43 protein-coding genes and 1 tRNA gene are annotated in these 54,616 nt (G+C 46.1%); 13 read left to right on the top strand and 31 right to left on the bottom strand.

Annotated features, from left to right (window positions below; all coding sequences use genetic code 11):
- Positions 1 to 215: 215 nt before the first annotated feature.
- Positions 216 to 2,426, bottom strand: a complete 2,211-nt coding sequence (locus tag QUB56_RS03970; RefSeq protein ID WP_332953354.1) for a Tex family protein — start codon at positions 2,424 to 2,426, stop codon at positions 216 to 218.
- Positions 2,427 to 2,595: 169 nt separating this feature from the next.
- On the opposite strand from QUB56_RS03970, the gene QUB56_RS03975 reads away from it, so the two are divergent.
- Positions 2,596 to 3,456 (top strand): Uma2 family endonuclease, encoded by an 861-nt coding sequence (locus QUB56_RS03975; RefSeq protein ID WP_332953357.1) that lies wholly within the window; start codon positions 2,596 to 2,598, stop codon positions 3,454 to 3,456.
- Positions 3,457 to 3,882: 426 nt separating this feature from the next.
- Here the strand turns inward: QUB56_RS03975 and QUB56_RS03980 are convergent, their stop codons facing one another.
- Positions 3,883 to 4,815 carry a class II fructose-bisphosphate aldolase gene (locus tag QUB56_RS03980; protein ID WP_332953359.1) on the bottom strand — a complete coding sequence of 311 codons (933 nt, stop codon included), beginning with the start codon at positions 4,813 to 4,815 and terminating at the stop codon, positions 3,883 to 3,885.
- Between the two features lie 212 nt (positions 4,816 to 5,027).
- On the bottom strand, positions 5,028 to 5,951 hold the full coding sequence (locus QUB56_RS03985) for a phosphoadenylyl-sulfate reductase (protein ID WP_332953362.1): 924 nt from the start codon (positions 5,949 to 5,951) through the stop codon (positions 5,028 to 5,030).
- Between the two features lie 1,135 nt (positions 5,952 to 7,086).
- Here QUB56_RS03985 and QUB56_RS03990 point away from each other — a divergent pair.
- The 7 genes from QUB56_RS03990 (at position 7,087) to QUB56_RS04020 (ending at position 19,862) form a co-directional block, all read left to right on the top strand.
- Positions 7,087 to 7,257, top strand: a complete 171-nt coding sequence (locus tag QUB56_RS03990) for a hypothetical protein (protein WP_332953365.1) — start codon at positions 7,087 to 7,089, stop codon at positions 7,255 to 7,257.
- A gap of 807 nt (positions 7,258 to 8,064) precedes the next feature.
- Complete coding sequence (locus QUB56_RS03995) at positions 8,065 to 8,430, top strand: response regulator (RefSeq protein WP_332953367.1); 366 nt, start codon at positions 8,065 to 8,067, stop codon at positions 8,428 to 8,430.
- A gap of 259 nt (positions 8,431 to 8,689) precedes the next feature.
- The gene (locus QUB56_RS04000; protein ID WP_332953369.1) at positions 8,690 to 9,190 is read left to right on the top strand and encodes a chemotaxis protein CheW; all 501 of its coding nucleotides are present in this window, start codon (positions 8,690 to 8,692) and stop codon (positions 9,188 to 9,190) included.
- A gap of 90 nt (positions 9,191 to 9,280) precedes the next feature.
- A complete protein-coding gene (locus QUB56_RS04005; protein WP_332953371.1) occupies positions 9,281 to 15,073 on the top strand; it encodes a PAS domain S-box protein in 5,793 nt (1,930 codons plus the stop codon).
- A 287-nt stretch (positions 15,074 to 15,360) separates the two neighbouring features.
- Complete coding sequence (locus QUB56_RS04010; protein ID WP_332953372.1) at positions 15,361 to 18,204, top strand: hybrid sensor histidine kinase/response regulator; 2,844 nt, start codon at positions 15,361 to 15,363, stop codon at positions 18,202 to 18,204.
- A gap of 406 nt (positions 18,205 to 18,610) precedes the next feature.
- A complete protein-coding gene (locus QUB56_RS04015; RefSeq protein ID WP_332953373.1) occupies positions 18,611 to 19,087 on the top strand; it encodes a chemotaxis protein CheW in 477 nt (158 codons plus the stop codon).
- 61 nt (positions 19,088 to 19,148) lie between these two features.
- Positions 19,149 to 19,862: a pentapeptide repeat-containing protein gene (locus QUB56_RS04020; RefSeq protein ID WP_332953374.1), complete on the top strand. Its 714-nt coding sequence runs from the start codon at positions 19,149 to 19,151 to the stop codon at positions 19,860 to 19,862.
- 301 nt (positions 19,863 to 20,163) lie between these two features.
- Here the strand turns inward: QUB56_RS04020 and urtE are convergent, their stop codons facing one another.
- The 21 genes from urtE to QUB56_RS04125 all read right to left on the bottom strand — a co-directional run bounded on the left by urtE (position 20,164) and on the right by QUB56_RS04125 (position 41,756).
- Positions 20,164 to 20,862: an urea ABC transporter ATP-binding subunit UrtE gene (urtE, locus tag QUB56_RS04025; protein ID WP_332953375.1), complete on the bottom strand. Its 699-nt coding sequence runs from the start codon at positions 20,860 to 20,862 to the stop codon at positions 20,164 to 20,166.
- A 123-nt stretch (positions 20,863 to 20,985) separates the two neighbouring features.
- Positions 20,986 to 21,732 (bottom strand): urea ABC transporter ATP-binding protein UrtD, encoded by a 747-nt coding sequence (urtD, locus tag QUB56_RS04030; RefSeq protein ID WP_332953377.1) that lies wholly within the window; start codon positions 21,730 to 21,732, stop codon positions 20,986 to 20,988.
- 134 nt (positions 21,733 to 21,866) lie between these two features.
- A complete protein-coding gene (locus QUB56_RS04035; RefSeq protein WP_332953380.1) occupies positions 21,867 to 22,589 on the bottom strand; it encodes a TIGR00266 family protein in 723 nt (240 codons plus the stop codon).
- Positions 22,590 to 22,882: 293 nt separating this feature from the next.
- Positions 22,883 to 24,025 carry an urea ABC transporter permease subunit UrtC gene (gene urtC / locus QUB56_RS04040; protein ID WP_332953381.1) on the bottom strand — a complete coding sequence of 381 codons (1,143 nt, stop codon included), beginning with the start codon at positions 24,023 to 24,025 and terminating at the stop codon, positions 22,883 to 22,885.
- Between the two features lie 27 nt (positions 24,026 to 24,052).
- A complete protein-coding gene (locus QUB56_RS04045) occupies positions 24,053 to 25,207 on the bottom strand; it encodes an ABC transporter permease subunit (protein ID WP_332953572.1) in 1,155 nt (384 codons plus the stop codon).
- Positions 25,208 to 25,512: 305 nt separating this feature from the next.
- Positions 25,513 to 26,835 (bottom strand): urea ABC transporter substrate-binding protein, encoded by a 1,323-nt coding sequence (gene urtA, locus QUB56_RS04050; RefSeq protein WP_332953384.1) that lies wholly within the window; start codon positions 26,833 to 26,835, stop codon positions 25,513 to 25,515.
- An 887-nt stretch (positions 26,836 to 27,722) separates the two neighbouring features.
- A tRNA-Ala gene (locus QUB56_RS04055) sits at positions 27,723 to 27,795 on the bottom strand.
- A gap of 120 nt (positions 27,796 to 27,915) precedes the next feature.
- Entirely contained in the window at positions 27,916 to 28,644 is a 729-nt protein-coding gene (locus tag QUB56_RS04060) for an HAD family phosphatase (RefSeq protein ID WP_332953385.1), read from the bottom strand.
- 78 nt (positions 28,645 to 28,722) lie between these two features.
- On the bottom strand, positions 28,723 to 29,622 hold the full coding sequence (locus QUB56_RS04065; RefSeq protein ID WP_332953387.1) for a methyltransferase domain-containing protein: 900 nt from the start codon (positions 29,620 to 29,622) through the stop codon (positions 28,723 to 28,725).
- Between the two features lie 327 nt (positions 29,623 to 29,949).
- A complete protein-coding gene (locus QUB56_RS04070; protein WP_332953388.1) occupies positions 29,950 to 32,370 on the bottom strand; it encodes an ATP-binding protein in 2,421 nt (806 codons plus the stop codon).
- Between the two features lie 565 nt (positions 32,371 to 32,935).
- Complete coding sequence (locus QUB56_RS04075) at positions 32,936 to 33,661, bottom strand: TVP38/TMEM64 family protein (RefSeq protein WP_332953389.1); 726 nt, start codon at positions 33,659 to 33,661, stop codon at positions 32,936 to 32,938.
- Between the two features lie 99 nt (positions 33,662 to 33,760).
- A complete protein-coding gene (arsS, locus tag QUB56_RS04080) occupies positions 33,761 to 34,747 on the bottom strand; it encodes an arsenosugar biosynthesis radical SAM (seleno)protein ArsS (RefSeq protein ID WP_332953391.1) in 987 nt (328 codons plus the stop codon).
- Positions 34,748 to 34,914: 167 nt separating this feature from the next.
- Positions 34,915 to 35,310 carry an arsenate reductase, glutathione/glutaredoxin type gene (gene arsC / locus QUB56_RS04085; RefSeq protein WP_332953393.1) on the bottom strand — a complete coding sequence of 132 codons (396 nt, stop codon included), beginning with the start codon at positions 35,308 to 35,310 and terminating at the stop codon, positions 34,915 to 34,917.
- Between the two features lie 49 nt (positions 35,311 to 35,359).
- The gene (gene arsB, locus QUB56_RS04090) at positions 35,360 to 36,427 is read right to left on the bottom strand and encodes an ACR3 family arsenite efflux transporter (protein WP_332953395.1); all 1,068 of its coding nucleotides are present in this window, start codon (positions 36,425 to 36,427) and stop codon (positions 35,360 to 35,362) included.
- A 33-nt stretch (positions 36,428 to 36,460) separates the two neighbouring features.
- Positions 36,461 to 37,135, bottom strand: coding sequence for an arsenical resistance protein ArsH (gene arsH / locus QUB56_RS04095; RefSeq protein ID WP_332953398.1), 675 nt, complete (start codon positions 37,133 to 37,135; stop codon positions 36,461 to 36,463).
- Positions 37,136 to 37,142: 7 nt separating this feature from the next.
- Positions 37,143 to 37,847: an MIP/aquaporin family protein gene (locus QUB56_RS04100; protein WP_332953399.1), complete on the bottom strand. Its 705-nt coding sequence runs from the start codon at positions 37,845 to 37,847 to the stop codon at positions 37,143 to 37,145.
- 104 nt (positions 37,848 to 37,951) lie between these two features.
- Positions 37,952 to 38,293 (bottom strand): metalloregulator ArsR/SmtB family transcription factor, encoded by a 342-nt coding sequence (locus tag QUB56_RS04105; RefSeq protein WP_332953401.1) that lies wholly within the window; start codon positions 38,291 to 38,293, stop codon positions 37,952 to 37,954.
- A 301-nt stretch (positions 38,294 to 38,594) separates the two neighbouring features.
- A complete protein-coding gene (locus tag QUB56_RS04110) occupies positions 38,595 to 39,710 on the bottom strand; it encodes an inorganic phosphate transporter (RefSeq protein ID WP_332953403.1) in 1,116 nt (371 codons plus the stop codon).
- A 323-nt stretch (positions 39,711 to 40,033) separates the two neighbouring features.
- Positions 40,034 to 40,288 (bottom strand): hypothetical protein, encoded by a 255-nt coding sequence (locus tag QUB56_RS04115; protein ID WP_332953405.1) that lies wholly within the window; start codon positions 40,286 to 40,288, stop codon positions 40,034 to 40,036.
- An 83-nt stretch (positions 40,289 to 40,371) separates the two neighbouring features.
- Entirely contained in the window at positions 40,372 to 40,971 is a 600-nt protein-coding gene (locus QUB56_RS04120) for a hypothetical protein (protein WP_332953407.1), read from the bottom strand.
- A 110-nt stretch (positions 40,972 to 41,081) separates the two neighbouring features.
- Positions 41,082 to 41,756 carry a HEAT repeat domain-containing protein gene (locus QUB56_RS04125; RefSeq protein ID WP_332953408.1) on the bottom strand — a complete coding sequence of 225 codons (675 nt, stop codon included), beginning with the start codon at positions 41,754 to 41,756 and terminating at the stop codon, positions 41,082 to 41,084.
- A 269-nt stretch (positions 41,757 to 42,025) separates the two neighbouring features.
- Here QUB56_RS04125 and QUB56_RS04130 point away from each other — a divergent pair, with 269 nt between their 5' ends.
- Positions 42,026 to 44,485 carry a CBS domain-containing protein gene (locus QUB56_RS04130; RefSeq protein ID WP_332953410.1) on the top strand — a complete coding sequence of 820 codons (2,460 nt, stop codon included), beginning with the start codon at positions 42,026 to 42,028 and terminating at the stop codon, positions 44,483 to 44,485.
- A 203-nt stretch (positions 44,486 to 44,688) separates the two neighbouring features.
- On the opposite strand, the gene QUB56_RS04135 is transcribed toward QUB56_RS04130, so the two are convergent.
- Together QUB56_RS04135 and QUB56_RS04140 are read right to left on the bottom strand one after the other, a co-directional pair.
- Positions 44,689 to 47,046, bottom strand: a complete 2,358-nt coding sequence (locus tag QUB56_RS04135; RefSeq protein WP_332953411.1) for a polysaccharide biosynthesis tyrosine autokinase — start codon at positions 47,044 to 47,046, stop codon at positions 44,689 to 44,691.
- A gap of 327 nt (positions 47,047 to 47,373) precedes the next feature.
- Positions 47,374 to 47,544 carry a hypothetical protein gene (locus QUB56_RS04140; protein WP_332953413.1) on the bottom strand — a complete coding sequence of 57 codons (171 nt, stop codon included), beginning with the start codon at positions 47,542 to 47,544 and terminating at the stop codon, positions 47,374 to 47,376.
- 263 nt (positions 47,545 to 47,807) lie between these two features.
- Here QUB56_RS04140 and QUB56_RS04145 point away from each other — a divergent pair, with 263 nt between their 5' ends.
- Positions 47,808 to 47,969: a hypothetical protein gene (locus QUB56_RS04145; protein WP_332953415.1), complete on the top strand. Its 162-nt coding sequence runs from the start codon at positions 47,808 to 47,810 to the stop codon at positions 47,967 to 47,969.
- Positions 47,970 to 48,359: 390 nt separating this feature from the next.
- On the opposite strand, the gene QUB56_RS04150 is transcribed toward QUB56_RS04145, so the two are convergent.
- From QUB56_RS04150 to QUB56_RS04170, 5 genes are all read right to left on the bottom strand, one after another.
- Positions 48,360 to 49,790: an MFS transporter gene (locus tag QUB56_RS04150; RefSeq protein ID WP_332953417.1), complete on the bottom strand. Its 1,431-nt coding sequence runs from the start codon at positions 49,788 to 49,790 to the stop codon at positions 48,360 to 48,362.
- Positions 49,791 to 50,007: 217 nt separating this feature from the next.
- Positions 50,008 to 50,565 carry a Uma2 family endonuclease gene (locus QUB56_RS04155; RefSeq protein ID WP_332953419.1) on the bottom strand — a complete coding sequence of 186 codons (558 nt, stop codon included), beginning with the start codon at positions 50,563 to 50,565 and terminating at the stop codon, positions 50,008 to 50,010.
- A gap of 178 nt (positions 50,566 to 50,743) precedes the next feature.
- Positions 50,744 to 51,295: a hypothetical protein gene (locus tag QUB56_RS04160; protein WP_332953422.1), complete on the bottom strand. Its 552-nt coding sequence runs from the start codon at positions 51,293 to 51,295 to the stop codon at positions 50,744 to 50,746.
- 119 nt (positions 51,296 to 51,414) lie between these two features.
- Positions 51,415 to 52,092 (bottom strand): ATP-dependent Zn protease, encoded by a 678-nt coding sequence (locus QUB56_RS04165; protein WP_332953423.1) that lies wholly within the window; start codon positions 52,090 to 52,092, stop codon positions 51,415 to 51,417.
- Complete coding sequence (locus QUB56_RS04170) at positions 52,089 to 52,304, bottom strand: hypothetical protein (protein WP_332953424.1); 216 nt, start codon at positions 52,302 to 52,304, stop codon at positions 52,089 to 52,091. The genes QUB56_RS04165 and QUB56_RS04170 overlap by 4 nt, the downstream gene beginning before the upstream one ends.
- 30 nt (positions 52,305 to 52,334) lie before the next feature.
- On the opposite strand from QUB56_RS04170, the gene rseP reads away from it, so the two are divergent.
- The 3 genes from rseP to nth are packed head-to-tail and all read left to right on the top strand — an operon-like array spanning position 52,335 to position 54,337.
- Positions 52,335 to 53,429 (top strand): RIP metalloprotease RseP, encoded by a 1,095-nt coding sequence (gene rseP, locus QUB56_RS04175; RefSeq protein ID WP_332953426.1) that lies wholly within the window; start codon positions 52,335 to 52,337, stop codon positions 53,427 to 53,429.
- Entirely contained in the window at positions 53,404 to 53,619 is a 216-nt protein-coding gene (locus QUB56_RS04180; protein WP_332953427.1) for a hypothetical protein, read from the top strand. The genes rseP and QUB56_RS04180 overlap by 26 nt, the downstream gene beginning before the upstream one ends.
- A 55-nt stretch (positions 53,620 to 53,674) precedes the next feature.
- Positions 53,675 to 54,337: an endonuclease III gene (gene nth, locus QUB56_RS04185; RefSeq protein ID WP_332953429.1), complete on the top strand. Its 663-nt coding sequence runs from the start codon at positions 53,675 to 53,677 to the stop codon at positions 54,335 to 54,337.
- Positions 54,338 to 54,616 lie beyond the last annotated feature (279 nt).

Raw genomic sequence — 54,616 nt, forward strand, 5'->3', positions numbered from 1 at the left:
AACTTATATTGCCGAGGCGATCTCAAATTCACTCATCTTTCTAAATGCTGTTTTCTGACTTTTTCAGCAAGCCCTAAATAGTCTTCGGGGGAGATATAGGTGCAGCTTTTAGTCGCAGTCATCTAAATTTGAGGTTGGTGAGGATTACACAATTATAGCCGTAGCACGGGCGAGGGCCCGACGCGATCGCCCTTTTGCAGCTTTCCCCCAAAGTTTTAACGCCGGCGCGGGGCCGGAAGCCTCGCGCTATTGCCATTTTGCGGTTGCGGTTTTTCTTGCAGCTTCATTGTCAAACTAACCCGCTTTAACTTCTCATTCACCTCCAAAACCCGCACTTTCACAACTTGTCCGACTTTAACAATCTGTTTGGGGTCATCTACGAATCGATCGGCTAATTGAGAAATGTGAACCAAACCGTCTTGGTGTACTCCCACATCCACAAAGGCTCCAAAGTTAGCTACATTCGTGATTATGCCTTCTAATTCCATCCCAACTTGCAAGTCGGATATTTCCTTGATTCCTGCTTGGAAAGTGGCATATTTAAACTCGGCTCGCGGGTCTCTTCCCGGTTTTTCTAGTTCGGAAATAATGTCTCGGAGTGTTGGTTCTCCGACTTTTTCGGTGACATATTTCTTAATGTTTACAGTCTTGATTTTTTCCGATATTTGTGTTATCTCTGTCAGCGGCAAGTCTAAATCCTTGGCGATCGCCTCCACTACAGGATAACTTTCGGGGTGAACTGCTGTATTGTCCAGGGGGTTTTCGCCGCCGCGAATGCGGAGAAACCCGGCTGCTTGTTCAAAAGCTTTTGGCCCGAGTTTGGGAACTTTCAGGAGTTGACGGCGATTTTTAAAGGCGCCCTTTTCGTTGCGGTAATTGACGATATTTTTGGCAACTGTTGGCGTCATTCCCGACACAAATGTCAGCAGTTCTTTCGAGGCTGTGTTTAAGTCAACTCCGACATAATTCACACAGCTTTCGACGGTTTCGTCGAGTTTCTTTTTGAGCAATTTTTGGTCAACGTCGTGCTGGTATTGGCCGACTCCTATTGATTTCGGGTCGATTTTCACGAGTTCGGCGAGGGGGTCTTGCAAGCGCCGTCCGATGCTGACTGCGCCGCGAACGGTGATGTCGAGGTCGGGAAATTCGGCGATCGCCACATCGCTGGCTGAATAAATCGATGCACCGGATTCATTCACCATCACTTTAATCGGTTTTCTTTCCATGTCTGCCAAAACTTCCGAAACAAATTCGTCTGTTTCCCGAGAAGCTGTACCGTTGCCGATCGCGATTAATTCAATTTTATATTTCTCAATTAAATGCTTGACAATTTTACCAGCTTGCTGTCGCTGAGCGGCCGCTTGGTGGGGAAAAATTGCTTGATATTCTAAAAATTGCCCGGTTTCATCGAGGGCGGAAACTTTGCACCCCGTGCGAAATCCCGGATCGATCGCCAGTGTCGGTTTCATTCCCGCCGGCGCCGACAGCAGCAACTCGCGGAGGTTGGTTTCAAAAGTGGCGATCGACTCGATATCAGCAACGGCTTTATTGTGCGATCGCACTTCTGTAATTAACGAAGTCTTCATCAGTCGGTTGAAGGCATCCTTCAAAGTCGATCGATAAAACTCTTTAACTTCCGGTATCCTAGTTCTAATTTCCTGCGCTTCCAAATAAGCCATCACGGCAGATTCATCAAACGCCAGTTCCAAATCCAAGACTCCTTCCGTTTCCCCCCGAAACAGCGCTAACATATTGTGCGATTGAACGCTTCTCGCTGCAACTTGGTAATTGCGGTACATTTCAAATTTAGTGCTTCCTTCCGGGAAATCATCTTTAATTTTCGATACAAAGACTCCGGTTTTCATTAAAAACTCTCGCAAATAAGCCCGCAATTCTGCTTTTTCCGAAACCGCTTCCGCCAAAATATCCGCAGCACCTTTGAGAGCTTCTTCTGCTGTTTTAACTCCCTTTTCTTCCGAAATATATTTAGCTGCTTCCGCCTCAAAGTCTGCTGGTTTAGCCGTCGGCAAGTTCAGAGACTTGATAAATTCTGCCAGCGGTTCCAGACCTTTTTCCCTAGCAATTGTCGCTCGCGTCCGCCGCTTGGGTTTGTAAGGCAGATAAAGGTCTTCTAGTTCGTTTTTTTGCAAACACGATTCGATTTTAGCTTGCAGTTCAGCAGTGAGTTTACCCTGAGAGCTAATCGTCTCTATAATCGATTTTTTGCGGTCTTCTATTTCCGTCAGATACGTGAAGCGATCGGAGATGTCCCGCAACTGAATTTCATTCAGCAAATCCGTGCGTTCTTTGCGGTAGCGGGCAATAAACGGAATAGTTGCTCCCTCGGCTAAAAGTTCCAGAGCATTATTGACTTGAGACAGATTAATAGAAAGTTCTTGAGCAATCAGTTGAGGAATGTCGATCATAGTGCAGAAGTTCGGGTCAGTCGATTTTAGATTTTAGATTTTAGATTTTAGATTGACTTCACGGAAGAGACGAAGAAAAGTTTGAAATAAACGTTTTACAGGGTGTTGGCGCTCGTCCTGCAAGTATAAAAATGATGTTAGCATAAATGCAGTCATTTCTCAATATTATATGTTGCCTTTTAAATATCCTGTCCCGCAAACCGATCCGCCGCGATCGCCCCGAGAAACGCTGCCGACGATGTACGATTTACCCAGCGAAGACCCGGAGGAACCTGGTTTGCCTGACGAATTTCACGATTTACAGCCGCAGTTGTTGAGCCTGACGTTTCGACCTCGGAATTATCCGGCTTCTGAGATATTTAGCGGCACCGACATGAACCTTTATTATGACGTGCATCACACTCTGTGGCACAAGCGGCCGGATTGGTTTGGAGTTGTGGGAGTTCCCCGACTTTACGATCGATCCGAACTGCGAATGAGTTATGTTACTTGGCAGGAAGGCGTCAATCCATTTGTAATTGTAGAACTGCTTTCGCCGGGAACGGAAAAAGAAGATTTAGGCGACAATACCGATGAAGAAAAGTTGCCACCTCAGTCGGGAAACACTGCGGGTAACGGGCAAGTTTTGGAGGCCGAGAGGAAGGAGGAACCGCCGAGAAAATGGGAGGTTTACGAGCAAATTTTGCGGGTTCCTGTTTATGCCGTTTTCAGCCGCTATACTAACAAATTGCGAGTGTTTGAATTGAAGGGCGGACACTATCAAGAATTAGAATTGCCCGAGTCGCGAGTGTGGATTCCTGACCTAAGTTTGGGCTTGGGTTTGTGGCAAGGAGAGTTTCAGGGAATCGATCGACTGTGGTTGCGCTGGTATGATGTTGATGGCAATTGGATTCTGACTGAAGCGGAACAGCAACGGCAGCGGGCCGAGTCAGCGGAATCTAGGGCTCAACAAGCGGAAGCTCAATTGCAGTCTTTAATTCGGCGGCTGCGGGAATCTGGCATCGATCCCGATCGATTTTTAAACGGTTAGAGAGGACGGAAGTCCTGACTACAAACTGGTTCGGAGTCAGGACTTTAGGTGTTTTTTTACTTCAATAGTCCTGCATGGGAACCCAGAAACCTGGTTTTTTTACTATAGCAATTCTTGCAGGAGTCGTAAAAATTTTACCCCACCCCAACCCTCCCCGATGCCTTGGGGAGGGAGTAAGAAATTCACAAATGATTTAGGATTGCTATAAAATACTTGGTTACACACCGAAAATTCGGTAAAAAACCCGGTTTCTAGGAGTCGAAGTGCGTAAGTTCTGTTCCAAATACAGCATTTTTTAGGTAAGTGAGGTACATAGCTTTCGATAGAGGACACGGCAGTGCCGTTTCCCTACATCGATCGCTTGACGAGTGTAATTCATCAACGTGGAATCTGCTGTAAGACTGAAATCCTCACTGCACACAGGCTTTAAGAGTTGATAAGAACTTGATTATTTTCCGCTTGTTTATCGCTGGTACTCTTTGCGGTGAATTCGTCCGCGTAGGGAGATTGATGCAGATAAGCTTTACCTGCAGAACCAAAAAGTTGCAGTTTGTCAGAAATGACCGAGCGCATGGCATCGATCGCCTTTTCCATTACTTCCAACAAATCCGGATCTGACAAAGAATTGCTAGTTTTTAACACGTCCATATAAGCTTCGCGAACTTCCGTATTCACATTAAACTTAGATACACCTAATTTAATAGATTGATTAATCATTGATTCCGGCAAACCGCTAGCACCGTGCAGCACTAACGGCACTGAAACAGAAGCGCGGATTTTTGCCAAACGCGGGAAATCGAGTTTGGGTTCGCTGAAATATTTGCCGTGAACGTTGCCAATTGTTACTGCTAAAAAATCTACCTTAGTTTCTTTGATAAACTCTACTGCTTCCAATGGATCAGTCATTTTGGCGGCTTTTTCTTCGATTGTCAAACCGTCTTCCGTGCCGCTAATTCTGCCGATTTCTGCTTCAACTACCGCACCGTTAGCGTGGGATAATTTAGTCATTTCGCGCGTAAATATTAAGTTTTGTTCGTAGGGCATAGGAGAACCGTCTGCCATAATTGATTTGATGCCGGCGTCTAGGGCGAGATGAATGTCTTTTTCTGAGGTGCTGTGATCTAAGTGTACTGCGATCGGCACTAAAGATTTGCGCGCGGCTTCCATGCAAAGCGCGACTAAAGGTGATTTTCCGTATTTGAGGGCGCTGGGGTGAAGTTGCAGCATCGCAGGACTTTGCAGCGCTTCGGCGGCATCGATGACGGCTTTTACTCCTTCGAGGTTGTAGACGTTAAAAGCGCCGATCGCATAAGCGTTTCTCCGGGCCGTGTTCAGCAATTCGCTAGTTGAGGCGAGCATAAGTACCTGGGTTAAAAACTTTTCTGAATGTTAATCATCCTATCAAAGTTCGGTTGCCAGCTTATCTTAATTTTTATTTCTTGTAATTGCGAATTCTGAGGCTACTATTTGTCCGATCCGCCTTTATTCTTGAGTAAGGTGCGCGGTTCGGCGCACCCTACTATTTATGTGATGCGCCTTTATTCTTGCGCACCCTACGACTAATCCCTTTACTATTTTTGTGCGTTACCAGCGTGCAAACCGCACTCTTTTACGGTCGCTTCTTCCCACCACCAGCGACCTTCGCGTTCGTGTTGGTTCGGCAATACCGGCCTCGTACAAGGTTCGCAACCAATGCTGACAAAACCGCGTTCGTGCAACGTGTTGTAAGGCACCTCTAAAGCGCGAATGTATTCCCAAACCTCTGCCGAAGACCAGTTTGCTAAGGGGTTAAATTTAATTAATTCATGGTCGGGAGTTGAGAATGCACTGTCAACTTCAATGACCGGAATACCGTTGCGGGTACTGGGACTTTGGTCTTTCCGCTGACCAGTAATCCAAGCATCGAGAGTATTGAGTTTACGGCGCAGCGGTTTGACTTTCCGCACGCCGCAGCATTCTTTGTGACCGTCTTCATAAAAACTAAACAATCCCTTTTCTTCTACTAGGGCTTGTACTTCTGCTGCATCGGGAAACATTACTTCTAATTTAATGCCGTAATGTTTTCTGACTCGCTCCAAAAATTGATAGGTTTCTGAGTGCAAGCGTCCGGTGTCTAGGGTGAAGACGCGGAAATTTTTGGTAATTTTTGAGGCCATATCGATCAGAACTACATCTTCAGCCCCGCTGAAAGAGATTGAGATATTGTCAAAATTTTCTAGGGCAAATTTGAGAATTTCTCGCGGTGTTTTTTGACTGTATTCTGCTTCTAGGGCGGCAAAGTTGAGATTTCTTTGGATGGCAACCATATTTTCGGGTCTGAGCGTGTTCTTTTCCTCTAGCCCTTTATTATAGCCGATCGCTGTCTCTGTCTCACCGATAAATTTGACAATCAAGCAATTGGGTTCGGAACCCCCGGATTCATCCGTGAAGCGAGAAAAAAGCTCGGAATGCTCATCACCAGCCCCCGGATTCATCCGTGGGAGCGCTTTCTTCAATTCTCAAATCTCAAATCTCAAATCGATTTGGTGCGGAACCCCCGGATTCATCCGTGGGAGAGCTTTCTTCAATTCTCAAATCTCAAATCTCAAATCTCAAATCTCAAATCGATAGCCCCCCGGCTTATCAGTGAGGTCGCTTTATTCAATCTCTTCAATTTCTTCAATCTAAAATCTAAAATCTAAAATCTAAAATCGACTGACCGCCTCTTGCAGCAGTCTTGGAGGCTGGGCTTACGATCGATCTCAAGGATGGCGCCCGCTTGTCCCTGTTTTGATGAACCCAACATTCCTCTACTGGGTAAAATTGGACTGCGGCGCGATCCATTGAATTTGCCCCCCAATTATAAATCACAGACAATAAAAATATTTAAATGCCATTGTTAAAATACCTCAAATTTGACGCGCCTCATTAATAAAATAATCTCGACTATCGAGCGATATCGTGCTGTCTATTAACTTGAAATTTTTCCCTCAGTACCTGTAGTAACAGCGCCATATATACTTCCAATTAGCTCTCCGTTGCGCTGATTAAATAATTTAGCCCAAACCTCCGCAATGCACTGATAGAGTTAGAAATTAACGGCAGATAGCTGTGCGAGTACAAATTAAACGCACGGGTGGTTTACTTATTCAAAAATTATACACAACACTCAATAAACCCGGTTGTTTTACGCAAACACCCGGTTTGTGCCTGATTCCTATTATCGTTTTAGCTGGGCTATAGCAGATGTTGAAGGAAGGAAGAAGGAACGATGAACAAGGAAGTTGCAATCTTGAGCTCATGTTTCAGCAATTAAGAACCTCCTCACCGTTTGGGCGGTTACTATATTAGTTTGGTCAATATTATTCGGATTTTTGCCCTACCCTTTCACTTTTTTGGCTTATTTTAAGAAAAGTTAAGTTTATTTCATAATCTAACTGTTAGTTGGCAGTCGGCTGAAAAAATGATATGATGCAAAGAAGGAAGCATTACATCAAGGTGCTCGACATCAAAATTTAATGTCAAAGTCGAGAGTCGAAAGAGCGAGAAAATTAAACTTTTGAACAAATGGGAAGCCACTCTTAATAATGGTAGATACTGTTTAAGTAGAGAAAAAATATTTGTAGCCACTGCGGAGTCACCTGTAACCGAGTGGCCGATCGCGATCGCCCACTCGGCGCTTGGGGAATTGGCCCCCTATCCTCAAAATCTCCCGCCTGCAATCTCATAGGCTACGACACAGGCAAGCGTCTGGTCACAGGACAAGGCTTTGACAGCTTTGGGAGGGCGATCGCGATCGTCGCCCAATCGAATCACCTCTAGAAGTAGCTGAAGGCTGATTTGAAAGGACATTGCTGCAACCCTAGGAGGGTGCCCCCGAACTTTTTGGCGGCCCAGAGCGCAACAGCCCGAGCGATCGCTCCGTGCAGTATTTTTCAACTGCTGCAAATGATGTTAAATTTAGGCTCTGTACGCTCCCGAAAATTAATTGCGAATCATCGCTTCTCCCCTGGCCGAATCGATTCAAAAACTTTGGCTAAATAACTTAAGAGTATGCTCAACTTGGCTCGATTGTTCATTTGAGCGATCTGGTTCCTCAACCGCTTGTCGGGTTCCTAAAAAAACGGGCAATTTGCGAGTAATTATCGCAGCTTGAATTTGGGTTAACTGGGAATTGGTAATGGGGAATGGCTATTGGCTAATTGCTAATTGATGAGGTCATTGTTCGCGGTGGGTTAGCTTTCGCGCTCCGCAGGAAAGCAATTGCAGGGTTTGACGCGGTTTCCGTCATCGCGAGCAATGACAACTAGATAAGTCGGAAGAAAGCTAAAAAAATATCCTAAAAAATCCGGGTTTTCTATCGCACTAGATGGTTATAGTAATAGCTGTTCGTTTGAGGAAAGCCAATTACCAATTACCGATGAATTTATTCAGGGCGATTCCGTGAGCGAAGTAAATTTTTATCGCTTTTTATCGCTGACAGCCAACCTTGAGCCATGCGATCGGCTATATTATATTTGGAAGTACATTAATTTGTTCGCTTTCGCGGTCTAGTCTCACAGCCGCCGATCGCGTCAGCTTCTGAATAAATATAGTCGGCTGTCAACAACAGCAAGGAAGTGTGGAATCATGTCAAAAGTTTTAGTAGTGGATGATGTCAAAAGCGAACTAGAAGTAATCTGTCGCATTCTTCAAGATGCCGGACTGGAAGTGATCCGGGCTGGCGACGGCGAAGAGGCGATCGCCCTGATCCGAAAATTGTGTCCGGCTCTGGTCGTTTTAGACGTAGTGATGCCGCGAATGAACGGGTTTGAAGTGATCAGAGAATTGCGGGGCGATCGCGCAACAGCACACTTGCCCGTAGTATTTTGTACTCATAAAAACACCGAGATCGATAAAGCTTGGGGAACCGATTTAGGCGCCGACGCTTACGTCAGCAAACCCTTTGAACCTCAGCAACTCGTCAAGATCGTGCAGCGCCTGCTTTCGGCGTAAACAGAATATAAAGTGATGGGCAGCTTCCCAAAAAACATTATACCGACAAACCCCGTTTTTTTTTAAGAAACAGGGTTTTTGCAGCCCCTAAAAGTTTTATGTTTAATGATAGCTACCTGCTTATTTGCCAAAGCCGAGATTTATTTAACCCAAGCATTGATGCCCAAAAACTGATACTCAAAAATTCTCGCTCGCGATCGGCTTTCGGGCCAAAGCAAAACTCTAATTTGTAAACTAGACTAGAAACTAAAAATAAGCCATGAAAACAACGGCTCCCCCCGCAGCAGGGAATCAGACAAGTGGAACAAAGCAATTTCTCCTGTTCGGTCAAGGAGGCAGTCTGTTCGGCATAGAATTAGAGGCAGTGCGGGAAGTCCTTTCCCTCAAGGAACAACCGATTTCCCCGGTTCCCAACACCCTGCCATTTTTGCTGGGATTAACCAACTTGCGGGGCGAAATCTTAGCAGCAGCAGACTTCGGAGTGTTTGCCGGCATCGAGTCGGTTGATATCTACAACCCAAGCAGCCGCATCTTAGTGGTGGAAGCGCCCGATCCGCGAGACGTGAGATTGTCGAGAATGCGGATGGGATTGGCCGTCTCCCGCGTCGAAGGAGTTTTATCTCTCAATCCGGATCGCATTGTCTCAGCACTAGATGTCAGTCCCGAGCTAGCTCCTTTCTTAAAAGGTCTCTACAATTCCGAAGGACGCTTGCTAATGATTGTCGATGTAGAAGCGATCGCCCATTCCGAACGCTGGTAAAAATCTACCATACAGATAAGTCTCCAATCGCTTTCCATCAATAATTTTAACTAACGATCGCCCGCATCCGATTTGCCAATCCTTAAATTTATGATCGAACTTCTCTATACCTGGATCGCAACGACTTTCACCCTGACATTCCCTGACTTTTCGTCATCGCTGGTAGCTGGGGCTGCTAATGTCATCATTTGTGCGTGTTACTTTACGATCGCCTGGCTAATCAGCTTAGCTATGTGGCGAAACCGTCAATACGGGTTCGACATCTTCGCCACAGTCACAGCAGGCATATTTTGGACTTGCGCTTTCGGCCACAGCGGCCACGCCGCCGAATACCTAGGACTGCCGCACTCTCTGGGGGCGCAAACTGTGTCCGATTGGATAACTGTAATTGCGGCGGTCGCTTTTTTGAGTTTGTCCAACCGCTACGGCTTCTTAGTAGGTTCCACCCGAATCCTTAACTCTAAAAAAGAAACAGAACAAGCACTGAGCGAAACTACCCAGCGATTTCACGCCATCTTCGACCAAGCTTTTCAAGCGATCGCATTATTGGAGTCAGACGGTACTCTGATCGAAGCAAATCAGAGAGCGCTAGAATTGGGCGATTTCCAAGCATCAGAAGTGCTGGGAATGAAATTTTGGCTGACACCTGGGTGGGCATCATCTGCAACCAACCAGCAGCGCCTAAAAACAAACATTAAACAAGTCTCGGCCGGCCAGTTTGTCCGGGAAGAATACGAAATCACCGACGCCAACAACGATGTAAAAGTAATTGACCTGTCGTTTAAGCCGCTGTTAAATGCAGCAGGAGAAGTATTTCAAATCCTCGCCGAAGGCCGCGACATTACCCAGCGCAAACAGGCAGAAGCCGCATTGCAGCAGCTAACTGCAGAACTAGAGCAGCGAGTGAATGAAAGAACCGAGCAGCTACTGCAAACTAACGCACAATTGGAACAGGAAGTTCTCGACCGCACCGCAGTCCAAGAGCAATTAAAAGCTTCAGAACAATTCTTAAACAACATCCTCAACAGCATCCCCGACCCGATTTACGTCAAAGACCAACAGCACCGCTGGTTAATATTAAACGATGCTTTTTGTCAACACCTCGGTCACAGCAGAGAAGAACTAATTGGCAAATCCTACGACCAGTTCTTGCCCAAACAGGAAGCAGAGACATATCGAGAAAAAGACGAATTAGTTTTCTTGACAAATACCAGCACCGAAATCCAAAAAACCCTCACAGACCCAGCAGGAAATACCCGCTTTGTCTCCGCCAAAAAATCTACCTTTGTAGATGCCGACGGCAGAAAAATTCTCGTTTGCGCGATGAGAGATATCACCAACCGCGTGCAAATGGAAGAACAACTGCGGCACACGCTCGCAGAAGCAGAAAGCTCCCAAAACTTGCTGCGGACAGTCATTGACGCTACGCCAGACTGCATCTTTGTCAAAGATCTAAACTCGCGCTATACCCTAGTCAATGCAGGTTTCACCGCCGCCTTCGGCAAAACTCAAGCAGAAATTATCGGTAAAGACGACGCAGAAATTGGCATATCGGTCGATCGAATCTTCCCCAACTTCGACGCCGAAACCGATTCCCAGAACCAAATCCAAAATTTCCGGACCGAGAACCACCTCGCCCGGGGCTCCAACGACTTTGGCACCTTAGCCGACGGCAAAGTACACACCTTCGACACCCAGAAATTGCCCCTCAAAGATGCAGAAGGCAACATTTTAGGAATGCTGGGCTTGGCGCGCGACATCACAGATCGCCGCCAATCTGAACAAGAACTATTGCGGTTCAAAGCAATTTTAGAAACCACAACAGACTGGGTAGGCATGGCCGACTCCCAACAGCGGGTCATTTATCTCAACCGCGCCGCCAGAGAAATGTTGGGAGTTGGCCCGCACGCAGATTTAACCGGAATCAACGTTTCTGACCTGACATCCCCCAAAAGTATCGACACTCTTGTGAACGTCGGTATCCCCGCAGCTTGCCGGGACGGGGTGTGGAGTGGCGAAACTGTTTGGCAGAGTTTAGACGGCGAAGAACTACCAGTTTCTCAAGTAGTTATTGCCCACAAATCCGAGAATTCTGAAGTTGAATTTATCTCAACGATCGCCCGCAACATTACAGAACGCAAGCGCGCAGAAGAAGCCTTGCAGCAGAACTTGCAAATGCTCGACCTTGCCAGCGACGCCTTGATCGTTCGGGATATGGACGGTACGATTAGTTATTGGAATCAGGGAGCCGAACGGATGTACGGCTGGACAAAAAAAGAAGCCTTGGGGAAAAGCACTTATACTTTATTGCACAGCATTTTTCCCCAGCCTTTAGCAGCTATCTCGGCACAGTTAGAAGAGCAGAATTATTGGGAAGGAGAAATAATTCACACCACCAATTATGGCACAAAAATCACCGTATTTAGCCGCTGGAATTTGCAGCGAGACGAACAGGGCAAACCGAAAGCAATTTTAGAAACTAACAACGATATCACGGAGCGCAAGCAAGCCGAAATCGAAAAGCAAAGATTGATTTCGATCGTAGAAAGCAGCTCGGATTTTATCGGCACGGCAACCCTGGAGGGAGAGGCAACATACCTGAATCCCGCGGGAATGAAACTAGTAGGATTGCCCAATATTGAAGAAGTCAAAAGCAAAAGTGTTTATGACTTCTTCTCAGCAGAAGATGTTAAGTTTTTCCAAGAAGAAATCCTGCCGCCTACTGTGCGAGATGGTTTTTGGCAGGGTGAATTCCGCTTGAGGAACTTTCAAACCGGCGAAAACATTCCGGTTGACTTCACCATATTTACCGTCAAAAACCCAGAAACCGGCGAGCCGATCGGGTTGGCAACAGTTACTCGCGACATCAGCGATCGCAAACGCGCAGAAGAGCTGCTGCGCGAGCGCGAAAGACTGTTCCGAGCCATTTTCGATCAATCGTTCCAATTAGTGGGGCTGCTCAAACCCGACGGCACCGTTTTGGAAGTCAACCAAACAGCCCTCGATGTCGCCGGACTCAGGCGCGAAGACTTCGTAGGGACGCAGTTTGTAGATAATTTGTGGTGGGAAATTTCCCCAGAAGCCAAGCAAAAAGTCCAAGCTGCGCTGGCAAAAGCCGCCGCCGGCGAGGTAGTCCGCTATGAAGCCGAGGTGCTCGTTGCTGGGGGTGCTGTGATAACTGTGGACTTCTCCCTCAAGCCGATCGTAGACGACAGCGGTAAAGTCGTGCTGCTGATTCCCGAAGCTCGCGACATCAGCGATCGCAAAGCCCTAGAACGAGAATTAGTTTTGCGTCAAAATCGCTTTGACGCATTTTTCACAGCCGCCCCCACCTCAATGTGTATTTTTGACGAGCAGTTCCGCTTCGTGCAAGTCAACGAGAAATTAGCGGAAACCACCGGCGTCTCAGTTGCCGAACACCTCGGTAAGACGATGAGGGAGGTTGTACCCGAAATGAGCGATAACCTAGACCCGCTGTTGCAGCAGGTTCTCGCCACCAACCAACCGCTGTTAAACGTTGAGGTGTCGGGATCGCTCTTCCACGAACCGGGCGTCGTGCGAGATTGGCTGGCGTCATACTTTCCTTTGCCCGGATCTGAGGGCAAACCCATCGGTATCGGGGCTGTGGCGATCGAAATTACCGATCGCAAAAAAGCAGAAGTAGAGCGCGATCGATTTTTTACCCTTTCCCTAGACTTGATTTGTATTATAGATTTTGACGGCAAATTCAAGCGCATCAATCCGGCTTGGGTAACAACCCTCGGCTACAAGGCGCATGAACTCGAAGACAACTATTATATCGATTTAGTCCATCCAGACGATCGCGAAGCAACCCAAGAAGAAGCAGCAAAAGTAGCCAGGGGCTGCGAAGTAAAGTCTTTTGAAAATCGCTACCGCTGCAAAGACGGTTCCTACAGGTGGCTGTCGTGGAAAGTGCGACCTGAAACCGAACAAAAGCTCATGTATGCAGTTGCTCGCGACGTTACCGAAAGCAAACACGCGATGGTGCAACTGGAACAAACAACAGCCCAATTAGCCAGTTCCGAAGCGCAATTTCGGCAACAAAGCAATCTCTTGCAACTGCTAATAGACAGCATTGGCGACGGCATAATTGCTGCCGACGAAAATAGCAATTTTCTTTTGTTCAACCCCGCCGCCCAAGATATCTTTGGCATGGGTGCGACAGAATATCGTCCCAACGAATGGTCAACAAAATACGGTTTATTCTTGCCCGATACCGTAACTCCCTATCCCCCAGCCGAAATACCTTTAGCGCGCACGGTTCGAGGAGAAGCCTTTGACGACGTAGACCTTTTCACGCGCCACGCAGGCAAGCCTGACGGTTTGTGGGTGAAAGTTAACGGCCGGCCGCTCAAAGACGAAACCGGCGCGCTTAAAGGCGGCGTAGTCGTGTGCCGCAACGTCACCGAACAAAGAGCATCCCATCAGCGAATGCAGCAGTTGGCCGAGACACAGGAACGCTTGCTGCAAGAACTCAAAACTCGGCAAAATGCCCTAGACGAAGCTGCGATCGTCAGCGAAACCGATCTCCAAGGCACGATTACCTACGCCAACGACAGATTCATGGAAATATCCGGTTACAGCATGGCAGAACTCCTGAACCACAACCACCGCCTCATCAATTCGGGCTACCATCCCAAATCATTTTTTTCAGAAATGTGGATGACAATTTCTCGCGGTTTGGTGTGGAAAGGGGAAATCAAAAACCGACGCAAAGATGGCTCCTGTTACTGGGTAGATTCGACGATCTCCCCCATCTTTGATACCAGTGGCAAAATAGTCAAATATATCGCCATTCGCTTTGACATCACCGAGCGCAAAGAGGCAGAAGAACGACTGGAAAAATTGGCAGCAGAACGCAAAGCTGAAGCTGATTCTCTGACGCAGCAAGTCCTCAAATTGTTGGGAGAAATTAAAGGCGCTGCTCAAGGCGACTTGACAGTCAGGGCGGAAGTGACTAACGACGTTTTAGGTGCTGTCGCCGACTCTTTCAACTTCTTAATCAGTTCTCTGCGGAAGGTGGTAACGGGAATTCAAACTTTAGCCGAACAGGTAACATCTGCCACCGGCGAGTCGATTAACAATACCAGTCAACTCACCCAACAGGCGGAAATTCAAGCCACAAAAATATCTGCCATCATGCGGGAAATCGAGCGGATTGTGAACTCGATCCGCGACGTGCGAGATGTTGCGGTGCGCGCCGAAACAGTTGCCCAGCAGTCTTCTCAAACGGCTGAAGTCGGCGGGCTGGCGGTCGATCGAGCTGTCGAAGGCATTAACGGCCTCCGGGTGACGATCGCCTCTACCTCAAAAATGATGAAGCGTTTGGGCGAATCTTCGCAGCAAATTGGCAAAATCGTGACTTCGATTTCTCAACTTGCTTCGCAAACTAATTTATTAGCTCTCAATGCTACTATTGAGGCGGCCCGAGCCGGCGAACAAGGTTTAGGCTTTGCAGTTGTCGCCGAAGAAGTGCGGAAATTAGCAGAAAGATCGGCCGGCGCTACTGAGGAAATCTCCGAAATTGTCGGTACAATTCAAGAAGAAATCAGCCGCGTGATGAAGGCTATGGAATCGGGGACGCTGGAGGTAGTGGAAGGCACTAAGCTGGCAAGCGAAGCTAAAACTCACCTCAATGCCATCATCGAAGTTAGTCGAGAAATGAATGCTTTGGTGCAAAATATTACTCGCGCATCTGCCAAGCAAACTGTTTCGGCTGAGGAAGTTTCTAACAGTATGCAGCAAGTCAACGAGATTGCTAATACGACCGCACAAAAAGGTGCCGATGTCAAGGCTTCTTTGGACGATCTGTCTGGTTCGGTCAGCAAATTGCAAAAGTCGGTGGCGAATTTCCGCAGTTAGTCTGTTGACGGTTGACTGTTGACAGTTGACAGTTGACGGTTGACAGTTGACAGTTGACTGTTATACGACTCACTAATAACTATCGTTGTTGTCGGGGCGGGTTGATAAATATCCTGAATGCGAATTTATAGATAATCGTGAACTCACCCTCGCAACAATTACAGTTAAATAACGGGACATCATATATAAAAAAACTGCCAACAGACAACAGTTAACTGTCAACAGACAACAGTCAACAGTTAACAGTCAACAGTCAACAGTCAACAGTTAACAGACAACAGACTAATATGAATGATGACGATTTAAACGAATTAATAGATGCTTTTACCGCAGAATGCGGAGAGTTTCTCCAGCTAATGGAGACGAAGCTGCTGTCGATGGAAGCTGCGGGGTTGCAAGAGCGACAAGCGGCAGTTAAAGAAATGTTTCGGGCGGCTCACTCGATTAAAGGTGCGGGTTCGATGTTGGGCTTTCAAAACGTATCGGCGGCCGCTCATACCCTGGAGGACTGTTTTGTCATTTTGCGCGATCGCACAGACTTGTCGGTCCTGGAACCGACTACTGTGAGTGTTTTGCTGCAAGGCGTGGATGCTCTCAAAAAGATTGCCCTCGAATCAATTCAACACTCCGATGTCACAACTCCCGATCAAACCGAAAACTTGGAGGTGATCGCCCAAATTTTCGAGATTTTCGAGGCCAAGTACGGCAAGCCAGAACATTCGCCAGTCCGCGCAGCCAGCCAATCGGCCGCCCCGGAAACCCTGAAACTGATTTTTGAACACGATGTGCTCCCACTCTTCAATCGCCTGGAAAGCGACCTCTCCCAAGCTTCTGAGGCAGATTTGGCAAAAAGCGTGACCGCCCTCAACCAGGTTTACTATCAACTCTCCGGTTTGGCTGGAATGCTGCAATTGCCGGATTTTGGGAAAGTCGCCGAACCCCTCAGAGATTTGATTGACTCTCCCGACTTGACTCTACAGCGGTTGCAATCCGAGGGTTGGGCGATCGCCCAAAACTTGCAAATCGCACGCCAACAACTATTGGAAGGAAGGGCGATCGACATCCCCTCCATCTCCCCCTCCCCGACTCCCCCCGACTCCCCCACACCCTCATCCATCTCCCCCTCCCCCACACTCCCCCCCTCCCCCTCCATCTCCCCCACTCCCCCACTCCCCCCCTCCCCCTCCCCCTCCCCCTCTCCCCCAGCCCCCAACCCGCAAAGACCGACAATCCGCGTAGACTTAGAACGCTTAAATGAATTGGTGAATCTAGTCGGAGAATTAGTCATCAACCGTACAAATTTAGAACTTCAAGAATCCGAACTGCGCGGCGAAGTCAAACGCATCCGCCGCAGTATCCTAGATTTGAACCAATTCGGCGGTCAGTTGCGAGAAGAATACGACAGACTGAGTTTTGCAGACTGGAGAGGGGGAAACGGTTCCTCTGGATTGGGAAAACTTGCCGCAGCAGAAACCGAATTCCCAATGATTGCTAACGGCAAATCCTCTGTGTCCCATGCTCACTTCGATATCTTAGAGATGGATCGTTATACAGAGTTCCACTCGACAGCAGCAGAAGTCATCGAAACTGCCCAAGCAATTTCTCAATCCGCCACCAAATTAGACACCTTAGCAATGAAATTCGAGCGCAGTACCGACCAACTGCGCCGCATTACCGACCAACTGCGCAGCCGCGTCATGCAGTTGCGAGTCGTGAGTTTCAGCCGCGCCGTCGATCACTTGCCCAGAGCCCTCCGGGATATGTGCCTCACATACGAGAAAGATGTCAACCTGCTGCTACTGGGAAGAGATACCAAAATAGACGAAAGTTTGCTCGACGCTTTGCGCGACCCCTTAATACACTTAGTGAGAAACGCTTTTGACCACGGCATCGAAAGGCCCGAAGTTCGGCAAGCAACCGGCAAGCCCGCCAGCGGTCAAATTGAAATAGAAGCCCGCCACCAAGGCGGGCAGACTATTATTACTGTCGCCGATGACGGCAAAGGCATTGACCCGGAAATCATTCGCCGTAAAATTGTCACAAAGGGTTTGGCGACGGAGGAACAAGCTCAAGAATTTTCCATTGCCGAACTCTACGATTTTCTGTTTTGGCCGGGTTTCAGCACAGCAGAAGAGGTCAGCGACCTTTCGGGGCGGGGAGTCGGACTCGACGTGGTGCGAACAAATTTGCGGACTGTGCGGGGGACTGTGAAGGTAGACTCTCGCCTGGGAAAAGGTACGAGTTTTATCATCAAACTGCCGCTGCTGCTGTCGATTACTGATGCATTGATGGTGAAGACCGATCACAATAAAATAGCAGTGCCGCTGGATGCAGTAGAGGAAATTTTGCACATTAAAGCCTCGGAAGTTCACCTCGCCGGCAACCAGCCGATGCTGTGGTGGCGACAGGAATTTATTCGTTTGGTGAGGATGCAAGATTTGCTCGAATACAGCGCCGTCGCGCCGGATGCCCCCTCTCCTGACCCTTTGAGCCTAGACGAAATTCCCGTCCTGGTTTTGGCTTCTCCCGAAGGAATGCTGGCGGTGGCTGTGGAACGGCTGATCGGCCAGCAGGAAATTGTGGTTAAACCTTTGCCGCCGCCTCTATCCAAGCCTCGCGGGGTTTTGGGGAGTACCATTTTGGGGGACGGGCGCGTGGTGACTATTCTGGATGTGGACGATTTGGTGGGTCAACCTTCGGCAATTAGTTCGAGCGCTACTGTGTCCGGTACAGTGCAGGAGATGGCGCCGAGTGGGACTCAGTCACCGCTGATTTTGGTAGTGGACGATTCCTATACAATTCGGCAGTTGCTGTCTCTGACGCTGACTCGTGCTCGCTACCGGGTGGTACAGGCTAAAGACGGCCTGGATGCCCTGGAAAAGTTGCAAAATGGTCTTGATTGCAGTTTGGCGATCGTGGATATTGAAATGCCCCGGATGGATGGATTTGAATTGTTGCGATCGATCAGAGCTACCCATCGGTTTGCTAATATTCCCGTAGCCATGCTGACATCCCGCAGCGGCGAAAAACATCGGCAAATGGCAATGGAATTAGGCGCCAATCAATACTTCACCAAACCTTACAGCGAAGCCCAACTTTTACAAGCCCTCCCAAAATTAATGAAACACTAAATAATCCCATCAAAAATCTCACATCTCCAATCAAATAATTCCCAATCTCAAACACAACTTAAGCCAAAAGTAGTTTGACACGCAAATGATAGCGGTAAAGTGCGCGACCTGGCGCACCCTACTAAGAGCAAAAAATCTTCAATCACCAATCACCAATCACCAATCAAAAAATCTTAAACCACCAATCACCAATCAAAAAATCTTAAACCACCAATCACCCATAAAAAAATCTTAAACCACCAATCACCCATAAAAAAATCTTAAACCACCAATCACCCATAAAAAAATCATCAACCACCAATCACCAATCAAAAAATCTTAAACCACCAATCACCAATCAAAAAATCATCAATCACCAATCACCAATCAAAAAATCTAAAATCTAAAATCTAAAATCTAAAATCGAATGACTCACGCCAATTACAATCGCCGATTCCGGAGCAAGAAACAAGGCTATGTTAGACTTTCTTCTAAAAAATTGGTTTCCTTTGAACTAGGAAATGTTTACTATGCTGTTCCTATTGAACGAGTGGAACGCATTGTTAAAGACTTTAATTCCTACGGTCTGTTACCTAGCGGTAATAGTTTAGTTCGACATCAAGAAGAACTAATTACCATGATTAATTTATCCACAATATTTCCCAGCAGTCGGAGCATTGTTGACTGCAACTACCTAATTATTTGCACTTTAAATAAGAGCGATCGGTTGGGGTTTCCCATTCCTGATATGCCAAAAATTTTGGAAATTTCCGAAGAAAGCTTCTGCGAAATTCCCGAATTGTACCGTCAACAGCAACTGCCTCCGGTCATAGAAAAGTTAATTCGCGCACCTGACGGTTCCGAAGTATTTTATCTAAATTTGGATCTATTTAGCGCCATGTAGGGTGTTGACGTTTCCAGGTATCATACAATATAAATCGTATTTTCGCAAAAAGTATTTATTGATGAAAAAACTCACAATAATGTCGATCGCCCTGGTAATTATTGCCACAACTCTGGAATTGCTAGATGTGGGGCTGCAACGGGGCGCGATCGCCCAACCACAAACACCCCAACCACAAACACCCCAACCACAAATACTCCAACCACAAATACCCCAACCACAAACACCCCAACAAATCCCAACACCCCAACAAATCCCAACACCCCAAATCCAAACACCCCAACCAAAAGCAGACGACCCCAAAAACCTCGGCTACGTCTCCCCAGAATTTGCCGAAAATTTCTCCCAGCAACAAATCGACCAAATCAACGCCAACGTCGAAACACTGCTGCTAACTCAAAGCTGCCCCCGCTGCGACCTCCGAGCCGTAAAATTAGTTAACATTAACTTAAAAAATCCCATCCTTACAGGAGCCGATTTATCAGATGCCAACCTTAGCGGTAGTCGCTTCGAAATCTCAGATTTTGTCAACACCAATCTAGCTCGCACAGACTTAAGCGGAGCCGAATTAGTAGGAGCGAGAATCAGCAACGCTAACCTCAGAAAAGCTAACTTGACAAAGACAAATTTAGACGGTGCAGACCTGCGATTTTCCGACTTGAGAGATGCCAATCTTTCCGATGCCAACCTCCGCAATGCTAATATAGATGGCGCTAGTATCGATCGAGCAAGTATGGCCGGTACCACAATGCCCGACGGCCGAAAAAATCAATAATATAGCCTCGTTTCCTAGGCGATTGAAATCGCTTCTTATCAAACAAAGTCCGCATAGTGCGCGGACTGCATCCCTTGTTCCCTTTCCTTCCAGGCAGAGCCTGGGAAGAAATATCTAGAGGCTCTGCCTCATTTCCAGATCCGCTTGTTCCCAGGCAGAGCCTGGGAATAAATATCTAGAGGCTCTGCCTCGTTTCCTCGTTTCCTCGTTTCCTGCTTCCCTCTTCCCTCTTCCCTCTTCCTTCCATCCGTTACATCCGTTACATCCGTGGAGCGAATCCGTTGCCGAACTTCCTTCTGAATCAAACAGCCAAAAACCTCTGAATCACCTCATCACTTAACTCCTTAGTGCTTCCCGAAGCCACAATCCCGCCTTTTTGCATAGCATAATACCAGTCAGCTTGCCGCACAAAATGCAAATGTTGCTCCACCAACAAAACAGAAATTCCCCTAGTAGCAACCACGCGGCGCACCGCAGCTTCTATGTCTAAAATAATAGACGGTTGAATTCCCTCCGTAGGCTCATCCAAAACCAGCAACTGCGGCTCACCCATCAAAGCTCTAGCAATAGCTAACTGCTGCTGCTGTCCCCCGCTCAAATCACCTCCCAGGCGATCGAGCATAGTTTTCAAAACAGGAAATAAATCAAAAATTTCATCAGGAACTTCAGGATTTTTAGTTTTGGTTGGTTTCGCTTCCAAACCTAACAAAAGATTTTCTTTTACCGTCAAACGGGGAATAATTTCACGTCCTTGAGGCACATAACCAATGCCCATTTTCGCCCGCTGGTGAGTCAACTTAGAAGCAATAGATTCTCCACCAAAAGCAATAGTGCCACTGCGGGGTTGCAGCAACCCCATAATCGTTTTTAGCATAGTAGTTTTGCCCACACCATTGCGGCCGATCAAGCAAACCATTTGCCCCGCCATAACGCTTAAATCGACATCGCGCAAAATGTGACTTTCGCCGTAATAAACATTCAAATTAGAAACTTGCAGCATATTCTTTAGATTGGTAAGGGATAATTGGTAATTGGCAATCGGTAATCGGCAATTAGTAATCGGAAAGAGTCAACTAACTAATGACCAATGACTAATGACTAATGACTAATGACTAATGACTTCTTACTCTTCCGGTTTGCCCAAATATACCTCAATTACCCGATCGTCATTTTGCACCTCATCCATAGTCCCCTCGCACAAAACCGCACCCTGATGCAACACCGTCACCTGCCGCGCAATTTGCCGCACAAACTCCATATCGTGTTCAATTACCAACACCGAATGACTTTCGGCCAGCGAAATTAGCAACTCACCAGTTAACATAGTTTCCTCATCCGTCAAACCCGCCACAGGTTCATCTACCAACAACAAATCAGGAGATTGAGCCACCAACATTCCAATTTCCAACCATTGCTTTTCCCCGTGAGAAAGCAAACCAGCCGAAACATCAGCTTTAGCCACTAAACCAATTGTTTCTAACAAACCAGCAACCGTGCGTTTTTCAGCAGCCGAAGCAGGCTTAAACAAAGTAGAAAAAACATTTTTATGGCGGCTGCAAGACAATTCCAAATTTTCGCGCGGCGTTAAATTCAAGTAAACTCGCGGCGTCTGAAACTTGCGACCAATTCCCAAGCGCGAAATCCTATCTTCCGACAACTTGCGCAAATTTTGTCCCTTAAATAACACCCTGCCTTCTGTCGGCTGCACCTTCCCGGTAATCGAATCGAGAAAAGTTGTTTTCCCCGCACCGTTAGGGCCAATGATAACTCGCAGTTCGCCCGCATCCATGCTAAAATTTAAACCGTTGATGGCTTTAAAACCATCAAAACTAACAGTTAAGTTTTCTATTTCTAAGACTTTTTCCTTCATAATTAGCAATTAACTCACTAATGGACAACAACCGATACCTCTTGTAGGTGCGGAGAGGAAATATCCTCCGTGATTAAGCAGATTTTATCCCCTTCCGCGGCACCCTAGTTTCTACTTTTTCTACCAGTTTACTCTCAACTAAAACTGCTAGAACTGCTCGGAATTGCAGTTGGGCTTGCAGCCATAATTCGCTCCGCTAACTTCGATAGCGGCAGACTTTGCAAATACACTTTTCCAGGCCCGGTTAGCTTGACTAAAAACAAGCCTTCGCCGCCAAATAGAGCATTTTTAAACCCGCCCACAAACTGAATATCGTAGTCTACTGTGGGCGCAAAAGCTACCAAACAACCAGTGTCCGCTCGCAACACTTCGCCAACAGCCAAATTTTTCTCAACTATGGTTCCTCCCGCATGAACAAAAGCTAGCCCGTCACCCTGCAACTTTTGCAGAATAAAACCTTCTCCGCCAAAGAAACCGGCACCTAGCCGCTTGGTGAAAGCTACCTCAATTTCAATGCCGTTAGCCGCACAGAGAAATGAGTCTTTTTGACACAAAAATTTACCGCCAAGTTGGCCTAAATCGAGGGGAATTACTTTACCCGGATAGGGGGCGGCAAAAGCGACGCGGGCCTTGCGATTTCCGGCGTTGACAAAGGTGGTAATGAAAAAACCCGCTCCTGTCAGCATTCGTTTGAAACCTTGAAATAAGCCGCCGCCTGTGGATGTTTGCATTTGGATGTCGCCTTCCATGTATGTCATGGTTCCAGCTTCAGCCCTGACGCCTTCTTTGGGGTCGAGTTCAATCTCGATTAGTTGCAAATCGTCGCCGTAGATTTTGTAGTCAATAATATCTGCCATATTTAACCTCTAAAGTTAGAGAACTAGGTTGGTTGCTGCTGATATTTAAGTAGGTGGAGATATACAGCAGATTGCAAGTTTATGAAGTACACCCGCCTATAGAAATCCCCCTAGGGACACGGGGCCCGGCGGTGTCTAAAGCTGCACTTGATACACCAGGGATACGCTGTATATTGCGTCTCCTCAGAGAGAAACGCAGCTTTTCCCAAGTCTATTGCGATTGCTTCGTTTATCTCTTTCAGGTAAAATTTATTTATGTCCGCCTACTTCTAAATTACACGATATTTTTGCACTCAATGTTCAAGTTCTTCTTTTTCGCGCTGCACTTGGGGGTCTTCTTCCAGGCTGGGGTAAGTAGAGGCGTACCTCGGTCTTCTGAACAGGGTGCGGATTTGGTCGAAACCTTGATTTTGCAGCCATCCGACTAAGCCGTCGGGCAGCACTGTGACTACTATTAGGAATAGCGCCCCTTGGAAAAATAGCCACACTTCGGGGAATTGTTCGCTCAAGAAACTCTTACCAAAGTTGACTAGCAATGCTCCCAGTATTGCTCCTGATAATGTGGCGCGACCTCCGACTGCGACCCAGATTACCATTTCAATGGAAAAGGCAATATCCATTGCTTTTGGCGAAATGATTCCGGTTTGTACGGTAAATAATGCGCCTGCAATCCCGGCTAAACCGGCGGAAATTGCAAAGACTAAAACTTTATATCCTGTGGGATTGTAACCTGAAAAACGCAGGCGCACTTCGTCGTCGCGAATTGCTACTAGCAGGCGGCCGAAGCGCCCGCTGGTCAGCCAGCGGCAGAGGGCGTAAGTTGCTGCTAGAAATATTATGGTGAGAATATAGAAAATATATTGAGTATCTCGGTCATTTACTGTGGCTCCGAACAAGGTTTTAAAGTCAGTGAGTCCGTTGGTGCCGTTAATGAGTTTTTGCTGACCGTTAAAGAAGTTGAAAAATACTATGGTTGCTGCTTGGGTGAGAATTGAAAAGTAAACGCCTCGAATCCGATTTCGGAATACTAAATAACCCAAAAGTGCGCCCAAAATAGCGGGGATGAGAACTATTGCTGCTGCTGAGAAGGGAAATGAATAAAATGGTTGCCAAAACCAGGGCAGTTCGGTGACGCCGTAGAGACCCATAAATTCTGGCAATTGGATGCTGGCGGTTGGGGGAATTTGTAGTTTTAGGTGCATGGCGAAGGCGTAGCCGCCGATCGCAAAAAATACGCCGTGTCCGAGACTGAGCAAACCCGTGTATCCCCAAATCAAGTCTATGCCGAGGGCTACAATTGCTAGTGCTAAAAATCGCCCCAATTGATTGAGGCGAACGTCGGGGAGTATTCCTGGGATCAGGAATATGAATATGAGGGCGATCGCGCTGACAATTGCCGCTTCTTTTAGCCAAGCTTTTTGATATTTGTTCTGCATTTTTCGCTACCCTCGCAGTTGTAATTTTTAATTTTCTACCGTCCGCCCTTTTTGCGGGAAAATCCCTCCCGGCTTCACTTGCAGAAAAGCCATAATTAAGGCGAATACCATTACTTTTGCCATGCTGGTTGTGGCGAAAAATGTGAAGAAGTCGGCTAAAGGCTTGACAGGAGCGAACATTATTGCTAAGGTTCCCGATCCGATCAGGTAATTTGCAGTGCCGATCGCCATCGCAGCAACTACAGTCCCCACAATCTTGCCGACACCGCCCACAACCACCACCATAAACGTATCGACTATATAATTTTGTCCGGTATTTGACCCTACGGAACCGATCAAACTAATCGCGCACCCAGCGACACCTGCCAGCCCCGAACCCAAAGCAAAAGTCAGCGCGTCTACTTGTTCGGTAGGAATGCCCAAACACGCGCTCATGCTGCGATTTTGCGTCACAGCGCGAATGCGAAGTCCCCACACAGACTTTTGCAAAAATAGGTAAATTCCCGCCAAACAAATTCCTGTCAGCGCAATAATAAAAAGTCTGGCGTAGGGCAACTGGAAATTGCCCAGCGGGATGCCGCCGCGCAGCCATGCAGGGGCAGTCACATCGACGTTTTGAGCACCAAACCAAGGTTGAGTTACGGAGAGTTGGTAAGTTTGCCCTAAAAAGGCGCTCACCGCCCAGGAAATACCCAAAGATAAAGGCAAAATTATGGCGATAATTTGGCTGCGAATGCGATCGAAATCCGAGCGCTGTTTCAGCACTCGCAAACCGCCAAAAAACAGCAAACAAAACACCGCAAGCCCAATTACCAGCACCCAACTGACGCTGCGGACAAACTGCTGCAAAATTAAACTTACGCCCCAAGTTGCCAGCAGAGTTTCTAGCGGCCGCCCGTAAAGATAGCGAATCACTCCTCGTTCGAGAATTAATCCTACCAATGCAGCTACTAAAAAAGCTAGGGGAATCGCAAATAAAATATAGGTTTCAAAAGCAAATCCTCCGATACCTTTGAAGACATTTTGCACTACGAAAGTTGTATAAGCCCCTAGCATCATCAATTCGCCATGAGCCATATTAATCACGCCCATCAGCCCAAAAATAATTGCTAATCCCAGGGCTGCAATTAGTAAAACAGCGCCGATGCTAATGCCATTAAATAAACCGTCTAATAAGCCGATCGCCACTTGTTATGCTCCTATTTTCCTATAATATGTGGTGCAATTATGTAATGGTAAGGTGGGCATTGCGCCCCTAAAAACGCTAGTTTTTCTATAAGCGTCAGGTGGGACATCAGCGCACAGAGGGATGTTTTAGGTGAGCTATTAAATCGGGTAAAGGTACGCATTGCACACCCTAAAGACGCGATTTTTTTATGAGGCGAAGGTGTGCCCTAAGCACCCGGAGCGACGTTTTATGTACACAGTTATGTAAAGCGGGGAAAGGTGCGCTACGCGCACCCGGAGAGAGTTGAAAATTTACTTAATTATGTAGTCTTGAATTTGCCGCCTTTCGTGGGGTCTGACCAATCGCAAGAAAAGCCCTTTGTTTCCGCGACAAACTGGTTCCAAGGCACCGGCTTCACTGCTTCTGGCGTAGCAAAAGCGATCTTAAACAAACCGTCTTCTCTCACTTCGCCCAACCGCACAAATTTAGAAAGGTGATGGTTAACTTCCATCGTTACTTTGCCCCCCGGCGCGTCAAAGGTTTGACCCAAAGCTGCTGCCCGCACTTTTTCCAAATCGTCGGCTGTCCCTGCTTTTTCGACGGCTTGCTTCCAGAGGTAAACCATGATGTAAGCTGCTTCCATCGGGTCGTTAGTCACTCTATCTTTGCCGTATTTTGCCTTGAAAGCTTCCACAAATTTTGTATTGGCGGGAGATTCCACGGTCATGAAGTAATTCCAGGCGGCGTAATGGCCTTTAAGATATTCTACGCCGATCGCCTTTACTTCTTCTTCCGCAATACTGACAGACATTGACGGATATTTGTCCGGGCCCAAACCTGCACCCTGCAACTGTTTGAAAAATGCTACGTTGCTGTCCCCGTTGAGGGAATTGAAAATGACGCCTCCGTCTGGCAAAGCTGCCTTAATTTTAGTAATAATTGGCGTGACTTCTGTACCGCCCAAAGGAATGTAATCTTCTCCAACTAATTCCCCACCTTTGGCTGCTAGCTGTGCTTTGATAATGGTATTTGCTGTGCGGGGGAAAACGTAGTCAGACCCGACTAAGAAGAATTTTTTGCCTTTATTTTCTAGCAGCCAGTCAACTGCTGGTTCGATTTGCTGGTTTGGTGCCGCGCCGGTATAAAAGATATTTTTGGAACACTCTTGACCCTCGTATTGTACGGGATACCAGAGCATATGATTTTTTTCTTCAAAGACTGGCAATACTGCTTTGCGGCTGGCGGATGTCCAGCATCCGAAGACGGTGACGACTTTATCTTGGTCGATCAACTTTTTGGCTTTTTCGGCAAAAGTCGGCCAGTCTGAGTTGCCATCTTCTATTACTGCTTCGATTTGTTTCCCGAGGACACCTCCAGCTTTATTAATTTCTTCGATCGCTAATTGTTCGGCATCGACAACGCTTTTTTCGCTGATTGACATTGTGCCGCTCAAGGAATGCAAAATTCCTACTTTGATCGTGTTTCCGCCCCCGGCTGCTGCTGGTGTACTTCCTGTTGATGTGGGAGAAGCGGCTGGAGTTGCTGTTGGACTGGGAGTTCTACAAGCTTTTAGAAATAAACTTGATGTTAGGGTAGCAGAACTGTATAAAAGAAATTTCCGCCGATCGAATCGCTTTGTCATTTTTTGTTGTTACTGTTGAATAGATGAGTCTGATGATTGAGAATAATAACACATAGCGACTTGATATTAAGACTCGCTTCACCAGACTGTTGTATTTTTAGATACAAAAGTTATTATTCTTGACAAAATGAATGTTTGCTGGGCAGTGATGGCAACTGAGGAAGAAACCGGGCTGATACCATTTGAGATTTGAGATTTGAGATTTGAGATTGACTGATGACATAAGGGTTTGGAGCACGGGCCTACCGTTGCATTTTTTCTGAAACCGGCTTTAGACACCAAAATACGTCTTTTCAGGAATTAAGTAGGTAAGCGGGATTAAACACTGCTATGTAACAGTATGTAAGCAGGGCTAACTTAGCCACGCTTAGGGCATTTGGATACTTTACAATCCTTTACATAATTGGGTTTTACAGCGCCTACCTACTTAGTGTGAAATTACAAATTGGGTTTCTTTACATAATAGGACTAAGGCTAACTGTCATAGGACCATCGACTTGTAGGGTGCCCCGGAGTCCGTTATATCAATTCCGGTAACACCGTTCGGGATGGTCCGTGGTCCGTCTTCCGTGGGGGAATGTGAAATTATTGACCTTGACTTGATTATTCCGATGCAGCCGGAAACGATATTATTGAACGATTATCGAAGATGTAGGGTAGTAGAGAACCTTAGTATATATGCTGGTGGCGTCCAGGACGGATATAAATTATGTTATTGATGCTAGGAGTTAGGCAGAAACCGGGTCGATCGCTCTGCTCCCGGTTATTGATGCTAGAACTTAGGCAGCAACCGGGTCGATCGCACAATATAGGCGGGCGTCAAAGCAGGTAAAGATCGCGCTTCGCTTGGAAGACGATCGTCACCTGTAGATATGCCCCCTGATGCATGGAGAATAGCGGACTCGAACCGCTGGCCTCTGCGGTGCGATCGCAGCGCTCTACCAACTGAGCTAATTCCCCTGATTGAGTTTTAATTTAGCATTTTAGATGCGGGATGGACGAATCTAAAAGTCTTAGAGGTCTCGCTTGCTCTCACCTTCGCAGACCGTGACCTACGTTAGCACGTAACTGCTAAAAACGTCAAGAGTTTTCCGCAGCCGGCTCAGTGCGGGCGATCGAGCTTCGTTGGGCGACTCTGTCCAACTCTAAATCAGCAAAATAGTCCACCGTCCAATTAGCTTGGCGCTGGATCATGTGAAACGGGTAAGTGTGAGTCACACCCGCTACCTGAATCCCCGCTTTTTTCGCCGCTTCAATCCCCGCAAAAGTAACTTCTAGCGCCAAACACTCGATCGGTTGCAGATTAAAGTCGGGATATTTCTGGTTGAGAAGTTCCACAGCCAATAGATAGCCGTCGGGTGCTGGTTTGCTCGCCTTCAAGTCGTCGCCTGCGACAATTAAGTCAAAGTTTGCTGCCAAACCTGCCCGATCTAACACCAATTCTATGTCCGATCGGATTGCCCCGCTAACTACGGCCATTTTCAGTCCGGCGACCCGAATTTTGTCAATAAATTCTGCCAAACCGGGATAAATCGGCAGTTTGTCCAAAGTATCTATTTGAGCTTTGTAAGCTTCGGCCTTGCGCCGCAGCAGCCGATCGAGGTATGTTTCTGTCACAAATCGTCCCCGGCGCTCGAGAAGTGCGGTAATGCAAGCGCTATCGCTCCTTCCCAAACAAACTTCTCGAAACTCCCCACGTTTGAGCTGGAGATTTTCATCGAGCATCAATCGATCGATTATTTTCTCGTGAATCGGCTCGTCCTTAACAATCACACCATTAAAATCAAATAAAACTGCTTTTAGAGTCATTAGTCATTAGTCATTAGTCATTAGTCATTAGTCAGTCAACAGTCAACAGTCAACAGTCAACAATCAACAGTTTATACATCAAGCGGGAGCTGGAATGCCTGGTAAATCGCCATCAAAATCACGAGCCCGATCGATCGGATTCCACCCCGCCGCCACCGGCACCTGTTCCAAATCTTCCCCAGGCAAAGGTTTCACGCCCTGCGTCACCTGATTCGTCCACCAGTGTTCGTGAGTTTGCACCGCCGCGAATCCAGCCGCCCCCGCCCAAGCATCGAGGCTGCCAGCCACGTAAGACTTTATATAAGGATCTTCCAGCATATCAGTCAGCCACGGTGTGTGCCGCAAAGTTTTTTGGCTTCCGTCCAAAATTACCACTTGTCCCCCAACCTTCAGCAGTCGGAAGCTTTCTCGCAAAATTGCCCGCGATACAGCAGGCGGCGTCTCGTGAAACAGGAAGGAAGCTGCGACTAAATCGAAGCTGGCATCGCCAAAAGCAACGCTTTCGGCCGATGAGTGCAACCACTGGATATTTAGGCCGGCTTTTTGCGCTTTCATGCCGGCGACTACCAGCATATAAGGCGACAAGTCCAGCCCGACAACTTCCGCTTCGGGAAAAGCTTGCTTGAGCATGAGGGTTGTCGAACCGGTGCCGCATCCCAAATCGATGATTCGGCGCGGTTTCACCCGCACAGCGTCAATTAAGCCTTGCCTGACGACTGTTTCGTGGGGAGGCAAAAGATATTGCGCGATTGGATCGTGGGAAATGGCGGCACTGGGGTTGAGGTAGCCGCCTTTAATGCCGTGAAAGTTTTGGCTGCTGTAATATTCGGGATAAATTAAGTCGGGTTGTCGGTAGCGATCGGCCGCTGTTTCCCAGTTGATACCTTCGTAGAGTCGTTTCAGTGCTTCTTCGTCGATCGCCAGTCGCATCAGGGGACCCAAAAGGCCCTGGAAAATTGTATCCTTGCCAACAGCCATAAAACACTCCTTAAAAAAAAACTATTCTAATTTTAGCCAAGGACCGTCAACTTAGCATTAATTAAAACTGTTTGTCCCCTCGAACCTCGAATCTCTTCCCTCTCTCCGTTACCTCTGTTACAAAATCCGTGGGCTTCCTTTCCCACTTCCTTCTTATACCTGTTTCAAAAAAGAATGCAACTATAGACAAGCTGCAAACCATTATTTTATCATTCCTTCCCAATTCCAAAATCTAAAAACTCAACTCTCAAATCTAAAATCTCAACTATTAGATATAAAATCTCCACTCTTAGATCTAAAATCTAAAATCTAAAATCTAAAATGGTTTTACTTTCCGTTACTAATAGGAATTTTTACCACAAACTCCGTGCCGCCGCCCGGAGGCTGAGAAATTTGGATGCTGCCGCCGTGTCCATCCACTACAATTTTGTAGCTAATTGCTAACCCCAAACCAGTGCCTTTGCCCACGGGTTTAGTAGTAAAAAATGGGTTAAAAATTTGGTTTTTAACGCTGTCGGGAATGCCCGGGCCGTTGTCAGCGATCGCCACTTCCAGAAATTTCCCGTTATTTTCGCGAACTACTCCCGTGGAAATAGTAATAATTTTATCCAGGCCATCGATCTCGTCCAAGGCATCGAGCGCATTGCTCAGCAAGTTCATAAACACCTGATTGAGCTGAGAGGGATAGCACTCGACTGAAGGCACTTTTCCGTAGTTTTTGACTATATCAATTCTATTATTGATGCGGTTGGAGAGCAGCAGCAAGGTGTTTTCTATACCTTCGTTAATGTCCGCCAGCTTTTTGTCAGATTCATCAAGGCGAGAAAAGTTGCGCAAAGAAAGAACTATGCTGCGAATGCGATCGGTTCCTATTTTCATAGAATTCAATATATGCGGCAAATCTTCTTCAATAAATTCTAACTCGATTTCTTGGGCAAAATCTGCGATTTCCCGGGGAACCTCTGGGAAGGTTTGTTTGTATAGATTCACCAAGTATAATAAATCTTTAGTATATTGGCTGGTGTGAGGCAAATTAGCCGCAATGAAGTTAACGGGGTTGTTGATTTCGTGTGCTATTCCGGCCACCATTTGACCTAGGGATGACATTTTTTCGCTCTGCACTAAATGAGTTTGAGTTTTTTTCAGTTCATTTAAGGCACTATTGAGCAGTTTTACTTGGTCTTGGGTTTGACTGTAAAGGTGAGATTGAGTAATTGCGATCGCCAATTGGTCTGCTACAGCTTTTAACAGTTGGATTTCCTCCCGGCTCCAAAGCCAATGAGTAGCGTGGCTGCAAATTAAATAACCCTGCGGCTGGTTCTGAGTCTGGACAGGTACGGCTAAATAGCTATTAGCTTTAAGATCGATCGGTTGAGTTACACTCTCAGCCAAAGTGTCGCTCGAAAGAATCATTGGCTCGCCTTTGCCACTCGGTATTAACACATTCCCGACAAAGTAAGGCTCAAACTTTAGGCCTGGTGTCGCCGAATCAGATTGGCAAGATTCCCACAGGATTTGTAACATTTTTTGTTGCGGTTCGTACCAACCAAAAGCCGCCCGTTCTAGGTGCAGCAAATTTACTATTTCTTCGACTGTACTTTGGACGATTTGGTCTAATTCCAGGGAAGCGCGAATGCGTCCGGCAATCCGGTTGAGCATGGCTTCTCGCTCCGCTTGAGCGCGATTGTTTTCCGAGCAATAAATTAGCCAAATTGCTGCTAGCATTGCCGGGACGAGCAGTCCGGCGACTCCGGATGTCAGCAAATTTAATGCTTGCAGTTGGGATTCAATATTTTCGCGGGGAATGACTAAAGCCATCGACCAGTTAACTTCCTTGAGGGGAGCGTAGCCTACATACACCCATTTTTGATCTATTTTTACCAGTTCGATGTTCCTCTGGCGGTCGATCATCTGTCGCGTAATTGTGGAGAGTGCGGGCTCTTGTGAATCTAAAAAGCTTGGGGCCAGTCGGTCGAGATTTCCGATTAAGTTCTTGTTGGGATGAACAATTGGCACTCCTTGTGAATTGAGCGCAAAAGCATAACTGTCGGAACCGTAGTGCAAGCTATTAGCCACAGATGCTACTTTATCTAATTTAATGCCGCCCGAGAGGACTCCAATTATTTGATTGGAAGCGGGAGGCAAGGCCCAAATAGGAGCTGAAATGACGATCGTGGAAACTTTTGTACTGCGGCCGATCAGCGGATCGGAAACGTTGAGCTGCCCAGCCATTGCTTTTTGAAAGTGTTGGCGGTCTTTGCTGTTTGCGCGGTAGCCTCTAGTGTTGATGAATGACCCGTCGGGTTGAGTTAATGACAGGATTAAATACTCTTTTAACCTGTATATTTTTCCTTGCAACTGGGGTTCGACTAATTTCCAATTCAGGGTGCTAACTGTAGGATCGTAAGCAATGGTTTCTATTTCTGCTTTGCGGCTGCTGAGCCAGCGGTCGATTTCGTCGGTGCCTTTTTCTAGTTTTAATAGTGCTATTTCCTTTAAATTGTCGAGGATTAGTCCGCGCACAAAAAAATAGCTAATGCAAGCAGTTGTGCTAATGGTTAAAGCCGTGGTGCCTAGAATTAGCAGGGTCAGCAAATGGCGGCGCTGCCGTCTGTGCTGCCAAAGACTGTGCGTTTGCTGCCACCTTGATTGAGCAGAATTGCTGATGTTTTGCCAAAAGCGGCGCAGCTTTTTTGTTGGGTGCGGCGCAGACAGACATCCGGCTTGATTTACTGGGTTTTGCATCATCAAATGTTCCCTTTGAGTCAAATTGATCGAACGGCCTTCGTCATTGGGCCGAATTAATATCAGGCAAGGAGTGAGACCAGTTTAAGAAACGAATGCAACTGTAGCCAATATCCAAACCCCGTTAGCGATCGGTCATTCCCAAGTCTTTAATCTAAAATCTAAAATCTCAAATGGTATGATATCAACTCCGCTAGCTGAGGAATTGTAAAATCTCATCAACAGTCAATACTCAACTATCATTCAGTTTTTCGACAGACCGTTAACAGTCAACAGTCAACTCAACAATAATTCCGGTGCAACCGGAATTGATATGACTTGCATCCCTGACAGCAAACAATTATTATTGGGTTCGCGCGCTTACCTTCTATTGTGGCATCAATTTTATATTTCGACCTTCGGTTTACCACTTGAGGTTAGTTCTTTACTATATCTTTAATCTCTATCTGGTTTTAATAACAACATAATGCTAAATAACACAGAGGAAATACGGAGTTTTTTAAATTAGCAATGTATTATAATGTATGCTCAAAGCCCCTTGACAATTTTACCAATTTGCGCTTTGGTTTTAGGGGGAAATTTTTTCGTCTAAAGCTTTTTTGGCCAAGCGGGTTGCATAAACGGTGAGGGCGATCGTTGCTAGCAAACCAATGCCGTAGAGAGCCCACTCAGCAGTAGTGCGCGATCGCCCTTGCGATCCGAGTGCAGCCAAACTCCCAGCCAGGGAACCGATATAAACATACATGACTGTTCCGGGAATCATGCCGATCCAAGATGCGAAAAAATAGTCTTTTAGAGATACCTGCGTGACTCCAAAAGCATAGTTAAGCAAATTAAACGGAAAAATCGGAGAAAGCCGGGTCAGCAGTACAATTTTCCATCCTTCAGAGGCAACTGCAGAGTCGATCGCCTTAAATTTTTGATTCCCCTCTATCTGTTTGGAAACCCAGTGGCGAGTTAAATACCTTCCTGTTAAAAAAGCGCAAGTTGCGCCTAAAACTGAGCCGATGGAAACACAAACCGAACCGCCCACTACTCCGAACAAAACGCCAGAACCGAGAGTCAGCAAAGAACCGGGGATAAATAAAACCGTTGCTACAATGTAAATTAGAATAAAAGCTGCCGGACCCCAAGGGCCGAGACTAGCGATCGACTCCAGGGCATTTTTCAGAATTCCTTGGAAGTTAAAAAACTTGGTCGCAGCAATTAAAGCCACAGCTAAACCAATCCCTAAAATCAGCTTCCACCTGTTTGATGTTGGCGGATGTTCACCGGGCGATCGCGAATCATTCATTACCTCAACTCCCCACTCTACATTGCATACACCCTAAGCTTGGCAGTTGCGCTGTCTTCGCTGCAATACTCTGTAATAAAGCGCAACTTTTCCCTTAAATTAAATCAAACTACCGCCGCAGCTAGAACCGCAACCTGCCGTACATCCATAACAATAAGCAGCAGTTTGCACCTCTTGAATCAAATCTAAACTCCCAGCTTCCAGCAATTTAGCAGCAGTTATCTTTTCCCCGCTGCCAGTTTTCGCCGGCAGATTTTCCATCTGGTTAAAATCGCAGTCGTAGACATTGCCCAAATAGTCGATCGACAATTCGTTACGGCACATTAAATGTTCCAGAGTACCCGGATTAAAATTATCCTCCAAAAACCCGAGATAAGGCTTGTGCAGTTTCTTATGTTCCAAATGAAACTTAGTCCGTCCCACCGGCAAATTAGTAATCGCGAACAATTGATTAAAACAAATTCCAAAATGTTCAGCTAAATAAACCTTGTAATCTTGCTCTAACTTGCCTTGTTCCGGTGTTAGCGAAAATTTTTCTGTGGCCGGCACTTGTGGATTGTACACCAAATCTACAATTAAATTAGGGTTTTTCCCGTATCCCAACTGATTTAGCTTTTGCAGCGCCCGAATCGAACTGTCAAAAACACCGCTGCCGCGCATTTTGTCTACATTGTCAGCTTGGTAGCAGGGAAGCGACGCCACAATTCTGAGTTGGTGCTGCGCGCAATATTCGGGAATATCTTCAAAACCTTTTTCAAAGTAAATCGTCAAATTAGAACGAACAATTACCTCTTTACCTGCCGCCCTGGCAGCTTCCGCCAGCGGTTTAAAACCGTAAAGCATTTCCGGAGCACCGCCTGTGAGGTCAACAGTTTGAATTTGAGGAAAGCGGCGAATGATTTCAATTAATTGGTCGCAAATTTCCGGGGAAAGTTCTTCTGTTCGTTTCGGGCTAGCTTCTACGTGGCAGTGAGTGCAAGCCAGGTTGCAGCGTTTGCCCAGATTAATTTGTAAAACAGTAATCTGCTTTTTAGTTAAAGCTGAGTTGAGTTTGTTTTTGAAAGGCGTGACTGCTGTCTGAATCATGTGCTAAACTTTTTAGTCTCTGCTCGCAACGGATTTAGAGGCGTTCTGGCGGAACGCCTCTCATAATTTAGCACTAATTCTTTGAAGGCAACAGATCCAAATTTTAACCGATCGCTAGAGAAGCGCTCGAAACCTGCAAGGCAAGGGTTATAATTTTGACACTAATCTTACTTGAGAGAGTCAACTAATTTTTCAACTCGTGCTTTAATTTCATCTCGAACGCGGTGAAAAGTTTCGATGGGTTGTCCGTCGGGGTCGTCGAGTTGCCAATCTTGAAAGATTTCTCGCAATACCCACGCTTCGGGTAAATTCACGCCACAGCCGCACAGAGAAATTACGGCATCGTAGTCTTCTGCATTGAATTCGTTTAATGGGTTAGATGTTTGATCGGTGATGTCGATGCCGATTTCTGACATGACTTGAATTGCTGTCGGATGAACTCTGCTTGATTCTAACCCGGAACTGGTGACTCCAATCTTGCCGGCTCCGATGGTTTTAGCGAATCCTTCTGCCATTTGCGATCGGCAAGAGTTTCTTTTGCAAACAAACATTACTTTTTTCATGGTTTTTGTTAGTTGTGAGTTGTTTGTTGTGAGTAGAGAATTTGAGAAATTAGGCAGATTTAGGGATGTCTTCCCGATCAAACCCCTTTTTAAACCAGAGTGCAACATTCACCAAGCTAATCAGCACAGGAACTTCGACTAATGGCCCAATCACCGCAGCAAAAGCAGCACCAGAGTTAATGCCAAAGACGGCAATAGTAACCGCAATTGCTAACTCAAAGTTATTGCTAGCAGCAGTGAAAGCCAAACTTGCTGATTTTGCGTAATCAGCTTTTATTTTCCATGCCATGTAGAAACTCACTAAGAACATGAACACAAAATAGATCAGCATCGGTATTGCTATCCGTACCACATCCATTGGAATTTGAACAATTAAATTTCCCTTTAAGCTAAACATTACCACGATGGTAAACAACAGGGCAATTAGCGTAACTGGGCTAATTTTGGGAATGAATTCGCTGTGATACCAGCGCTTGCCTTTGGCTTTTACCAGGGCAACGCGAGTTAAGAAACCGGCGATAAATGGAATTCCTAAATAAATGAAAACGCTATGAGCAATGTCGCCAATGCCAATGTTAACAACGCTGCCTTTTAATCCAAGTAACGGTGGTAAAAAGGTGACAAAAAACCAGGCATAAACGCTGTAAAACAAAACTTGGAAAATACTGTTTAATGCCACAAGTCCGGCTGTATATTCAGTATCTCCTTTAGCTAATTCGTTCCACACAATCACCATTGCAATACAGCGGGCTAATCCAATCATAATCAAGCCTGCCATATATTCTGGGTAATCGCGCAGAAAAGTGATGGCTAGCACAAACATTAAAATGGGGCCGATTACCCAATTTTGCAATAACGACAAACCGAGAATCTTTGTATTGCGAAATACATCTCCTAACTCTTCATATCGCACTTTTGCCAGTGGTGGATACATCATCAGAATTAAGCCAATGGCAATCGGAATGTTAGTTGTTCCCACTTGAAATTGGTTAATAAATCCTTCGATTCCTGGAATGAAAAATCCCAAGGCAATGCCGATGACCATTGCGAGAAAAATCCATAAAGTTAGGTAGCGGTCTAGGAAGGAAAGTTGCTTTAAAATGGTTTGTGTTTTCATCAGTTATTCCCCCGAAAATCCTGTGGATCTGTTTCAAGTTTTAGGACTATTAGCAGAGTTAATCTCTAGGGCGCGATTTGCTAGGGCGATCGCCTCTTTAGCGGCTTGTTCCTTGCGTTCGCTGTAGCGATCGGTCAAATAGTCCGCTTGCTCCCGCAACAGCAAGGTAAACTTGTACAGTTCCTCCATCACGTCGATCGCGCGATCGCGATAAGGCGAATCCTTCATCGTTCCATCATCATTAAACTCCTGATAAGCCTTCGCAACCGAAGACTGATTCGGAATCGTAAACATCCGCATCCAGCGGCCCAAAATTCTCAAAGTATTGACAGCATTAAAAGACTGGGAACCGCCGCTGACTTGCATCACCGCCAAAGTTCGGCCTTGAGTCGGTCTGACAGCCCCAATGCTTAAAGGAATCCAGTCAATTTGGTTTTTCATAATGCCGGTAATATTGCCGTGCATTTCTGGACTAGACCACACTTGACCCTCCGACCACAGGCTCAATTCCCGCAACTCTTGAACCTTCGGGTGAGTATCGGGAACGCTGCCGTAAATCGGCAATTCTAGAGGATTAAAAAATCTAACTTCTGCACCAAAATCCTCAATAATTCTCGCCGCTTCTTCCGCCAACAAGCGGCTGTAAGAACGCTCTCTTAACGAGCCGTATAAAAACATAATTCTCGGTTTGTGCGTAAAATTTGCCATGATGCTTTTAATTAAAATCCCGAAATCCGTTAGACAGTTCCCGATAAACTGCGACTGCTAATTGTGATCCCCAAATAGGAGCCACCCAATAAACCCAATGGTGTTCCCAAATGCCGCCAATTAAAGCCGGGCCGAGAGAGCGTGCCGGATTCATGCTCGCTCCGGTAATCGGCCCCATAAATGCAGCTTCTAAGCCTACTGTTAACCCAATTGCTATCCCGGCAAAGCCGATGTGAGCGCGTCTATCTAATCCCGAACCGAGGATAACAAACATTAAGATAAAGGTCAAAACAGTTTCTAAAATTAGAGACTGCAACCAGTTACCATTGAGAGGGATAGTTGCACCGAGATTTGCTACTTCACCTAAAGTAATTAGCAGCACTTGAGAAGCTGCGATTGCACCCGCACACTGCCCTAAAACGTAAGGCAAAACTTTATATTTTGGGAAAAAACCGCTCGCCCAAAACCCTAAAGTTACGGCGGGATTAAAGTGTGCACCGCTGATGTGTCCTAGGGCGTAAATCATCGCAGTTACTACTGCACCAAATACAAAACTGACGCCTAAATGAGTTACGGAACCAGCGCTAGTTTTGTTAACCATCACCGCACCGGTGCCGGCAAAAACCAAAATAAATGTACCTAGAAATTCCGCGATCGCCTCTCGCCTGCAATCTGGCCGAGTACAAGCTAACCTCTGACCTGTTGCATCCATCGCTCTCAACTAATTGGTTCCATCCCATCATATCAATAAAATTTGATATGTCAATCATCAAACAACCGATATTAGTATTTGAGTGATTAAGAAATGTTGATGGGTTAACCCGCGTCGGCACAGGGGCGCGCCGGTAGGATCTGGCTGAAGCGACGGTATTCGGCGAGGTACTGTTCGAGGGCGACAAACTGAGCTAAATTGAGGCTGTAGTACATCCAGCGGCCTTCTTGGTGGCTGCGGACTAAAGCTGCATCCTTCAAGGCTTTGAGGTGAAAAGAGAGTTTAGACTGAGTGACGTTGAGTCGATCGCACAAATCGCAAACGCACAACTCCTGTTCCCGCAGCAACTCCAAAATCTGAAGCCGCAGGGGGTCAGAAAGGGCGTGAAAGCCAGCAGCAATCAATTTATCTGCAACAGGTGGCGCGATCGGAGAATTTTTAACCATAAATTACCCTTAAATTTTTATTCAAAAACTCCCGGCGCGATTTCTTGTTTTTACCGTTAGATGCGATGGGGTTATCCTGCGATCGCAAACCCCAATCAACTGCGAACTCTTTATCTTCTATAGCAATCCTAAATGATTCTACTCGTTACCAGGCTCTTCCTGGTAACGCAGATCCGGAGGCTCTGCCTCGATTTTCGCGCGAGGCAGAGCAAGAGTGACATTGATTCCCAGGCACAGCCTGGAAGTTAACCAGTTATTGAAACTGATGCGAGGATTGCTATAGGACTAACGATTAATTCTCTTACCGATGCAACACCCAGTAAGCGCAGCCGCTGATTGCAGCAGCAATTGGCAAGGTCAAGATCCATGATAGTAGAATCTGATAGAAAACGCGCACATTAGCTTTTTTTGAAATCAATCCTACACCAAAAATTGAGCCTACCGAAACATGGGTAGTAGACACTGGAAGTCCATAGCGACTGGCAGCAATAACTAAAAATCCAGTCACTAAGTTTGCCACAAGTCCTTGACCGGTATTCATTGCTGTAAGCTTTTTGCTCATTGTTTCGGCAACTTTTCGAGCATTCAACAAACCGCCGACCGCCATGCCTAAAGCTACGGCTAAACTTCCCCACTGAACTGATATTGATTGACCGACTAACATCAGCGAAACAATTTTCGGCGTATCGTTCAATCCTCTGGCAAAACTGACGATTCCCGCACTCATAAAATGGCTAACATCCACTAACTTTTGGCTGGGAATTTGTAAGAAATTTCCCAGGTACCTTTGAGTGCATTTATCGAGAGAATCGACCGATCCATCAGCGGTTGTGATGCACTTCAGTATGTTAGTTGCATCCGGTTGGGGAATGGGAATAATCTGTTGAATTTGACCAGCGCAAATACACCATTCTTTCTCGATTCCTAAATAAACTCGCAGGTAGCGAGACAGCCCATAAATTAAAGCTGCTAATGGAATCGCCATCAGGGGACTCAGCAACAAAGGCATTAGAAAAGTTTTCTGCAATCCTGTAAAATTAACTTGAGTACCAATTGCGACTAAACCTGCACCGACAAGAGCACCTGTAAGACCGTGAGTTGTGGAAATAGGGAATCCAGTTAAGGTAGCAAGAATAACGGTTAAACCCGCAGCGATCGCGACTGCCAAATGAAAATCAGGGGCATTGGCGATCTCGTCTGGAACTAGCCCTTTTCCCGAAAAGCTTTTGACCAGCGTTTCTGCTAAAAAAATAGAAAATACTGAACCTGCAAAAGTTGTAATCGTTGCCCAACCAATTGCTGTTTTATAGTTGGTCGTCTGACTGCCAAACAGTGTCGCCACGCCTTTAAAATTATCATTAGCACCATTGCAGTATGCTAAAAAAAACGTGGCGATAAATAGCCCAATAAGTAACATATAGCCTTTCTCTGTAACATGAGGTAATATCTGGCATAAGGCATCGGGCATCGGCCAAATAGGGCATCGGCCAAATAGGGCATACCTCACCACGCGATCGAACCGCTATAAGTGTGGTTTATTTGAAACAGTTTTTGGTTCAAGCCCCTACAGCACCGAATTTGATTGTAGAGACACAGTTGCCTCCAATAAAATAATGAAAATATTAAGATTTTTTGGGAAGGCGAGCGATCGCGTCTTAATTTCGCGCAACATGGGAGCGAGATTGAACGATACTATAATTAAGGCTCGGCGATCGCGGACGGTACGCTCACCTCACCGATTCACTTAGAATTCTGTACCCTTGCCGGCACATCTGTCAGTCCCGCCTTCTGCATCAGCGAAATCACCCCTATAGATAGAATTCCCCCAATAATTGCCCCAACAACTACCAGGATCAGAAAGACTTTTTGCAGAGTTTTTTTAGTAGCTGGGTGGTACTGTCTCGGCAATTCTTGGTCTTGCTCGTCAACTTCTTGCTCCAGGGGGTCTAGGGGATTGGATGGATTTGAGTTAAAAGGATTGGGCGCTTGATTCATGGCTGGCTTTGGTTAAAGGAGATCGACACCTATTTTAACTTGCGATTTACCGTCGCAGCTTAAATAATACATTCTGGTTTCACTCAAGACTCTATAAAATTTATTAAGATACCGAGAATTTTACCAACATTATTAATAAAATATTCGCTGGTGTCAATCTCGATCGCAATTCCTTCTAGTTTGAGAAATTTCCAAATACTCCCAGTTGTGATAACTCCATAAATTGTCTGAATGTCATTTTCTTGACGCTGGTTAAATATTTGTGCTGCGATCGTTTCTGCCATGCACTGTCCTAAGCCGGATTGGATGTTGTCATTTTTGGCTTCAACCAAGGCGATCACTGGGGATTCAATGACTAGCTGTTCCGGCGATCTGCTAATTAGAAAATCGCAATAACCGCTCAAACCCCTAGCAGCGTCTACATTGAATTCTCGACCGGAAAATAAACTCATCCGTTGCGGCAGCCGTTTTTTTATCTCAACTAATATTGGCGCGACAATTAGCTCGGAGCGAGCTTTCTCGGAATTAATTTCTAGTGCTAAAGGCAGATTGAATTGCAAAGTTTCTTGCAAAAAACTGCTTGGTTCTATTTCGGGAATGTCCGCAAACAAGCCCATCTTGCTCGAAAAGGCGATGCCGAAAGTTGCCTTAATTTGTTCTATGCTAAATTGACTGTAGGGCATTTAACTCCCTCTCTCAAAACAATAATTTTTTCAAAGATCGCAGCCGGGGCGGGTTGATCTGATTCTACTGCTTAAAATACAGATTTTAGTGAACCCGCCTCTACCAATTTTTACACTTCTGCTTTTGACAGGCGATCGAGAGAAATAGTGGCCGCTTGAGATACTTGGGAATTGCTGTCTTTTTCTAAGTATTTTAAAGCCGAAACGCTCTTAATACTCGGCAAATTGCCCAAAGCTTCAGCCAGCCTCTGGCGGATCAGCCAATCTTCCGACTGAGCAAAATTGAGGATGCGATCGATCGCCCCAATTTCCTTAATTTCCCCCAAAGCCGAAATAGCCGCCTGCTGGATCACCACTTGCTCGCTGTCGAGAGCTTTTAGCAGCACGTCGCGAGCCCGGGGATCTTTAAGATTCCCGAGAGAAACAGCAGCACTGAAGCGCACCAGCCATTGAGTATCTTCGTAAAAAGCCCGCACCAAAGCATCAAAAGCTCTGATATCTTCCAGATAGCCCAAAGCACCTGCAGCGTCAGCGCGAATGCCGTAATCAGGGTCAGTTTCTAGCAATTTGACTAGAATGGGATAGCACTCTGCAGTCGGTTTGACCCCAAGAGCAAACACAGCCATCGAGCGCACCTGCAAACTTTCGTCGTTCAACACCTTTTTAATCAAAGGCACCGCAATAGCTGCCGGCACGTTGCGCAAGTTGGCCAAAGCCACCATTCGATCGGCTGAATTTTCGCTTTCTAACTTGGCGGCAATTTGCTCTAAGCTTAAAGTTGTCATTATGGATAAATCTTGTAGTAAAACTTTACATTCGGGTAATTTTGATTATAGGGGAGTCTCAAGAGAAAAGCAGGCAGTAAAAACCGCCCTGCGTATTTGATCGAACGTGAGATTGCGAAGGAGTGACACCATTAATCTAAAGCTGAGATTGCGTAGAAATAATCAATTAGAAGTCTATTATTTAAATCCCAAGCACAGGCGAGGTGTTTGTGCCGTTCCCCAAGGCTTTGCCCGATAGTTAGCCGCCCTCTGACAACTTGCAATCAACTATGCCCTTTTACCACCCGCCCTTTTACTCCTCAGCCTTAGAACAAGCGATCGATCGCTACCCCCTCACTGCCGGACCAGAAACTTCCTTAGCAGTGGCGATCGCCCTGATGAGTCAGTTGGAAAACAGTTGTCCCCTAGTCAAAATACCTTTACCCTCAGACCGGGGATCCCTGAACGAAGCGTCCGCGCCGGAAAAGGTGCGGGCCCACTGCGTGCTCGTCGTGCAGAACCAGCAGACTATTACCACAGGCAACTTCTCCAACAACTCCAGAGAAGGGGTGTTAATCGGCATATTAACTCCCGCCGACCTTGTGAGGCTGATAGCTTCTGGCAAAATAGACACTCAGCAAAAAGTAGCCCTGCACAAAATACCAATTTCCGAAGTGATGTCCCCGGTGCCGATTTCCCTGACAGAATCCGATGACCAAGACGTGTTTACCGCTTTATCCTTATTTCGCCAGCACCGGATTCGCTATTTGCCGATCGTCAATCAATGGGGCCACTTGGTAGGAGTGCTGACGCGGGAAAGAATTCGCCAAGTATTGCAGCCTTCAAACATTCTCAAATTGCGGCGGGTAGCAGAATTGATGACTACGCCAATTACAGCGCCCCACACCGCCTCGCTCCAGAGCATAACCGAACTGATGTCAGAGCATCAAGTCAGTTGCGTAGTCATTACAAAAAACAAAGAATTAACAATGGAGAAGCCCAAAGATGACTATACCTCCATTTTTCACTATTCCTTTCACCAACCCCTGGGAATCCTTACCGAATACGACATCGTGCAGGCACAATTTCTCGAGCTAAAATTCCAGCAAACCCCAGCTCAAAAAGTCATGAGAACTCCCCTGCAATTTCTGCAACCTTCCGATTCCCTGTGGACGGCGCACAAAGAAATGCAGCAGCAACAAGTGCAGCGGTTGGTCGTCTGCGGGGGGCGCGGAGAAATGTTGGGAATTATTACTCAGACCAGCTTGCTCAGAGTCCTCGATCCCACCGAAATGTACCGAGTTGTCAAACAGTTGCAGCAGTCGGTTTATCAACTGCAAGCCGAAAAAGTGGAACTGCTGCAAAACCGCAACGCCAAACTGGAACAGCAGGTGCGGGAACGGACTGCAAAACTCCACGAACAATTGCAGCGCGATCGGCTGTTAACTCACATTTCCTTGCGGATTCACCAATCCTTAAACCTCGAAGAAATTCTCCACGCCAGCGTCGATGAAGTCCGCCAAGTTTTGCAAGCTGACCGAGTAGCAATCCTGCATTTAGAGTCGAGCAATTGCGGCATTGTAGTGGCAGAATCCGTTGCCGAAAATTGGCCTTCAATCTTGGGAGAAATCATGCCCGATAATATTTGGCAAGAATCTGCTCCGGTGATCGAACAGGAAATTTATGCCGTCCCCGACATCGACCAAGCCGGTTTGAGCGCCGAAAAATATGCGCGGTTCCAGCAAGCGCAAATCAAAGCTTATTTAATTGTACCTATTTTGCAAGACGGCAATTTGTGGGGGATGATGTGCGTCCATCAGTGTTCCAAATCCCGGCAGTGGCAGCCTTCGGAAGTGGATTTGCTGCTGCAACTGGCAACTCAAATCGCGATCGCCATTCAGCAAGCCCAACTCTATCAGCAAGTGCAAAATCTCAACACCGATCTCGAACGCCAAGTCCAAGAACGCACCGCCGAATTGCAGCAAAAAGTTCACGAACTCCAGCATTTAAACGTCCTCAAGGATGAATTTCTCAGCACAGTTTCTCACGAATTGCGGACGCCTTTAGCTAATATAAAAATGGCTATTCATATGCTGAGAATTTCTCCCACGCCAGAGCGGCGCCAGATTTATCTAGAAATTTTAGAAACAGAATGTACTAGAGAAACAGATTTGATTAATGCTTTGCTAGATTTGCAGCGGCTCGAAGCCGCAACTTGCCCGATCGACCTCGAACCAGTAAACTTAGAAGTCTGGCTGCCTACTATTATCGACCCGTTTTACACCCGGGCCCAGGACCGCCACCAGCATTTGCGAGTAGAGTGCGATCGCCACCTCCCCACGATTAGTTCCAACCGCGCTAGTTTGGGACGAATTTTAGCAGAGCTCCTCAACAATGCCTGCAAATATACTGCCAATGACGGTCAAATTTATCTGAAAGTTGAGTGCAAAAAGGGAGACTGGGAACAAGGAGGACAAAATAAAAATTCGCGACAAGCAAGTGCTCTGGCTTCAGAAATCCAATTTACACTCAGCAATCAATCGTCCATTTCCATAGAGGAATTGCCGCGAATTTTTGAGAAATTTTATCGAGTTCCCAACGCCGATCCTTGGAAACAAGGAGGTACAGGTTTGGGTTTAGCTTTGGTTCAAAAACTTGTCGAACAGTTGCAGGGAAAAATTGAGGTTGAAAGCAGCAATGGCTGGACTAATTTTACCGTCACATTTCCTACCAAGCCGGATGGAAATTAGTCCGCCATCAGTCGATTTTAGATTTGACATTTTAGACGGGGGCGTAAGACGTTAGGCGAGCGCAAGCGTCGCAGGATTTGAGATTTGAGATTTACTTCACAGATGAATCTGGGATCTAAAACAAGAGTCTAAAATTTTGGAGGATCCACGACTCCTAGCGGGGGCTTGTATCCATTGTGGGGTGGGGCCATCTTTTTTGGCTGTCACTCTTTTTTGGGAGCTAGTTTGGGGAGGCCAGACGGTGCTGGTGAAAAATTCAAATATTCATTTTTATCTTCAACAACTGATGATTTAGATGCTTGATAATTTTTGCGTTTGGTGGCATGATTCGCAACTGTGCCCAAGCAGGGTATGCCAAAATTTTCTAATTGACTGAAAACTTTTTGGACTACAGAAAAGTTGACCTGGCGAATTGCTACAACCATCAGTATTCCATCTGTGCGCGCCGCTAAAAAATTGGCATCTTTACTGTCAACGAGGGGCGGCGTATCGTAGATAACTAAGTCAAATGTTGCCTGAAGTTCTTCCATTAAATACTGCATCCCAGCTGAGGCAAGCCGTCTGGCAGTACCGGGAATAGGGAGACCGGCAGTTAATACAAAAAGATTATCTGCTAGAGGCGATCGCTGGATAATTTCACTGGGTTTGTTTTGATTGTCTAGCAAGTTGCTCAATCCGTTGACATTAGGCAGTTCCAACAGCAAGTGCAGGCTGGGCGAATGCAAATTCGCGTCTACTAACAGCACTCGCTGACCCGCCAGCGCTGCCACGTGAGCTAAGTTTAAAGCAACGGTAGATTTGCCTTCGCCAACTGTAGCCGAACCAACTACCAAAGAGCTAATCGTTCGATTTGAAGAAAGAAAGCGGATATTAGTATAAAGAGAGTCAAAAGCTTCTATAAATTCCGCAGCATTTTTCTTATTACGCTCTTTTCCTTCAATATAAGCATAGGCATTAGCAATAGAAGGCGGAAATTTTTTAGCATTCTTGTCAAGAGGAATTTCTCCCAATAAAGGCGCATCAACCGCATCTTTAACGTCATCAGCACAGTAGAAAATATTTTGAAACTTTTCAATGAGGATAGCCGCTCCCAGGCCCAAAACTAGCGCCGCAACAACTGCCATCACCAATTTGTTTTTATCCTTCGATGCAAGTGGAATCGGTTTGCCCTTAAGATCTCGCGGTACCTGTGGTTCAGAAACCATTTCCCAAGGTACTTGGCTTTGAGCTGCTTGGATGCGCAGAGTTTCCCGCTGACTTAAAAGTTGATCCCGGGTGCGGGCGGCGATGTCTAATTGCTGTTGCAGTTCGTTGTAGCGGCGGGCTATACTGGGAAATTCTCTGGCTTGTCTGCTCAAATTGTTTTTAGTTTGGGCGAGCGCCTGACTGCGAGCTTCTAAGACTTGAATTTGGTTGGCAGTATCAACCAATTGTTTAATCAAGCCTATGCGAATCGAATTTTGAAAATTCTGAACTTTAGAATTGGCTGCCGTGCCTACTAAATTTTGCCCCAAAATTCGCTGCGTTTGCTGGTTGAGCAAAGCTACTAAATTTGCCCGCTTGCGCTCTAAAGCTTCCACTATAGGGTTAGCAGATTTAAAACGAGCTGTTTCTACAGCAATCTGACCTTCTACTTCCTTAACCTTGCTCAGCAAATCTTTATATTGAGGTTCTTCACTTAAAGCGGAAGCGGCAATAGCTTCATCTGGTGTAAAATCTAATTGTTTTTGCAAGTTAGAGTACAGCGTTTTCTGTTCTTGCAGCAGCCTTTGAGTTTCTAACTCTAAAGTTTCTACCGTGCGAACTTGCTGGAGCAATTGCGTACCTTGTTCTTTAGGATCGGTAATCTTTTGCTGCTGCTGTATTATCTGTAACTCAGACTTTAGGTCATTTACGCGCTTATTGAGTCCCGGAAGCTGGTCTTCAATAAATTTAACACCTTCACCAATGCGAGTCTTGCGTTCGTCAAGACTGTACTTTAAATATTTCTTTTTAGTTTCTTGTAAAATAAACTCAATTAATTCAGGATCCTGCCCGATGAAGCGAACTTCCAAAATTTTAGTGATCGTCAACTCATTTAGTCCGACGCGCACAACGAGTAATCCTTGTTTAATAAAGTCCGGGGTAACTTTTGGATATCGTTTTTGGACTTGTTGAGCAATAGCCGACAGCATCTGAGGACTCTGGAGAATTTCAAGTTGAGTTGGGTAGTCCAAACTAAAAAAATCTCGACTAGGGACTGCCTCCCCCTGGCCGCGATTGGCGAGGGCAGAGGGGTCAGCAATTCTTGCCTCCGTTGTCACGGGTTCCACTAGCATCCGAAAATCGCCTTGATATGTTTTCTGGCTTCTGCTGATCTTATAATAAACTCCACCGCCTACTAGACCTATAATCCCAATAATGATTAGGGCTTTTCGCTGAAAAGTCCTAAACAACGGCTTTAGATTCAATGATTTCTGAGGCTGCGCGCTTAACTCTTCTCCCTCGTCAACGGAAAATTGCTGCACCTGTCGGCTCTGGTTGCTAATGGGTACGATATGAGCATCCTGTTCTCTTTCCATGTTGACCTCTGTGAGATTTTGTTGGTACAATCAGCTTTGTTCTGCGAGCCTTCTGCTTGATACTTTGAGCATTGGCTTAAGGATATCACAGGAGATTCTTGGTTAGCCGAGCCGACTTCCTTCTAATAGTTCTCACTAATTTCACATAGTATACAAAAATCACTAAATCTCTATGCTGTGCCGGCTGGAAAAGTTCTTTTACAACTCCTTAAGAGTTGTATCCTACTGAATTTCGGTCTGCTGCGTTGTGCTTGTATTTAGGGTTTCCGGGTGGCTAAGCAAACTTTTTCGGGTCTCGCTCAGCTTCGCCGCAGGGGTGCAATAACTTTACGAAACTTTTACAATTGACCGTAACACCTCAGCCGCTGCTTGGGCCGGTATTGCCTTGTCATCTATGCCATTTTTCTGTTCGCCTGCAGCGGCAGCACCTGTTAACTTACCCGCTAACTGACGAGCTAAAAAGTTTTCCTTTTTTCCTGTAGATATAATTAGCAGCATTCAGCCGATTTTTGGAACGGCAACTAATCGAATCAATTTTCGATGAAAATCTGTCTCTTCTTTTAATTATAAACTTTTTGAGGAGCTGAATGACTGCTTAAGTTTATATAATTAATTATGCCTCCCATTGTATCACAAACTTCAATCAAATTTGAGGGACAGACATAAAATTTAATAATTTGCGTTCTCAAACTCGATCGACATCTCGAAAAACTCAAGCCTTCTGGCTTTTTCTACCGTTCGGGATGGTGCGGAGCAATGTTATGTTTTTTCGTAGAAAAACTAGGTTTCTGGGTTCCTGGGCTATTAATAAAACTATCGCTTTTATAGCCGAAGGAAGAAGGAAGTTCGGCAACGGCGCTTGGAGAGGATTGAACGGATGTAATATCATTTCCGGTTACACCGTCCGTGATGTTGACTGTTGACTGTTGGCTGTTGACTGTTGACTGTTGACTCGAATTTACTATTCCGATGCTAACGGATTTGATATAAAGGGTGGAGGTTGAAGAAAGAAGCGAGAAGGAATAAAAGCAAGGATTTCAGCAATTAAAAACGTCCTCACCGTGGGGCGCGGTTCCTCGATTCGCCATCCGAGCAAGCTATAGCAATCCTTTCGGGAAACGCGCCACGGTTTTTTTTGTTGAAAGGAACCGATGAAAGAGGCAGATGACAAGTCCGTAAAAGAAGAGAAGAGAAGAGAAGAGAGGAAAAGAGAAAGAGTTCGACAGTAATGGGAGGCTTGCTATCGATAGCCGGATTAGCCGTTTTTAGTTGTGATTTTTTGATTTTAGTAATTACCCATTACTGATTAAACCTTACTGATTTTCTGCTTTTTTTTCTCGAAGTCTCAACAAAATTTCTGCATGAACTTCGCGAGTAATCGGATAAAAATATGTGAGAATCATGCCAGCAATTAAAGCAATAGTCGGCAGCGGCCCGATCGCAACTCGAATCGCAAACAGTGCCGAATCTGGCTGTACGGGTGCCGGCTGTCCGGGAACTGTAGATAGAAATCCAGCTCCTTCTAATGCTTGGCCTACCAACCACAAACCCCCTGCCAATCCGATTTTTTGCAGCAGTACCATAAACGAATAGAACACGCCTTCGCGTCTTTCTCCTGTTTGAAGCTCATCGAGTTCAATGACATCCGGTATCATCGACCAAGGTATTAGATAAGCAGTGGAAACTCCTACACCTGCCATGACTGCTAATAGGTACATCTGCAATACTTGTCCTGGTTGGAGGAAAAACAGTCCAGCTTGGGCAATAATCCACAAACTCATGCCCATAAAATATACGGCTTTTTTGCCGTATCTCTCGCTGACTTGACTCCAAACAAATAGCATGATTAATGCAGTGCCTTGAACTGCGATCGCCACCAAGCTAAAAACGTACTGTGGCTGTTGCATCCAGTTAACAACAAAGTAGGGAATAATAGTAGCCGTCAACTGCACTCCCAGCCAAGAAAAAAGATAAATTCCAATGACGTACAAAAAAGGGCGATTGCTAAATGCAATCTGCAACTGTTCTTTCAGTGGCAAGGATGTAGAATTATCTAGTTCGGGGTTTTCTAATAGTTGGGCTGCGACGTGCTTGCGAGTTCCCAAAACGCACCAGTACAAAGGCAAGACAGAGATAACTGCACAGATTGCGCCTAATACTAAATATTGTTGATTCGGGTCGTTTTGAAATACACGAAAGATAATTAGAGCTAAGATTAATGAAAAGATGCTGCCGCCAATTGAGAAAGCAAACCGAAAACTATTAAGGCTAGTGCGTTCGTTGTAGTCTTGAGTAAGTTCTGGAGTCAGGGCCGTGTAGGGAAGATTGACAGCCGTGTACGCGGTGTTGAACAAAATGCCGATCGCAACATAGTACCAAAATAACACTGTGCGATCCGTGCTAGGTACAATCCACTGCAATAAGAAGAATATGCCGAAGGGAATGCCACCATATATTATCCAAGGATATCGGCGGCCCCAAGGGTGAGAAGTGCGATCGCTCAAAACCCCGACAATCGGGTCATTGATGGCATCCCAAACCTTGCCAACTACCAAAATATTGCTGGCTAAGCCGGCAGGTAAACCAGCGACATTGGTAAAGAAAACTAGGAGGTAAAATGCTAAAACATTAGCGGTAATTGCCGGGCCGAGGTCGCCGGCACCGTAAGCTAATTTTGTTGAAAAACTGAGTTTTTTTGTTTCGGGGTTGTCGGCGGGTGGTTGAGGCCCGGAAGTGTTGCTCATAAACTTTAATTTTGGGATTTTTTGGCAGTCACAGTCTTTCCAGTAGGAGTATAACTCGCGCTACGCTCTAATACTAAGTTTTTTGTGGGGTTCGGGACTAGCCTGAAGCTTGGGTAATTGATAATTGGGTAATTGGTAATTGATAGGTTGGTGGGGGCGGGTTTACGAGATGATTGGTCTGAGGCAATTATTTTTGGTAAAACCCGCCTCTACAGACTTAAGGAAACAGTTGCGAAATCTGAACTTCTATTTCGGGAAATGCCAGCATTGACAATACATCATCTTCATTAAATACTGTTTCTTGTCGGTAGTTTTCCTCGCCCGGTTCGCGAAAAACATAAACTTGCCGCGTGTTAACATCCAGTATCCAATAATCAGTAATTCCCGCCTTAGCATAAGCCGGTGCTTTCCGCTTGCGGTCTGTTTCTAAAGTCGTGTCAGCTATTTCTAGTAATAACAAAATATTGTCGGGCGCGGGATGAAAATCTTGGTACAGCCGGGGGTCGATTTGCACTACAGCAATATCCGGTTCTGGTTCTGAATTATAACTTAGAGCGATCGGGTCTTGAATGCGAATTAAAGCAAGTCCTGCCAGCAGACTTCTTAGATAGTCGGCTGCACAGAGATTAGTTGCTGCGTGGGGAGGATTTTTTGCACTCATTGAAATAATTTGTCCGTCAATTAATTCGACTCGTTCATCGGGATTGAGAATGCCCGTTTCGCTCATGCGGCGGTATTCGTCTACAGTCCACAAGCGTATATCTGTTACAGTCATGGTACGATTTCCTTGGGCTATACTATCTATTATCCTAAAGGCAGAAACCGGGTTTTTTATCAATATATTGGATGAGAGACTTAACACTGGTAAAAAAACCGGTTTCTTTGGTAGAGTCCCCGACTACTTTAAATCCAAAATCCCCAATCTAAAATCTAAAATCTAAAATCTAAAATTGCTATGTCAGCAATTTAGATTTTGCTGTAATTGCTCCGACACACCACAAAATAGCATTGACAATCTCCGAACGCTGGATGTCCTCTTCCGCTAAAAAACTCGCAAACTCTTCATCAATATTCAGGTTGTCTGCCAAAGCATAAAGCACTTGCTTGTACTCTGTGGGCATCGGTGTTAATGTGACATTAACTAAATTTAACAGCGCGTTCAAACAGTTAAGCATAGTCCCTGATTCGTCAATATCTTCTGCATCGAGCAAGTACAGCGTTTCTGCAATGTCACAAATAGCGTCTATTTGTGTGGGTGGCTTTCCCTGTTTGCTGACATCGATATTGCACAATTGGAGAGCGTTAATCGCTAGTTCTGGACGGGTAAAAAAGACAAGTTGACCGCCGGCTACTAAAGGCGGCTCTTGTTCTCCATAGACAATTAGAGTATAGAGATTTGGTATTTCGGTGTCGGGGTCGATGCGGAAACCGAACAGCCACAGCAATTTTTCTGTATTTAGGTTTGCTGTTTGCAGTGTTGTGGGGAAATTTTTGGGTTCTGACATGAATTTTTAATCCTTATAAAATTTACGCTGTTAAATCCGGTTTCTACGCAAAATCTGGGTTTTAGTGAGAAATCTATAAATAAACCGGGTCGATCGAGACAAGAATGAGTAATTTTTGTTTATAAGTTTTGCTGGATTATGTCGCAGCACTCAGCGACGGTTGCTCTTTTTTCCATGGCTGCGACTAGGGCTTCGTAAGCTGATTTGTGGCTTTCGATTAGGTTTTTGGCTCGCAGCGAACTCCAGTTTTGTTTGAGTTGAATTTCGGAACTCGGACGGCCCAGTTGTATTAAAATTGCGCTAATTTTTGTAAGGTCTTCGGCTCCTCCTTGGGCGCTGCCGTAAACAAATTTTTCGGCGACTGTGCCGGCCATCCACACGGTGCAGTATTGGTCTAAAAGTTGGGCGGAAAGAGTGCCGCTTTGGAGTTGAGATGCTAATTGTTCGTCTTCAAATCGGACGCCGCCTTGGGCTGTTTGGCCTTGTTTAAATGCTTCCCAAGCGTTGAGGGCGTAGCTGGTTACGGGAATTCCTAATAGGTGGGCAACTAGGAAGTGTCCGGCTTCGTGGTGAAGGATACGATCGCGCTTTTGTTTGGAAGTTCCCCCCAGCCAATCTAATAAAATTGTACCGCCTTGACCTTGCCACTGGAAACTATCGAGGGTGGCTAGCCCCAACAGGCAAAAAGTGGCGATCGCAGGTACGGCTTCTGGCAAGTTGAATAGGGGCCCCAACAATATTGAAACGGTGATGGCAAAGATAGAAATAGCGATAATATTCAAAGAAGTGTCTTTCATAACTGGGAATTGGTAATGGGGAATTGGTAATGGGGAATTGGTAATGGGGAATAGGTTTTAGAGGTAAACTCAGGTACGATCGCGCGATCGGGAAAGGCAGCGTCGGGTCGATCGGAGCGCCCGGGACTTCCGACAAAAACTCTATCTTCCAGTTTGACTGAAAATTGCCGCTGCGAAGCCACCGATATTAAAAAGATATTAAAATAAGTCAAAGTCAAATAAAAGTGTTAGTGGAATCCTTCATGTCAGTTTTGGCAGCGATCGCAGTTTTAGGTATCTTGATTGTCGTTCACGAACTCGGCCACTTCCTGGCGGCGAGACTTCAACACATCCACGTCAACCGCTTCTCTATCGGTTTCGGGCCCATTCTCTGGAAGTACCAAGGCCCGGAAACTGAATACGCCCTCCGCGCTTTTCCCCTGGGAGGTTTCGTGGGTTTCCCCGACGACGATCCAGAGAGTACAATTCCCCCAAATGACCCGAATTTGCTCAAAAATCGCCCCGTGCTCGATCGGGCGATCGTCATTAGTGCAGGGGTAATTGCCAACTTGATTTTTGCTTACTTCCTGTTGGTGGTGCAATTGGGTACTGTCGGCGCTGCACAAATGAACTACCTACCGGGAGTTAAAGTCCCGGAAGTAGCCGCGGAAGTCAGTTCGGCCGCGAAACAAGCGGGAATTCGATCGGGCGACGTTGTTCTGTCTGTTGACGGCAAGCAATTGGGGGCTTCCCGCGAAGCAATCAAATTATTGGTCGCAGCAATCCAAGATCATCCCAACCAACCCCTAGCTTTCGAAATTCAGCGCCAAGAACAAAAATTTGTGGTGACAGTAACTCCTGAACTGTCGCCCGACGGCAAAGGTCGCATTGGCGTGCAGCTAACTTCTAACGGCACTGTTGTGCGGCAGCGGGCGGGAATTGTAGAGGCGTTTAGCAAAGCCGCCAAAGAATTTGAGCGGATTGTGCTGCTGACGGTTCAAGGTTTCGGGCAGTTACTTAGCAATTTCAACCAGACTGCCGAAAAGTTGTCCGGGCCTGTGGCGATTGTGGCGATTGGTGCAGGGATTGCCAAATCGGATGCTGCGAGTTTGTTTCAGTATGCGGTGTTAATTAGCGTCAATTTGGCTGTGATTAATATCTTGCCTTTACCTGCTTTGGACGGCGGTCAGCTAGCTTTTCTCTTGATAGAAGGACTGCGGGGCAAGCCTCTGCCGAACCGCATTCAGGAAAATGTCATGCAGACTGGTTTGGTGTTGTTGCTGGGTTTGGGAATTTTCTTGATTATTCGCGATACTGCTAATTTGGCTGGGTTTGATTTGCGAAATTTCATGCAATAGTAAATCAAGGCAGAGGGAAGAAGGAAGAAGGAAGAAGGAAGAAGGAAGAAGGAAGAAGGAAGAAGGAAGAAGGAAGAATTATCCCTACTTTCCCCTTTTCCTATTTTCCTGTTTTTCCCTCTCCTTTTTTTCCTCCGCAAGCGAGGCAGAGTCTCTGGATATCGATTCCCGGGCAGATCCTGGAAGTTAAAAATAAATAACAAATGACTAATGACTAATGACTAATGACTAATGACTACTGACTAATGACTAAAAAGTTAAGTTTGAAACAACGCTCGCTCGAAATTCTGATTCGCCTCAAACGCCTGTATCCAGAAGCTCCTTGCACTCTCAACTACGAAACTCCCGTGCAGTTGCTGGTGGCGACGATTCTCTCGGCTCAGTGTACGGACGATCGAGTAAATCTGGTAACGCCGGCTTTGTTTGAGCGTTTTCCCGATGCGGTTGCTTTGGCCAATGCTGATTTAGAAGAGCTCGAAAGTCTGGTGCGATCGACTGGTTTCTACCGCAATAAGTCTAAAAACATTAAAGGTGCTTGTCAGGCGATCGTCAATAAATTTAACAATCAAGTGCCGCAGCGGATGGAACTGCTACTGGAATTGCCCGGAGTTGCCCGCAAAACGGCTAATGTCGTTCTCGCTCACGCTTTTGGTATTAATATGGGCGTGACCGTTGACACTCACGTCAAACGTTTGAGTCAGCGGTTGGGATTGACCGAACATACCGATCCTACAAGGATCGAGCGGGATTTGATGGTATTGTTGCCGCAGCCGGATTGGGAAAATTGGTCGATTCGGTTGGTTTATCACGGCAGGGCGGTTTGTAATGCGAGAAATCCGGCTTGCAATATTTGCGAACTTGCAGATTTGTGCCCTTCTGCTAATAGTTTGGTGTTGCACCAAGGTTAACTACACGCAAGATGCCTGTACCACAAAAATCTTGAGTTATTCCAGATTTGTACCTTTTTGCTAATAGTTAGGTGTTGCACCAATGGTAAGTACAGGCTTTCCGGCCTGTCCCACAAAAATGTTGAGTTATTGTGGAACAGGCCGGAAAGCCTGTTGCTAAAAATGTTGAGTTATTGTAGAACAGGCCGGAAAGCCTGTTGCTAAAAATGTTGAGTTATTGTGGAACAGGCCGGAAAGCCTGTTGCTAAAAATGTTGAGTTATTGTAGAACAGGCCGGAA

This window comes from Microcoleus sp. AR_TQ3_B6, from assembly GCF_036702785.1.
GTDB lineage: Bacteria > Cyanobacteriota > Cyanobacteriia > Cyanobacteriales > Microcoleaceae > Microcoleus.

What these genes read in the sequence shown, in the direction of transcription:
- QUB56_RS03970 (WP_332953354.1), bottom strand. Translation starts at nt 2,426, where the DNA reads ATGATCGACATTCCTCAACTGATTGCTCAAGAACTTTCTATTAATCTG.
- QUB56_RS03975 (WP_332953357.1), top strand. Translation starts at nt 2,596, where the DNA reads ATGTTGCCTTTTAAATATCCTGTCCCGCAAACCGATCCGCCGCGATCG.
- QUB56_RS03980 (WP_332953359.1), bottom strand. Translation starts at nt 4,815, where the DNA reads ATGCTCGCCTCAACTAGCGAATTGCTGAACACGGCCCGGAGAAACGCT.
- QUB56_RS03995 (WP_332953367.1), top strand. Translation starts at nt 8,065, where the DNA reads ATGTCAAAAGTTTTAGTAGTGGATGATGTCAAAAGCGAACTAGAAGTA.
- QUB56_RS04000 (WP_332953369.1), top strand. Translation starts at nt 8,690, where the DNA reads ATGAAAACAACGGCTCCCCCCGCAGCAGGGAATCAGACAAGTGGAACA.
- QUB56_RS04005 (WP_332953371.1), top strand. Translation starts at nt 9,281, where the DNA reads ATGATCGAACTTCTCTATACCTGGATCGCAACGACTTTCACCCTGACA.
- QUB56_RS04010 (WP_332953372.1), top strand. Translation starts at nt 15,361, where the DNA reads ATGAATGATGACGATTTAAACGAATTAATAGATGCTTTTACCGCAGAA.
- QUB56_RS04015 (WP_332953373.1), top strand. Translation starts at nt 18,611, where the DNA reads ATGACTCACGCCAATTACAATCGCCGATTCCGGAGCAAGAAACAAGGC.
- QUB56_RS04020 (WP_332953374.1), top strand. Translation starts at nt 19,149, where the DNA reads ATGAAAAAACTCACAATAATGTCGATCGCCCTGGTAATTATTGCCACA.
- urtE (WP_332953375.1), bottom strand. Translation starts at nt 20,862, where the DNA reads ATGCTGCAAGTTTCTAATTTGAATGTTTATTACGGCGAAAGTCACATT.
- urtD (WP_332953377.1), bottom strand. Translation starts at nt 21,732, where the DNA reads ATGAAGGAAAAAGTCTTAGAAATAGAAAACTTAACTGTTAGTTTTGAT.
- QUB56_RS04035 (WP_332953380.1), bottom strand. Translation starts at nt 22,589, where the DNA reads ATGGCAGATATTATTGACTACAAAATCTACGGCGACGATTTGCAACTA.
- urtC (WP_332953381.1), bottom strand. Translation starts at nt 24,025, where the DNA reads ATGCAGAACAAATATCAAAAAGCTTGGCTAAAAGAAGCGGCAATTGTC.
- urtA (WP_332953384.1), bottom strand. Translation starts at nt 26,835, where the DNA reads ATGACAAAGCGATTCGATCGGCGGAAATTTCTTTTATACAGTTCTGCT.
- QUB56_RS04060 (WP_332953385.1), bottom strand. Translation starts at nt 28,644, where the DNA reads ATGACTCTAAAAGCAGTTTTATTTGATTTTAATGGTGTGATTGTTAAG.
- QUB56_RS04065 (WP_332953387.1), bottom strand. Translation starts at nt 29,622, where the DNA reads ATGGCTGTTGGCAAGGATACAATTTTCCAGGGCCTTTTGGGTCCCCTG.
- QUB56_RS04070 (WP_332953388.1), bottom strand. Translation starts at nt 32,370, where the DNA reads ATGATGCAAAACCCAGTAAATCAAGCCGGATGTCTGTCTGCGCCGCAC.
- QUB56_RS04075 (WP_332953389.1), bottom strand. Translation starts at nt 33,661, where the DNA reads ATGAATGATTCGCGATCGCCCGGTGAACATCCGCCAACATCAAACAGG.
- arsS (WP_332953391.1), bottom strand. Translation starts at nt 34,747, where the DNA reads ATGATTCAGACAGCAGTCACGCCTTTCAAAAACAAACTCAACTCAGCT.
- arsC (WP_332953393.1), bottom strand. Translation starts at nt 35,310, where the DNA reads ATGAAAAAAGTAATGTTTGTTTGCAAAAGAAACTCTTGCCGATCGCAA.
- arsB (WP_332953395.1), bottom strand. Translation starts at nt 36,427, where the DNA reads ATGAAAACACAAACCATTTTAAAGCAACTTTCCTTCCTAGACCGCTAC.
- arsH (WP_332953398.1), bottom strand. Translation starts at nt 37,135, where the DNA reads ATGGCAAATTTTACGCACAAACCGAGAATTATGTTTTTATACGGCTCG.
- QUB56_RS04100 (WP_332953399.1), bottom strand. Translation starts at nt 37,847, where the DNA reads ATGGATGCAACAGGTCAGAGGTTAGCTTGTACTCGGCCAGATTGCAGG.
- QUB56_RS04105 (WP_332953401.1), bottom strand. Translation starts at nt 38,293, where the DNA reads ATGGTTAAAAATTCTCCGATCGCGCCACCTGTTGCAGATAAATTGATT.
- QUB56_RS04110 (WP_332953403.1), bottom strand. Translation starts at nt 39,710, where the DNA reads ATGTTACTTATTGGGCTATTTATCGCCACGTTTTTTTTAGCATACTGC.
- QUB56_RS04115 (WP_332953405.1), bottom strand. Translation starts at nt 40,288, where the DNA reads ATGAATCAAGCGCCCAATCCTTTTAACTCAAATCCATCCAATCCCCTA.
- QUB56_RS04120 (WP_332953407.1), bottom strand. Translation starts at nt 40,971, where the DNA reads ATGCCCTACAGTCAATTTAGCATAGAACAAATTAAGGCAACTTTCGGC.
- QUB56_RS04125 (WP_332953408.1), bottom strand. Translation starts at nt 41,756, where the DNA reads ATGACAACTTTAAGCTTAGAGCAAATTGCCGCCAAGTTAGAAAGCGAA.
- QUB56_RS04130 (WP_332953410.1), top strand. Translation starts at nt 42,026, where the DNA reads ATGCCCTTTTACCACCCGCCCTTTTACTCCTCAGCCTTAGAACAAGCG.
- QUB56_RS04135 (WP_332953411.1), bottom strand. Translation starts at nt 47,046, where the DNA reads ATGGAAAGAGAACAGGATGCTCATATCGTACCCATTAGCAACCAGAGC.
- QUB56_RS04140 (WP_332953413.1), bottom strand. Translation starts at nt 47,544, where the DNA reads ATGCTGCTAATTATATCTACAGGAAAAAAGGAAAACTTTTTAGCTCGT.
- QUB56_RS04145 (WP_332953415.1), top strand. Translation starts at nt 47,808, where the DNA reads ATGTTTTTTCGTAGAAAAACTAGGTTTCTGGGTTCCTGGGCTATTAAT.
- QUB56_RS04150 (WP_332953417.1), bottom strand. Translation starts at nt 49,790, where the DNA reads ATGAGCAACACTTCCGGGCCTCAACCACCCGCCGACAACCCCGAAACA.
- QUB56_RS04155 (WP_332953419.1), bottom strand. Translation starts at nt 50,565, where the DNA reads ATGACTGTAACAGATATACGCTTGTGGACTGTAGACGAATACCGCCGC.
- QUB56_RS04160 (WP_332953422.1), bottom strand. Translation starts at nt 51,295, where the DNA reads ATGTCAGAACCCAAAAATTTCCCCACAACACTGCAAACAGCAAACCTA.
- QUB56_RS04165 (WP_332953423.1), bottom strand. Translation starts at nt 52,092, where the DNA reads ATGAAAGACACTTCTTTGAATATTATCGCTATTTCTATCTTTGCCATC.
- rseP (WP_332953426.1), top strand. Translation starts at nt 52,335, where the DNA reads ATGTCAGTTTTGGCAGCGATCGCAGTTTTAGGTATCTTGATTGTCGTT.
- nth (WP_332953429.1), top strand. Translation starts at nt 53,675, where the DNA reads ATGACTAAAAAGTTAAGTTTGAAACAACGCTCGCTCGAAATTCTGATT.